Source organism: Desulfovibrio sp. JY, assembly GCA_021730285.1.
GTDB lineage: Bacteria > Desulfobacterota > Desulfovibrionia > Desulfovibrionales > Desulfovibrionaceae > Solidesulfovibrio.
In genome coordinates, this window is sequence record CP082962.1 from 856,012 (window position 1) to 913,452 (window position 57,441).

Annotated in this window: 49 protein-coding genes and 1 pseudogene (2 of these 50 cut by a window edge); 20 read left to right on the forward strand and 30 right to left on the reverse strand. The window is 65.6% G+C overall.

Annotation, left to right across the window (positions count from 1 at the left end; genetic code table 11):
• The 5 genes from K9F62_03865 to K9F62_03885 form a co-directional block, all read right to left on the reverse strand.
• Positions 1-304, reverse strand: the beginning of a protein-coding gene (locus K9F62_03865) for a phosphotransferase (protein UJX41849.1). Its footprint begins 1,334 nt before the window's first position; 304 of the gene's 1,638 nt are visible here — the first part of the coding sequence; the start codon lies at positions 302-304; its stop codon lies off the left edge, out of view.
• Between the two features lie 22 nt (positions 305-326).
• On the reverse strand, positions 327-611 hold the full coding sequence (locus K9F62_03870; GenBank protein ID UJX41850.1) for an amphi-Trp domain-containing protein: 285 nt from the start codon (positions 609-611) through the stop codon (positions 327-329).
• 239 nt (positions 612-850) lie between these two features.
• Entirely contained in the window at positions 851-2,056 is a 1,206-nt protein-coding gene (locus K9F62_03875) for a hypothetical protein (GenBank protein UJX41851.1), read from the reverse strand.
• A complete protein-coding gene (locus tag K9F62_03880) occupies positions 2,049-2,648 on the reverse strand; it encodes a GAK system XXXCH domain-containing protein (protein ID UJX41852.1) in 600 nt (199 codons plus the stop codon). Before K9F62_03880 ends, K9F62_03875 begins: the two co-directional genes overlap by 8 nt.
• Positions 2,649-2,795: 147 nt before the next feature.
• Positions 2,796-5,987, reverse strand: a complete 3,192-nt coding sequence (locus K9F62_03885) for a response regulator (protein ID UJX41853.1) — start codon at positions 5,985-5,987, stop codon at positions 2,796-2,798.
• Between the two features lie 241 nt (positions 5,988-6,228).
• Here K9F62_03885 and K9F62_03890 point away from each other — a divergent pair, with 241 nt between their 5' ends.
• Entirely contained in the window at positions 6,229-8,055 is a 1,827-nt protein-coding gene (locus tag K9F62_03890) for a hypothetical protein (protein ID UJX41854.1), read from the forward strand.
• 63 nt (positions 8,056-8,118) lie between these two features.
• Here the strand turns inward: K9F62_03890 and K9F62_03895 are convergent, their stop codons facing one another.
• The 4 genes from K9F62_03895 to K9F62_03910 form a co-directional block, all read right to left on the reverse strand.
• Positions 8,119-9,327, reverse strand: coding sequence for a PhoH family protein (locus K9F62_03895; GenBank protein UJX41855.1), 1,209 nt, complete (start codon positions 9,325-9,327; stop codon positions 8,119-8,121).
• A 296-nt stretch (positions 9,328-9,623) separates the two neighbouring features.
• Positions 9,624-10,502, reverse strand: coding sequence for a phosphate ABC transporter permease PstA (pstA, locus tag K9F62_03900; GenBank protein ID UJX41856.1), 879 nt, complete (start codon positions 10,500-10,502; stop codon positions 9,624-9,626).
• Positions 10,503-10,558: 56 nt separating this feature from the next.
• The gene (gene pstC, locus K9F62_03905; protein UJX41857.1) at positions 10,559-11,452 is read right to left on the reverse strand and encodes a phosphate ABC transporter permease subunit PstC; all 894 of its coding nucleotides are present in this window, start codon (positions 11,450-11,452) and stop codon (positions 10,559-10,561) included.
• A gap of 77 nt (positions 11,453-11,529) precedes the next feature.
• Entirely contained in the window at positions 11,530-12,333 is an 804-nt protein-coding gene (locus tag K9F62_03910; GenBank protein UJX41858.1) for a PstS family phosphate ABC transporter substrate-binding protein, read from the reverse strand.
• 331 nt (positions 12,334-12,664) lie between these two features.
• On the opposite strand from K9F62_03910, the gene rpe reads away from it, so the two are divergent.
• From rpe to K9F62_03940, 6 genes are all read left to right on the forward strand, one after another.
• Positions 12,665-13,339, forward strand: a complete 675-nt coding sequence (gene rpe / locus K9F62_03915) for a ribulose-phosphate 3-epimerase (GenBank protein ID UJX41859.1) — start codon at positions 12,665-12,667, stop codon at positions 13,337-13,339.
• Positions 13,302-15,332 (forward strand): response regulator, encoded by a 2,031-nt coding sequence (locus K9F62_03920; protein ID UJX41860.1) that lies wholly within the window; start codon positions 13,302-13,304, stop codon positions 15,330-15,332. The genes rpe and K9F62_03920 overlap by 38 nt, the downstream gene beginning before the upstream one ends.
• Positions 15,329-15,655 carry an Hpt domain-containing protein gene (locus tag K9F62_03925; GenBank protein UJX41861.1) on the forward strand — a complete coding sequence of 109 codons (327 nt, stop codon included), beginning with the start codon at positions 15,329-15,331 and terminating at the stop codon, positions 15,653-15,655. Before K9F62_03920 ends, K9F62_03925 begins: the two co-directional genes overlap by 4 nt.
• Positions 15,656-15,915: 260 nt before the next feature.
• The gene (locus tag K9F62_03930) at positions 15,916-16,854 is read left to right on the forward strand and encodes a GDP-L-fucose synthase (GenBank protein ID UJX43118.1); all 939 of its coding nucleotides are present in this window, start codon (positions 15,916-15,918) and stop codon (positions 16,852-16,854) included.
• 202 nt (positions 16,855-17,056) lie between these two features.
• The gene (gene serS, locus K9F62_03935; protein ID UJX41862.1) at positions 17,057-18,346 is read left to right on the forward strand and encodes a serine--tRNA ligase; all 1,290 of its coding nucleotides are present in this window, start codon (positions 17,057-17,059) and stop codon (positions 18,344-18,346) included.
• The gene (locus K9F62_03940; protein ID UJX41863.1) at positions 18,343-18,528 is read left to right on the forward strand and encodes a hypothetical protein; all 186 of its coding nucleotides are present in this window, start codon (positions 18,343-18,345) and stop codon (positions 18,526-18,528) included. Before serS ends, K9F62_03940 begins: the two co-directional genes overlap by 4 nt.
• Positions 18,529-18,616: 88 nt before the next feature.
• Here K9F62_03940 and K9F62_03945 read toward each other — a convergent pair whose 3' ends face one another.
• Positions 18,617-20,248 carry a TolC family protein gene (locus K9F62_03945; GenBank protein ID UJX41864.1) on the reverse strand — a complete coding sequence of 544 codons (1,632 nt, stop codon included), beginning with the start codon at positions 20,246-20,248 and terminating at the stop codon, positions 18,617-18,619.
• Positions 20,249-20,492: 244 nt separating this feature from the next.
• Here K9F62_03945 and polA point away from each other — a divergent pair.
• Positions 20,493-23,113, forward strand: a pseudogene (gene polA, locus K9F62_03950) (DNA polymerase I).
• A gap of 304 nt (positions 23,114-23,417) precedes the next feature.
• Positions 23,418-24,242, forward strand: coding sequence for a hypothetical protein (locus tag K9F62_03955; GenBank protein UJX41865.1), 825 nt, complete (start codon positions 23,418-23,420; stop codon positions 24,240-24,242).
• Between the two features lie 12 nt (positions 24,243-24,254).
• On the opposite strand, the gene K9F62_03960 is transcribed toward K9F62_03955, so the two are convergent.
• From K9F62_03960 to dsrA, 5 genes are all read right to left on the reverse strand, one after another.
• A complete protein-coding gene (locus K9F62_03960) occupies positions 24,255-25,340 on the reverse strand; it encodes a hypothetical protein (protein UJX41866.1) in 1,086 nt (361 codons plus the stop codon).
• A 509-nt stretch (positions 25,341-25,849) separates the two neighbouring features.
• Positions 25,850-27,265, reverse strand: a complete 1,416-nt coding sequence (locus tag K9F62_03965; GenBank protein UJX43119.1) for a cobyrinate a,c-diamide synthase — start codon at positions 27,263-27,265, stop codon at positions 25,850-25,852.
• 129 nt (positions 27,266-27,394) lie between these two features.
• Entirely contained in the window at positions 27,395-27,622 is a 228-nt protein-coding gene (locus K9F62_03970; protein ID UJX41867.1) for a dissimilatory sulfite reductase D family protein, read from the reverse strand.
• Between the two features lie 62 nt (positions 27,623-27,684).
• Positions 27,685-28,848, reverse strand: a complete 1,164-nt coding sequence (gene dsrB / locus K9F62_03975) for a dissimilatory-type sulfite reductase subunit beta (protein UJX41868.1) — start codon at positions 28,846-28,848, stop codon at positions 27,685-27,687.
• A gap of 16 nt (positions 28,849-28,864) precedes the next feature.
• Positions 28,865-30,178 carry a dissimilatory-type sulfite reductase subunit alpha gene (gene dsrA / locus K9F62_03980; protein UJX41869.1) on the reverse strand — a complete coding sequence of 438 codons (1,314 nt, stop codon included), beginning with the start codon at positions 30,176-30,178 and terminating at the stop codon, positions 28,865-28,867.
• A 337-nt stretch (positions 30,179-30,515) separates the two neighbouring features.
• Between dsrA and K9F62_03985 the strand changes: the two genes are divergently transcribed.
• The 7 genes from K9F62_03985 to K9F62_04015 all read left to right on the forward strand — a co-directional run bounded on the left by K9F62_03985 (position 30,516) and on the right by K9F62_04015 (position 37,987).
• Entirely contained in the window at positions 30,516-31,187 is a 672-nt protein-coding gene (locus tag K9F62_03985) for a YkgJ family cysteine cluster protein (GenBank protein ID UJX41870.1), read from the forward strand.
• A 45-nt stretch (positions 31,188-31,232) separates the two neighbouring features.
• Positions 31,233-31,733, forward strand: a complete 501-nt coding sequence (locus K9F62_03990) for a hypothetical protein (GenBank protein ID UJX41871.1) — start codon at positions 31,233-31,235, stop codon at positions 31,731-31,733.
• A 9-nt stretch (positions 31,734-31,742) separates the two neighbouring features.
• On the forward strand, positions 31,743-32,825 hold the full coding sequence (locus K9F62_03995; protein ID UJX41872.1) for an acyltransferase: 1,083 nt from the start codon (positions 31,743-31,745) through the stop codon (positions 32,823-32,825).
• A gap of 257 nt (positions 32,826-33,082) precedes the next feature.
• Complete coding sequence (locus tag K9F62_04000) at positions 33,083-34,387, forward strand: DUF2325 domain-containing protein (protein UJX41873.1); 1,305 nt, start codon at positions 33,083-33,085, stop codon at positions 34,385-34,387.
• Positions 34,388-34,712: 325 nt separating this feature from the next.
• Positions 34,713-34,955, forward strand: coding sequence for a (2Fe-2S) ferredoxin domain-containing protein (locus K9F62_04005; protein UJX41874.1), 243 nt, complete (start codon positions 34,713-34,715; stop codon positions 34,953-34,955).
• 105 nt (positions 34,956-35,060) lie between these two features.
• A complete protein-coding gene (locus tag K9F62_04010) occupies positions 35,061-36,809 on the forward strand; it encodes a 4Fe-4S binding protein (protein ID UJX41875.1) in 1,749 nt (582 codons plus the stop codon).
• Positions 36,809-37,987: a SpoIIE family protein phosphatase gene (locus tag K9F62_04015; GenBank protein UJX41876.1), complete on the forward strand. Its 1,179-nt coding sequence runs from the start codon at positions 36,809-36,811 to the stop codon at positions 37,985-37,987. Before K9F62_04010 ends, K9F62_04015 begins: the two co-directional genes overlap by 1 nt.
• A gap of 39 nt (positions 37,988-38,026) precedes the next feature.
• Here K9F62_04015 and K9F62_04020 read toward each other — a convergent pair whose 3' ends face one another.
• From K9F62_04020 to K9F62_04035, 4 genes are all read right to left on the reverse strand, one after another.
• Positions 38,027-38,584 carry a flavodoxin family protein gene (locus K9F62_04020; GenBank protein ID UJX41877.1) on the reverse strand — a complete coding sequence of 186 codons (558 nt, stop codon included), beginning with the start codon at positions 38,582-38,584 and terminating at the stop codon, positions 38,027-38,029.
• On the reverse strand, positions 38,581-39,093 hold the full coding sequence (locus K9F62_04025) for a MarR family transcriptional regulator (GenBank protein UJX41878.1): 513 nt from the start codon (positions 39,091-39,093) through the stop codon (positions 38,581-38,583). Before K9F62_04025 ends, K9F62_04020 begins: the two co-directional genes overlap by 4 nt.
• A 151-nt stretch (positions 39,094-39,244) precedes the next feature.
• Entirely contained in the window at positions 39,245-39,604 is a 360-nt protein-coding gene (locus tag K9F62_04030; GenBank protein UJX41879.1) for a tetratricopeptide repeat protein, read from the reverse strand.
• Between the two features lie 105 nt (positions 39,605-39,709).
• Positions 39,710-40,141 (reverse strand): flavodoxin, encoded by a 432-nt coding sequence (locus K9F62_04035; GenBank protein UJX41880.1) that lies wholly within the window; start codon positions 40,139-40,141, stop codon positions 39,710-39,712.
• Between the two features lie 207 nt (positions 40,142-40,348).
• Here K9F62_04035 and K9F62_04040 point away from each other — a divergent pair, with 207 nt between their 5' ends.
• Positions 40,349-40,867: a class IV adenylate cyclase gene (locus K9F62_04040; protein UJX41881.1), complete on the forward strand. Its 519-nt coding sequence runs from the start codon at positions 40,349-40,351 to the stop codon at positions 40,865-40,867.
• Between the two features lie 500 nt (positions 40,868-41,367).
• Here K9F62_04040 and K9F62_04045 read toward each other — a convergent pair whose 3' ends face one another.
• The 8 genes from K9F62_04045 to K9F62_04080 all read right to left on the reverse strand — a co-directional run bounded on the left by K9F62_04045 (position 41,368) and on the right by K9F62_04080 (position 49,958).
• Positions 41,368-42,594, reverse strand: a complete 1,227-nt coding sequence (locus tag K9F62_04045) for an ABC transporter substrate-binding protein (GenBank protein UJX41882.1) — start codon at positions 42,592-42,594, stop codon at positions 41,368-41,370.
• Between the two features lie 7 nt (positions 42,595-42,601).
• Positions 42,602-43,591 carry an ATP-binding cassette domain-containing protein gene (locus tag K9F62_04050; protein UJX41883.1) on the reverse strand — a complete coding sequence of 330 codons (990 nt, stop codon included), beginning with the start codon at positions 43,589-43,591 and terminating at the stop codon, positions 42,602-42,604.
• Positions 43,588-44,286: a hypothetical protein gene (locus tag K9F62_04055; GenBank protein ID UJX41884.1), complete on the reverse strand. Its 699-nt coding sequence runs from the start codon at positions 44,284-44,286 to the stop codon at positions 43,588-43,590. The genes K9F62_04050 and K9F62_04055 overlap by 4 nt, the downstream gene beginning before the upstream one ends.
• Positions 44,287-44,341: 55 nt before the next feature.
• Positions 44,342-45,139, reverse strand: coding sequence for a molybdate ABC transporter substrate-binding protein (gene modA, locus K9F62_04060; protein UJX41885.1), 798 nt, complete (start codon positions 45,137-45,139; stop codon positions 44,342-44,344).
• Between the two features lie 107 nt (positions 45,140-45,246).
• Complete coding sequence (tsaA, locus tag K9F62_04065) at positions 45,247-45,741, reverse strand: tRNA (N6-threonylcarbamoyladenosine(37)-N6)-methyltransferase TrmO (GenBank protein ID UJX41886.1); 495 nt, start codon at positions 45,739-45,741, stop codon at positions 45,247-45,249.
• 203 nt (positions 45,742-45,944) lie between these two features.
• Complete coding sequence (locus tag K9F62_04070; protein ID UJX41887.1) at positions 45,945-47,129, reverse strand: GGDEF domain-containing protein; 1,185 nt, start codon at positions 47,127-47,129, stop codon at positions 45,945-45,947.
• A 451-nt stretch (positions 47,130-47,580) separates the two neighbouring features.
• The gene (gene ahcY / locus K9F62_04075) at positions 47,581-49,005 is read right to left on the reverse strand and encodes an adenosylhomocysteinase (protein UJX41888.1); all 1,425 of its coding nucleotides are present in this window, start codon (positions 49,003-49,005) and stop codon (positions 47,581-47,583) included.
• A gap of 29 nt (positions 49,006-49,034) precedes the next feature.
• Positions 49,035-49,958: a metalloregulator ArsR/SmtB family transcription factor gene (locus K9F62_04080; GenBank protein ID UJX41889.1), complete on the reverse strand. Its 924-nt coding sequence runs from the start codon at positions 49,956-49,958 to the stop codon at positions 49,035-49,037.
• A gap of 242 nt (positions 49,959-50,200) precedes the next feature.
• Here K9F62_04080 and K9F62_04085 point away from each other — a divergent pair, with 242 nt between their 5' ends.
• Entirely contained in the window at positions 50,201-50,776 is a 576-nt protein-coding gene (locus tag K9F62_04085; GenBank protein UJX41890.1) for a class I SAM-dependent methyltransferase, read from the forward strand.
• Here the strand turns inward: K9F62_04085 and K9F62_04090 are convergent.
• On the reverse strand, positions 50,773-51,411 hold the full coding sequence (locus tag K9F62_04090) for an NUDIX hydrolase (GenBank protein ID UJX43120.1): 639 nt from the start codon (positions 51,409-51,411) through the stop codon (positions 50,773-50,775). The genes K9F62_04085 and K9F62_04090 overlap by 4 nt on opposite strands.
• A 107-nt stretch (positions 51,412-51,518) precedes the next feature.
• Here K9F62_04090 and K9F62_04095 point away from each other — a divergent pair, with 107 nt between their 5' ends.
• On the forward strand, positions 51,519-52,484 hold the full coding sequence (locus K9F62_04095; protein ID UJX41891.1) for a queuosine salvage family protein: 966 nt from the start codon (positions 51,519-51,521) through the stop codon (positions 52,482-52,484).
• Between the two features lie 202 nt (positions 52,485-52,686).
• Here the strand turns inward: K9F62_04095 and K9F62_04100 are convergent, their stop codons facing one another.
• Complete coding sequence (locus K9F62_04100) at positions 52,687-55,080, reverse strand: PAS domain-containing protein (protein ID UJX41892.1); 2,394 nt, start codon at positions 55,078-55,080, stop codon at positions 52,687-52,689.
• A gap of 336 nt (positions 55,081-55,416) precedes the next feature.
• Here K9F62_04100 and K9F62_04105 point away from each other — a divergent pair, with 336 nt between their 5' ends.
• Positions 55,417-57,201 carry a hypothetical protein gene (locus K9F62_04105; protein UJX41893.1) on the forward strand — a complete coding sequence of 595 codons (1,785 nt, stop codon included), beginning with the start codon at positions 55,417-55,419 and terminating at the stop codon, positions 57,199-57,201.
• Here the strand turns inward: K9F62_04105 and K9F62_04110 are convergent.
• Positions 57,153-57,441 carry the 3' portion of an ABC-F family ATP-binding cassette domain-containing protein gene (locus K9F62_04110; protein ID UJX41894.1) on the reverse strand. 1,544 nt of this gene lie beyond the right edge of the window, so 289 of the gene's 1,833 nt are visible here — the last part of the coding sequence; its start codon lies off the right edge, out of view — the gene reads right to left on this strand; it ends in the stop codon at positions 57,153-57,155. The genes K9F62_04105 and K9F62_04110 overlap by 49 nt on opposite strands.

The following is a 57,441-nucleotide window of genomic DNA, read 5'->3' on the forward strand; positions in this document are numbered from 1 at the left end:
ACTGGACCTGGGAGACGATGTTGACGGCGTAGTCGGCGATGCGTTCGAGGTTGATGTTGATGATGTTGGCGGCGCGCACCAGGTCCAGGGTGCGCTTGTTGTTGTCGCGCGAACCGTGGATGCGGCCCCAGCAGGCGTTCTCGATGACGCTTTTGAGGTTGTCGATGTAGTCGTCGCGGCTTTCAATGCGCTTGATGCGCGCCGGGTCCGGCCGCTCGACCACCAGCAAGGCGCTTGAGACCTGCTTGGACACCTCGAGCACCATGAAACGGAAATTTTCCTCGATGCCTTCCAGAATCCGCATGGCAACGCCCCCCGTCGGTAAATCAGGAATCCGACGCGCCCGGGGCGATGGTCAGCCCCCCGTCCCCCTCGCTTTCCCCGTCGTTCTCGCGCCAGGAGAACTTGAGGTTGAGCTTCATGCGCCCGCCCATGGACTTGGCCTCGACCACGAAGCCGATGACGCCGCCCGGATGCAGGCAAACTTCACCCTCGCGGCTGGAAAAACGCAACTCGCCGGCGGCGAAACCGGCCGTCATTGCCTCCATGTAGCGCCTAAGCGTCTCGGCATCCTGCACGGACTCGTACTTGAACCGGGATTCCTTATCCACGCCACCCCTCCTTGCCGTCCGGACAGTCCCACGCTGCCGGCGCGGCCCGACGAAAATCCAGCTTTCCAACATACCGGAACAATTGCAAGAGGGGATTGGCGAAAGTCGCGCCACCACCTCCCCGGGCCTGCTCGCCCGTGTCGTACCCTCGAAATGCGCGCCACCGCATTTCAAGGGTAACACATTTGAATACTTATCTCTTTTTTAACAGAAGGACGGATTCGCGCGGAGACGCGCCGCTACGCTTGCCCGAGCCTCGATTGGTACTCATCTATGATCTTGCGCCGGCTCACGCCGTTGATGATGAGGCTCTTGCGGATGGCGAAGTCGTGCCAGGCCGGCTGGAGGCCGATTTCCCGGGCCGCCTTCTCCGAATCCTGCTCCTCCGGCGGTCGGGTCTTCTCGCCCATATGGCAGTCGTCGCCCATGAAGATGAGCAGCGGATGCTTGCCGTGCCAGCCCATGCGGTTGCGGCGATTGACGACGTTGATCAAAAATTCGGTGTACTGCTGGGACTGGGGATTCCAGACCTCGATGCCGTCCACGTCGTAGTCGGCCAGCAAAATGGGCCAGAACTGCTCCGGGTGGGGGATGACGATGCCGGCCCCAAGCGAACGGGCTTCCTCGATGATTTCCGAGGCCCGATAGAAATAGGACAGGGAGAAGGCTTCCTTGACCAGATCCTTGACGGCCTTGGCGTAGACCTGGGCCCGGTTGATGATGCGGTCGCCGAAGCGGCAGCGCAGGGCGTCTAAGAAGTTGCGCACGAGTTTGTTCTTGTAGGCGTCCTCGGGCATGTCGCCTTCGTGGGTCAGCAGCAGGGTCTTGATCTTGGCGGCCTGGATGCGCACGAATTCCACCATCTCCTCGTCGGAGTTGGTGCGGCCGGCCGCGACCTGCCGGCGCTGTTCCCCGGCCGGTTCGGCCAGGGCGTCGACGTACTCGAAAAGCTGGGAGGCCCGGTACCGGTGGGTGTGGCGCAGCATGGAGGACAGGACCTCGGCCCGCTCCCAATCGAGGCCCTTGAAGTGGAGCAACAGCTGCACCTTGCGGTTGAACCCGCTGGAATAGCAGTCCACCTCCACGCCCTGGTAGCCGTCGTATTCCAGGAGCACGTTGTGCTGGGTGGGGATGATGAGCTCGCCCGCGCGACCGGGATAAAGGTTGGCGATGCGCTTTTTGAGCAGCTCCAGGGGCACGTGCTCGGGATGCCAGTGGGTGGCCAGCACGTATTCCTGGCGGGGATAGGTGCGCGGCGGATTGACGATGCGCTCCACCTGTTCCGGGGACAGGCGCGTGTCGTTGATGCGGGCGAACGCGGCCTCGTCCTCTTCGGTCACCTCCCGGACCACCCGGGACAGGTCGATTTCCACGCAACGGAGCTCTTCCAGCCCCGGGTTGCCGCAGCAACCGGTCGCGGCCGATACGGTGGGGGAATCAGGCATGGCGGCTGTGACACTCCTTTTTCATGCGATCGAGCGCGGCCACCGAGGCGGTCATGGCCTCGAGATCCCCGGCGGCGGCCGCGGCCTCCAGCCGGTCCACCTCGGCGTCGTAGGCCGGATAGAACGCGTCGCCCTTGCCGGGATAGGAGGTCATGAGCCGGCTGTCGGCGATGAAAGCCGCCATGCTGTCGGCATCCGGGACCAGTCCCGCCCGCAGTGCGGTCACGATGGCCTTGAAATACTGCTTCATGCGTTTCTTGAGGCCCTTGTATTTGGGCTTGCCCCCGGGCTCCACGGTCTCGGGCACTCCGGCCATGGCCGCCTCGCGGGCCGCATCGTCGGCGTCCACCCCGGCCGGGGTCGGCAGCGCGGCCAGGCCCAGGGCCGGATATTTGAGGCTGACCTTGAGCAGGGACGACGCGCCGAGGTGCTTGATGGCGATCTTGAGGCTCGTGAAGTCCTCCAGGGGGAACACCTCGCCGTCGATGACCAGATTGCCTTCGGCGGCCTGGGCCGTGAGGTCGGTCAGGGCGGCCAGGGCTTCGACCCGGGGCAGAACCAACTCGAATTTGCGCTTGCGCGATGCGGACATAGTGCGGTTCTCCTTGCAGCGACGGCCCGTTGCCGGGCGGGAATTGCCGCCTGCTGCGCGACATTTTTATGCTAGGTGATTTACAGTTTGATGGCAAAAGGCGGCCGGGTCCCGACCCCGCCGCTGCGAAGCGCCGTCCGCCGCGTCTCAGGCACGCGGGGCAAGCACCCGCGTAAGGACCCGCTCCAGGCTTTTGCGCTCCACCGGCTTGGCGATGTAGTCGTCCATGCCAGCGGCCCTGCACTTCTCCCGGTCTCCGCCCATGGCATAGGCGGTCATGGCCACGATGGGCAGGTCGACGTGCCCGGCCCGGCGGATGCGCCGGGTGGCTTCCAGGCCGCTTAAGACCGGCATCTGAATATCCATGAACACGCAGTCGAAGCGTTCCCGGGCCACGGCCGCCACCGCCTGCTCCCCGTCGCCGGCCAGTTCCACCACGCAGCCCATTTTCTCGAGCAGCCCCTTGGCCGCCAGCCGGTTGACCTTGTCGTCCTCGACCACGAGCACCCGATAGGCGCTTTGCGCCTTTGGCAGCCCGACCTCGGGGGCCTCGACGGGGACATGCTCCCCGTGGGGCAGCGCGAACGGCAGCATGAGCCAGACGGTGGTGCCCACGCCGACTTCGCTTTCTATGGTCAGCGAACCGTCCATGAGCCGCGTCAACTCCCGGCAGATGGCCAGCCCGAGCCCCGCCCCCTGCTGGTCGCGGGTGTAGGAGTTTTCCACCTGGGTGAAGGCCTCGCCCATGCTGTCGAGCTTGTCGTCGGGGATGCCCACGCCGGTGTCGGAAACGGCGAAAAGCAGGCGCGTGCGTCCGTCCGGCAGCGGGAGCAGGCTCCAGCCCTCCACCAGCACTTCGCCGGCGGCAGTGAACTTCATGGCATTGCCGACGAGGTTGAAAAGAATCTGCCGCAGCCGCGTCTCGTCGCCGCTGACGATCCGGGGCAGGCCCGGATCGGGCCGGCAGACGAGGGGCAGCCCCTTTTCCAGGGACAGCGGGGCAAAGGTTTCGGCGATGGCGGCGAACACGTCGGCCAGGTAAAAGGGGGCAACGTGCAGGGTCAGACGCGCGGCCTCGATGCGGGACAGATCGAGGATGTCGCCCAAAAGCCTGGTCAGCCGGCCGCCGGAACGGATGGCCATGTCGGCGTACTGGCGCTGCTCGGCATCGAGTTCCGTGCCCTTGAGCAACTGCATCATGCCCATCAGCCCGTTGAGGGGGGTCCTGATCTCGTGGCTCATGTTGGCCAAAAACGCGGTTTTGGCGAGATTTGCGGCCTCGGCCCGACTGGCCAGGAGTTTCGCCTGCTCGGCCGCCTGGGCCAACTCGTCCCGGGAGCGCAGCAACGCCTCCTCGGCGCGCTTGCGGCGGTCGATGTCCTCGACCACGGCGATGAAGTAGTCAGGTCGCCCGGCCACATCCCGGACCAGAGCCACGGTCAGGTTGACCCACACGATGGAGCCGTCCTTGCGGATGTAGCGTTTCTCCCGGTTATAGGTGTCGATCGCCCCGGCCAGCACCTGCCGCACCTGGACCATGTCGGCATCGAGGTCGTCCGGGTAGGTGACGTGCTGGAAGGTCATGCCGAGCAGTTCCTCGCAGCTGTAGCCCACGATGTCGCACAGCTTGTTGTTGACCCGCAGCCAGCGCCCGTCCGGACCGACCAGGGCGATGCCCACGGCCGCCAGTTCGAAGGTGGCCTGGAAACGCCGTTCGCTGGCGCCGAGGTCCTTGGCATGGCGACCCGTATCCGCCAGCAGCCGGCCGATGCGGGCGAGCAACTCCTCGGCGTCGAAGGGCTTGACCAGATAGTCCTGGACACGTTCGGCAATGAGCCGGCTACGCAGGGCGTCATCGGCCTTGGCCGTGAGCATGACCACGGGCACCTTGTCCAGGGCCGGGTCGCGGCGAAGTTCGCGCACCATGTCCGTGCCGCTCAGTTCCGGCATCATCACGTCCGAAACGATCAGGTCCGGGTGGCGGGCCCTGGCCGCGGCAAGCCCTTCCCGGCCGTTTCCGGCCGTAACCGTTCGGTAGTGGTCGCCGAGGATATCGAGCAGGTAGTCGCGCATGTCCGCATTGTCCTCGATGACAAGGACAAGGGGCGCCCCGTCCACGCCCCCGGAACGGCGTCCGGGGGAATCGGCGGGACCGGCGAGGACGGGATGGTAGGGTTCGACGCCGCCGTTGTCCGGGGCGTCGTGGACCGTGACCCCGGCCGGAGCGGCCACGGGCAGTATGACGGTGAAAACGGCCCCGCCAGCCGCATTCGTCGTCAGGGACACATCGCCGCCGTGGAGCAGGGCGAACTCCTTGGCGATGGCCAGCCCCAGCCCGGTGCCGCCGTGCGGGCGGTCCTCGCCGGCCTCGAGCTGGCGGAAACGTTCGAAGACCACTTGCCGCTGGTCCTCGGGGATGCCCGGACCGTCGTCGGCCACGGTCAGGCGCAGCATGCCGTCCGTCTGTTCCAGGCGGAGCTCCACATGGCCCCCCGGCGGCGTGAACTTGAAGGCGTTGGAAAGCAGGTTTTGCAGAATGCGCCGGACCTTTTCGGCATCCAGGGCGGCCATGAGCGTCCGGGGCGCGTCGACGGTGAGCGAAACGCCGCGCTCCCGGGCCAGGGACTCGAAACACGAGGCCATGAACCGCGCCTGCCGGGCCAGATCGCAACGCACGTACCGCAGCTCCATGCGCCCGGCGTCGAGACGGGCCACGTCAAGCAGGTCGGTCACGTGCTCGAGAAGCAGCCGGGCGTTTCGCTCCATGACGCGGTAGTCCCGCCGCGCCTCCTCGGACGCCCCCGCCGTCGCCAGGCGCTTGGCCAGGGAGCCCAGAATCAGGGTCAGGGGCGTGCGCAGCTCATGGCTCACATTGGCGAAAAAATTGGTTTTGAGCGCGTCGAGTTCCCGCGTCTGCTCGTACAGGCGGGTGATCTCCCCGTTGGCCGCACGCAGGCGGTCGTTGGCCTCGCGCGAGGCGGCCAGGGCCATCTCGGAAGCCCGCCTGGCCCGGCCGAGACGGGCGTGGGTCAGGCTGAAAAGCACGCCCATGCCCACGAAGACCAACACGGAAACGAAGCTGACCGGGCTGCCCACCCGCAAGGAATAATACGGGGCCACGAAACAAAGCCCGAGCACGGCCGATTCCGCCGTGGCGACCAATCCGCCGGCCATCCCCCCGATCTGCGAGCTGAAAAACACGGCCGGGAAAAAAAGAATCCAGCCAAAGGGCGCAAGCGCGGACCACAGCAGCCACTGCAGCACGAACGCCCCGGCAGGCAGGGAAATGGCCAGGAGGAAGCAGGATGGCGAGCAGCCGAACAGAAGCTTTTTTTTCATGGCATGACGGTCTGTTAAGGCCCCGTCTCCTCCTTTTGGGTCGCGTGCGAGGCAGCGGGAGGGTCGCCGAGGGAAAAGCGCCCATGCGAAACGGAAAATTCACCAGCTACACGACTGATACACGCAATGCGCTTTCGGTTGCAAGGGGCAGGGCTTTTCGCGCGCCTCCCGGCGCGGAAGATTTCGCACCGGGGCGGCGGCTTTTGTTTCGGCCCGTTCCGGTCTATACGTCCCGCTTACCGTGAAACGCTCCCCTCCATGCCCCGACGCGACGGCGCGCCTGCTGGCCCTTGGCTGTTGCGCCCTGGCCGCGATCTTCATCGCCCGCCACTGGGGGAGCTTCGGCGACATCCAGATCGATTTCGGCCGCGAGCTCTACATTCCCTGGCAGCTTGCCCAGGGAAGGGTGCTCTACCGCGACGTCGCCTCGTTCAACGGGCCCCTGTCGCCTTATTTCAATGCCTTGGTCTTCTTCCTTTTTTCGCCGACGCGCACGACGCTGCTGGCGGCCAACCTCGCCGTGCTGGCGGCCACGCTCCTTTTCCAATGGAAAACGGTCCGGGCGCTGGCCGGGCCGTGGGCCGCCCTGGCCGCCCTGGCCTTTTTCCTGGCCACGACCGGCTGCAACATGTTCACGCGCCTGGCCAACTACAGCAGCGTCGCCCCCTATTCCCACGAGATCACCCACGCCATGCTGCTGCTCTATGCCGGCATCTGGGTGCTGCTGCTTTTTGCCCGCGCACCCTCGAAAGGGCTGGGCGCGACCCTTGGGCTGCTTGTCGGCGGGTGTCTTTTGACCAAGCCGGAATGCGCCCTGGCCGGGTTGATCGGCCTTGGCGGCGGCATGGCGGCGGCCCTTGCCACAAGCGGCCTGCCCCGGCGGCAAAAGACCGTGCTGGCGGCTTTTGCAATCGCCGGCGCGGTCCTGCCCATGGGACTGGCCGTGGCGGCCCTGTCGACGGCCATGCCGGCCGGCGAAGCCTTCAAGCACGTTACTTTCATGTGGCACATGCTTTTGATGCCTGCCATCGCGCACTTGCCTTTTTACAAAAACGTGACAGGGCTGGCCGCTCCCTTGAGGGGACTCACCCTGGCCGGATACTCCGTGCTCGTCCAAGCCACCTTGGTCGGCTATTTGTCCTGCCTGGCATTGACCCGTCCCGTTTTCGGACACCTTCACCGGCGGCTGGGAGTGGCGTTTCCTGTGGCTCTGCTGGCTGTCACCTATTTCCTGTTGCCGCATTCCATCCAGAGCACCGTCATCTTGCTCCTGCCCCGCTGCTGGCCGCTGCTTTTGCCCCTGGCCGCGCTGCTCCTTGTGATCCGCCTGCCCCGCCTCCCCGCCGCTTCGCGTCCGGCCGGCGTGGCCGGACTCGGGCTGTGCCTGGCGGCCGGGGCGCTGGCGAGCAAGATCGCGCTGCATGCGGTGCCCTACCATTACGGCGCGCTGCTGCTGGGACCGGCCGGGACCCTGTGGTGTTTGTGGCTGGCGGGATTTTTCCCGCGCCTTTTTAGGGACGCCTCCCGCCGCCGGACCTGCGTCGCCTGCGCCGTGACCGCCTGCATCCTGCTTCCCTGGCCCCTTGTCGTGCGCGGGGTCGCGCAGTTCGCGCCGACGGCCACCGAGTCCTCGCCCCGGGGAACGCTGCGGACCGGCTTGCGTGGCCCGGCCATCGCCCAGGCGCTGGCCTACCTGCGCCAGGAGGGCAGCCCCGGCGACACCCTGGCCGTGCTGCCCGAAGGGGCCATGCTCAACTTCCTTTCCGGGCTGCCCAACCCGACCCCTTACATGACGCTCATGCCGCCGGAGTGGATCGCCTTTGGCGCCCGAAACATCAAGGCGGCCTATCAAACCCATCCCCCGACCTGGGTCATTTTCCTCGACCGCTCCATGGCCGAATACGGCTTCCCGACGCTTTGCGCCGGCTACGGTGCGGCCCTGTGCCGTTTTTTCGCGGCCCATTACACCGAGGCCGCCCAATTTGGGCCGATTGCGGACCGGGAACCGGGAGCCGTCGTGGTGCGGCTGTTGCGCCGCAAGCCAGGGTCCGCCCACCGGACGGACTGAGGCGGCCAGCAAAAAGGGCGACCATCCGGCCGCCCTTTTCCTTTCAACGCCTTTCGGCCCAGGCTACAGTTTCGACTTGAGCACCATGTCCGTGATGGGGCCGCGCGAACGCTCGCCCTTGAGCACGATGTGGGCGTAGTTGGGGAACCCCTTGAACTTGCGCACGATCCAGTTGAGCCCGTTGTTGGCCTCGTTGAGATAGGGGTTGTCGACCTGCGAGGTGTCGCCGAGCACCACGCACTTGACCCCCTCGCCCATGCGGGTGAGCACCGCCCGCACCTCGGTGCGCGACAGGTTTTGGGCCTCGTCGATGATGACGAAGGCGTTTTCGATGTTCATGCCGCGCACAAAGGCCAGGGGCAGGATCTCGAATTTCTTCGGGTTGATGCGCAGCATTTCGTCGTTGGGGTTGAGAAACACCTTGTTGGCCGCCCGGCAGCGGTGGAGCTTGACCAGCAGATCGAAGACGTACTTCATGTACGGCTCCATCTTTTCGGTCACGTCGCCCGGCAGGTAGCCGAGCTTGGCCCCGATCTCGATGGTGGGCTTGAGCACGAAAATCTTCTCGTACTGCTTTTTCTCCTGCACCGCGAAAAGCGCCGCCGCCAGCGCCAGGAAGGTCTTGCCGTAACCGGCCTCGCTCTGGATGGACACCAGGTCGATGTGCTGGGACATGATCAGTTCCAGGGCCAGATTCTGGTAGACGGTGCGCGGTCGCACGTTCCAGACGTCGCAGGTGTAGTTGACGATCTTTTCGCCGTCCGGCGCGTGGAGCACGGGCTTGCCGTCACGCCAGGTGAAGCAGTTGGGGACGAGCTCCTCGCCCTCCTCGACGAATCCCGTAAAACGCTGAGACTCGGACTCGAAGGGCTTGGAATCGCGCAGTTCCTCGCTTTTGATGCCGCGCAGCTCGGCCTGGAGCTTCAGGATACGGTCGTTGGTCACGAGCACCGGGTCCTCGATGGTCGAGGCCTGGATCTCGTCGAGGATATGGTTGTCGACGATATCGGTGAACGCGGAGTGGCTTTTGTCGTTCTGAATGAAGTGGATATGCTCCCGGTGGTCGCTTAGGACCTGGATGACGTTGGCCACGATGTGGCGCAGTTTGGGGGTTTTCTTTAAGCCTTCAAGCTCCATGAGCACGTGGTAGGGAATGTGGATGGCGTTTTCCACGCCGTTTCGCAGCCGCAGCACGCTTTCCGGGTTTTCGATCAGAACGTTGGTGTCGAGCACGTAATTCTTGCGTCCCGGTCCCTGCACCTGTTGCGTCATGCCTGTCCTCCCTGGACCCAGCTGACGGCGTCGGCCACGTCGCGGACAGCCGCGACCATTTCGCCAACGCCCGTTTGCCGCGCGCCTTCTCCCTTGCGGCGCGTTCCCCGAAACCGGCCTCCGGCTCCCGGGAACGCCCCCGCGCGGCGTCCAAAAGCAAAAGGCGGCGCGACGCACGATGCGCCACGCCGCCTTTTCGGCTCACTGTTGTTTCCTGCCTGCGGCAAATCTGCTCCCGATACGGTCCCAAAAGCCCTTGTGCCAAGCGCCCGCGAAGCTGCCGCCCCCCTGCCGGATCAGCGCTTTTTCTGCAGCTTGGCCCGGTAGAGGATGGCCCCGAGGTTCATGCCGAGCACCAGCACGATCAGCACCAGCGCCGTGCCGTATTGCAGGGGCCGTGTCTTGTCGATCTCGGTGCCGGCCGTGGCCAGGACGTAGATGTGGTACGGCAGGGCCATGACCGGGTCGGTGATGTGGGTCGGCAGGTACGGCGTGAAAAAGACCGAGGCCGTAAACATGATGGCCGCGGTTTCGCCGGCCACCCGGGAAAGGCCCAGGATGGCCCCGGTCAGCATGCCCGGCATGGCCGCCGGCAGCACGACCAGCCGGATGGTCTGCCACTTGGTGGCCCCAAGGCCGAGCGAGGCCTCGCGGTAGGTCTGGGGCACGGACTTGAGCGCCTCCTCGGCCGTGCCGATGATCACCGGCAACACCAGGATGGACAGCGTCAGGATGCCCGAGAGCAGGCTCACGCCGAGCCCGAAAAAGGTCACGAAAAAGGCCAGGCCGAAAAGGCCGAACACCACCGAGGGCACGCCGGCCAGGTTGTTGATGCCAAGGCGGATGAGCCGCAGCGTCCGGCCGGGGGTGGCGTATTCGTTGAGGTAGACGGCCGAGGCCACGCCCAGGGGAAAGGCCACGGCCATGGTGCCGAGGCTCAGGTAGATGGTGCCGAGGATGCAGGGCAGGATGCCGCCGGCGGTCATGGAGTCGCGCGGCATCTCGGTGAGGAAGCTCCAGGAGATGGCCGGCAGGCCCTTGACCAGCAAAAAGCCGCAGATAAGGACCAGGGCGGCCATGTTGACCAGCGAAGACATGCCGAACACGCCCCACATGATCTTCTGGGTGCGGTGGCGGCGGGTAAGGCCGGCGCGGGTGATGGCGTTGGCGTTCATGTTGGCGCTCCTTGGCGACTTACGTTGCGGCCTTTGCAAAATACACGGGCGCGTCCCTACAGGGTGGCCGCGCCGACCTGCTTGTGCTTTTCGGCCACGTAGCTGGCCACGAGGTTAAATGCCAGCGTGAAAATGAAAAGAACGATGCCGATGGCGAAAAGCGCCCGGTAGTGGTTGCCGCGAAAGGCCGCTTCGGCCATTTCCGCGGCGATGCTCGACGGCATGGGCCGCACGGGCGAAAAAATGGAGGTGGGGATGATCGCCGCGCCGCCGGCCACCATGAGCACGACCATGGTCTCGCCGATGGCCCGGGACATGCCGAGCATGATCGCCGTGGAAATGCCCGACAGCGAAGCCGGCAGCACCACCTTGGCGATGGTCTCGAAATGGGTGGCGCCAAGGGCCAGCGAGGCTTCCTTGAGTTCGCGGGGCACGGAGTAGATGGCGTCCTCGGACACCGAGCAGATGGTGGGCACGGACATGAAGGCCAGCATGATGGAGGCGTTGAAGAGGTTGAGCCCCGTGGCCAGGTCGAAGGTGTCCTGCAGGTAGGGCGCGACCACCACCATGCCAAAAAAGCCGATGACCACCGAGGGCAGCGCGGCCAGCAGCTCGACGATGGGCTTGAAAATGTCGCGGGTCTTGCGGCTGGCGATCTCGGCCAGGTAGATGGCGGTCATGACCCCGAGCGGGATGGCGATGGCCGAGGACAGGGCCGTGACGGCGAGCGAGGCCACGATCAGGGGAAAGATGCCGAAGGCCGGCGGATCGGAGGTCGGGTACCACAGGGACCCGAACAGGAAGTCCGAGACCGAAACCACGCCAAAAATCGGCAGGCCCTCCACGAACAGGTAGACCATGATGAGCGCCAGGGCCACGATGGAGGACAGGGCGGTCAGGAAGAAGATGTTGCGGACCAGATCGTCCTTGCCTTTGCGCGAAAGAGCCATGCGAGTTCTCCCGAGAGCGCGTCCCGGTCCGACACCGGAACCGGGACGCGTAAATGGGCGTGTGTAAAACGATGCGGCTAGCTGAGCGGCACGAAACCGACTTCCTTGACCAGCTTCTGGCCATCGGCGCCGAGCAGGAAGTCGACCAGCCCCTTGACCGCGCCGGAGGGCGCGCCGTTGGTGTAGATGTAGAGGTCGCGGGATATGGGGTACTTCTTGGACTTGGCGGTCTCGGCGGTGGCCTTGACGCCGTCCACGGTCAGGGGCTTGGTGGAGGCGTCAAGATAGCCCAGGCCGACGTAGCCGATGGCGTTCTTGTTCTTGCTGACGGCCTGGACCACGGCGCCGTTGGAAGCCTGCATCAGGGCGCCGGGGAACACGCGCTCCTTCTTCATGACCAGGTGCTCCCAGGTCTCGTAGGTGCCCGAGGAGGTGTCGCGGGAGATGACGACCACCGGGCCCGTGCCGCCAAGGTCCTTCCAGGCGGTGATCTTGCCGGTGTAGAGGTCCTTCAGCTGGGCCAGGTTGATGGCCTCGAGCTTGTTGGCCGGATTGACGATCGGGACGATGGCGTCGATGGCCACCACGGTCTGGACCGGATTCTCGCCCTTGCTCTTGGCCAGCTCGATTTCCTTCTGCTCCATGGCGCGCGAAGCCATGGCGATATCGGTGGAGCCGTCGATCAGGGACTTGATGCCGTTGCCCGAACCGCCGCCGGAAACGGAAATTTTCACATCCGGATGCGCCTTCATGTAGGCCTCGACGACCTTCTGCATGATGGGCAGGACGGTGGTGGAACCGTTGACCTTGATGGTGGTTTCGGCAAACGCGGTGGAGGCCACGAGCAGCAGCGCGGCCACGATACCAATAAGTTTTTTCATGAGAACCCTCCTAAATGGTTGTCGCGCCACGATTGGCGCGAAATGCCCCGGTCACGGGCGAAACCTATGGGCGGACTGTGACGGTTCGGTGACAAGGCCACGGAAAACGCGTGACGCGGCTTCTTGCCAGAATTCACAAATGATTCTCAAAGGTTGTATTTCCAAATTGTTACAAGCCCCCGGTGACGGCGCGCGCCCCCCGCCACACCGGAAAACCGGGCGGCAGGCCGGTTGGAACGAGGCGGTTCCTTGACCGCGGGGCTTGGCCGGTCTATGTACTTATCCTATACCTGGGACAGGAATTTTGACCACCCCTCCAGCCGGAGACGCCATGCCCGCACCGTTTATTCTTTCGCCTTCGCTGCTTTCCTCCGACTTCAGCCGGCTGGCCGACGAGCTGGCCGCCCTGGAGGGTGCCGGCCTGCGCTGGGTCCACCTGGACGTCATGGACGGGCTGTTCGTGCCCAACATCACCTTCGGCCCGCCGATCATCGCCGCCCTGCGCCGCCGCAGCAAGCTGTACTTCGACACGCATCTCATGATCGAACGGCCGGAGCGCTATCTGGCCGCCTTCCGCGAGGCCGGCTCGGACCTCATCTGCGTCCACGCCGAGGCCACGGTCCACCTGGAGCGCGCGGTCTCGGAAATCCGGCGTCTCGGCGCCGCCCCGGGCGTGGCCCTCAATCCGGCCACCCCGCTTTCCCACGTCGAATACCTGCTGCCCCAGCTCGATCTGGTGTTGATCATGACCGTCAACCCGGGATTCGGCGGCCAGTCCTTCATCCCGTTCTGTCTGGACAAGGTCAAGGATCTCGCCGCTATGCGCCGGGAACGCGACCTCTCCTTCCGCATCCAGGTGGACGGCGGCGTCTCCCCGGACAATACCGCCGCCCTGGTGGCGGCCGGAGCCGACGTGTTGGTGTCCGGGTCGGCCTTTTTCGGCCACCCCCCCTACAAGGAGCGCCTGGATGTCTTTCAGGCGGCGGCTGCGACCAGCCCCACCTAACCGGGATCGCCGGCCCGGCGGCTTGCACGCCGCGAGGCGTTCCCCCCTGCCCGTCGTACAGGCGGCCCCCGGCGACATGCCGGGCCGGCTCACGCGTCTGTCCTCCATTTTCGACGCCCTGGACCAGGGCATCGCCTTCGTTTCCCCCGAAGGCCTGGTCATGGAAATAAACGACCGCTACCTGGCCCTGCTCGGTCGCCCGGCCGAAGACATCCTCGGCCGGGGGCTGGCCGCCCTGGACCTGGAAACCGAGGATTACCAGGCCAGCGCCTTCCTGGACCTTTTCCGGCGCGGCGTGGCCCATGCGCCGGTCTCCTTCGACCGACGCCTGGGCGACCGGGACGTCACGGCCAAGCTCCAGCCCGTCTTCGACCAGGGCCGCCTGACCGGCCTGCTCGTGTCGCTCATCGACGTCACGCCGCTGGTCGAGGCCAGACTCTCGGTGGAGCGCGAAAGAAGCTTTCTCGAACAGGTCATCACCATCGCCGGCGCGGCCATCTGCATCGTCAACCGCGACGACGTGGTGGTCACCATAAACGACGAATTCACGGCCATTACCGGCTACAGTCGCGATCAGGCCCTCGGCCGCGACAGGGCAGGGCTGTTGCGGGAATCCCCGCCCTCGCCCAGTCCGGCCAACCCGGCCGCGCCCGGCAGCGGGGCCGTGCAGAAACGGCAGTCCCAGATTCTGACCCGCGACGGCCAGCGACTGACCATCCTCAAAAACGCCGCCCCCATCCTCGACGCCACGGGGACGCCCACCGGCGGCATCGAGTCCTTCGTCGACGTCTCGAGCCTCATCCGGGCCCGGGTGGAAGCCGAGGAAGCCAGCCGCATGAAGTCGGCCTTCCTGGCCAACATGAGCCACGAAATCCGCACGCCCTTAAACGCCATCCTGGGCCTGACCCAGATTCTGCGCAAAACCGGGCTGACCGACGAGCAGCGCGATTGCCTGGACACCATGCGCGCGGCCGGCGAAGGACTGCTGGTCATTCTCGGCGACATCCTCGATTTCTCCCGCATGGAGGTCGGCCGCCTGGAAATCCGGCCCGCGCCCCTGGACATCGAACGCCTGCTCGAGGAAACCCGCCGGGTCATGGAGCCGCTGGCCGCGGAGCGCGGCCTGACCCTGGCCCTGGAGCACGACCCGGAACTGCCCCGGGTGCTGGTGTGCGATCCGGTGCGCCTCAAGCAGATCCTGCTCAACCTTATTTCCAACGCCATCAAGTTCACGCCCCAGGGCCGCGTGACCCTGGCCGCCGGCCGGGCCCGGGAGCCCTTCGCCTATGCCGGACCGGTAGCCGTGCAGTTTTCGGTGCGTGACACCGGGCCGGGCATCCCCGAGGGCATGCGGGAGCGCATTTTCGAGCCTTTTGTCCAGAGCGACGAGACCATGGCCGGCAACCTGGGCGGCACGGGCCTGGGCCTTTCCATCTCCGACCGGCTCGTGCGGCTTCTCGGCGGCACGGGACTTTCGGTGACCAGCCAGCCGGGCAAGGGCAGCACGTTTTTTTTCACCCTGCGCCTGCCCGAGCCCGACACCGCCGCCGCGCCGCCGCCGACCGACGGCCCCCTGCCCCCGGCCCTGGACCTCGGCGGCCTGCGGGTGCTGGTGGCCGAGGACAACCCCTTCAACCGCTTCCTGCTCCAGAAAATTCTGGAAAAGCTCGGCGTGGGCCAGCAGACCTTCGCCGACAACGGCCTGGAAGCCCTGGACAAAATTTTGGCCGCCCGTGACGCCGGCACGCCCTTCCACATCGTGTTCATGGACCTGCGCATGCCCGGCATCGACGGTCTGGAAGCCACGCGCCGGGCGCGCGCGGCCGGTATCGACACCCCCATCGTGGCGCTGACGGCCCAGAGCTCGTCCGAGGACGCCGTGCGCTGCCGCGAGGCCGGCATGTCCGCCTTTTTTTCCAAGCCCTATCGCATCAACGACCTGGAAACGGTGCTCGTCAACCTCGTTTCCGAGCCCCTGCCGGAGGCCAAATGACGCCCGACAACCGCCAGCAGGCCCGGGACTTCCTGATCGGGACGCATCAACTCAGCCCGGCCGAGGCCGAGGAAGCCCTCGGCGTGGCCGCCGCGGTGCTGCGAACGGGGCTGTCGGGGCTGGACGAGGCCATCCGGGCTAACGACGGGGCGCAGTGCGCCGAGCAGGCCCATGCGCTCAAGGGCAATCTGCTCAATCTCGGCCTGCCGGATCTGGCCGCCCTGGCCGCCCGGGCCATGGAACCGGCCCGAACGGAAGACTTCGAAGCCGTCCGTGCGACGGCCACCAACCTCACCACCGCCCTGGATTCGTTTTGGGAGTGAAGAGGATGCGAGAGGGGGAACCCTTTGAAAAGGGTTGCCCCCTCTCGCGCTCTCCCCTTCCCAAACTTTTTGACTGTTACAGACACACTGCGGACAACAGCCTGCCACCTTTAAAAGTTTTTGGAGTGGGGGTCCGGGGGAGAACCTTTTTTCAAAAAGGTTCTCCCCCGGCTTCTTTCCAGGTTTTCCCGAACCACGGCTCTAGGCAGCATCGACGCGTCGTGGTAGGGGCAATCTCCATGGAAACAAGCCATGACGCCCTGTTGCAGGGGCCCATTTACATCGCCGGACACCGGGGGCTGGTCGGGGCGGCCATCGCCCGGGAACTCAGCCATCTTGGCGCGACGCTCATCACCAAAACCCACGCCGAGCTTGACCTGACCGATCAGGCGGCGGTGCGGGCCTTTTTCGACAATGAACGGCCGGCGGCGGTGTTCCTGGCCGCGGCCAGGGTCGGCGGCATCCACGCCAACGCCACGTATCCGGCGGATTTCATCCGCGACAACCTGCTGATTTCGGCCAACGTCATCGACGCGGCCAAAAACGTGGGCGTCAAAAAGCTCGTCTTTCTCGGCTCTTCCTGCATCTATCCGAGGCTTGCCCCCCAGCCCATGCGCGAGGACTGCCTGCTCACCGGCCCCCTCGAGCCGACCAACCAGTGGTACGCCATCGCCAAGATCGCCGGCATCAAGATGTGCCAGGCCTACCGCCGCCAGTACGGATTTTCGGCCATAAGCCTCATGCCGACCAACCTTTATGGCCGGGGGGACAACTTCACGCCCGTCAACTCCCACGTCATCCCGGGACTCATGCGCCGCTTTCACGAAGCCAGACTCGCCGGCAGCAAGCAGGTGGTCGTATGGGGCACGGGCGACGCCCGGCGCGAATTCCTGCACGTCGACGACATGGCCCGGGCCTCGGTCGCCTGCTACCTGCGCTACGACGACGAGGAAATCGTCAACATCGGCTCGGGCCACGAGGTCACCATCCGGGAATTGGCCGCGCTCATGGCCAAGGTGACGGGCTTCAAAGGCGAAATCGTTTTCGATGCGTCCAAGCCCGACGGCACGCCGCGCAAGGCCCTGGACATCGGCCGCCTGCGCTCCCTCGGCTGGGAACCCACATTTTCCCTGGAAAGCGGACTCGCGGACACCTACCGCTGGTTCTGCGACAACATCGCCTCTGCCCGCATGGGGTAGGTGAAGAGCCGGGGGAAACCCTTTCTGAAGAAAGGGTTTCCCCCGGGCCCCCTTCCCAAAGACTTTCAATAATACTGGAATGGCAACCGTAACACGTCAGTATCGATAGAAAATTTAGGAAAGGGAGAGCGCGAGAGGGGACAACCCTTTTTAAAGGGTTTCCCCTCTCGCATCTTCCCTTCCCCTTAAGGAGCATACCATAATGCTGGACCTTAAATTCGTGCGCCAGAATCCCGAGGCCGTGGCCGAGGGCATGGCCAGGCGGCATTTTCCCCTGGACCTGCCGGCCTTTTTGGCCTTGGAAGAGGCCCGCCGCGAAACCCTGACCGCTGTCGAACAAAAAAAGAGCCAGCGCAACACGGCCTCGGCCGAAGTGGCCAAGATCAAGCGCCAGGGCGGCGACGCCGCCGCCGTGCTGGAAGGTCTCGGCGCGCTATCCGCCGAGATCAAGGCCCTGGACGAAAAGACCCGGGATCTCGACGAGCAGGTGCGCCAGTGGCTGCTCGGCGTGCCGAACATCCCCAACGCCTCCACGCCGGACGGGGCCGGGGAAAACGACAATCCCACCGTACGCACGGTGGGGACGCCGCGCACCTTCGATTTTCCCATCAAGGAGCACCAGGACGTGGGCACGGCCCTGGGTGGGCTCGATTTCGAGCGGGCGGCCAAGCTGTCCGGCGCGCGCTTCGTGGTGTTGCGCCAGGGACTGGCCCGGCTGGAGCGCGCCCTGGCCGCGTTCATGCTCGACACCCACATCGCCGAACACGGCTACACCGAGGTGGCTACGCCCTTTATCGTCAATGCCGAGAGCCTTCTCGGCACGGGCCAGCTGCCCAAGTTCGCCGAGGACCTCTTCAAGCTCGAGGCCATGGAGTCCTACCTCATCCCCACGGCCGAGGTGCCGGTGACCAACCTGCACCGGGGCGAGGTCCTGCCCGAATCGGCCCTGCCCGTGGCCTACTGCTGCCACACCCAGTGCTTCCGGTCCGAGGCCGGCTCCTACGGCAAGGACACCAAGGGGCTCATCCGCCTGCACCAGTTCGGCAAGGTGGAACTCGTGCGCCTGGTGCATCCGGACACCTCCTACGACGAGCTGGAAAAGCTCACCGGCCATGCCGAGGCCATCCTGCAAAAGCTGGAGCTGCCCTACCGCGTGGTGGCGCTTTGCACCGGCGACCTGGGTTTTTCCTCGGCCAAGACCTACGACCTGGAGGTCTGGCTGCCGGGGCAGAACAAATACCGCGAAATTTCCTCGTGCTCGAATTTCGAGGATTTCCAGGCACGGCGCGCCGACATCCGCTTCAAGCCCGCAGGCGGCAAGAAGACGTTGCTGGTGCACACCTTAAACGGCTCGGGGCTGGCCATCGGCCGCACCATGGCCGCGATTTTGGAAAACTGCCTGCAAAAGGACGGCTCGGTGACGGTTCCCAAGGCCCTGGGGCCCTACATGGGCGGCATCGAGTCGCTTCAGCCCGAAGGGAAAGACGCATGAACGGGAGCAAACGCCAGGACTTCATGGAAGCCCTCAAGCGGGGGCTTATCATCGGCGGGTCGGTCGGCGTCATCGGCGGCCTTTTTTTCATGGACATCCGCCGGGGGCTCATCCTTGGACTGGTGGGCGGCTTTTTCGCCGTGATCACCCGCCGGGCCATTGACAAGCGCCGGGGAGGCTGATCGCCGCCGACGGCGGACATGTCGACGACAAGGAAAAGGGCGGGAGGCAAAGCCTTCCGCCCTTTTCCTTGTCGTATCGCCTGAGGACCTAATTGGAGACCAGATTCAGGTTCCGCATGCCCATGGCCACGTAGATGTCGGCCAGGGCGCTCTGGTAATCGGTCAGGGCCTGGGTCAGGTTGGTTTCCGCCGTGGTCAGCGAGGATTGGGCCGTCAACACATCCACGCTCGTGCCGACCTGGGCCTGGTACCGGGCAATGGCCATGCGGAAGCCTTCCTTGGACGCCTCCACGGCCGTGCGGGCCACGGAGATGCGCTTGGCCGCGTCCTGGATGTTGAGGTAGAAGGTCTTGACCTGGTAGCCGACGTCCAGGCGCAGCTTGGCCAGGTCGGCCTGGAGCTTCTTGACCGTCTCGCGGGCCGACTGCATGCCGAAAAAGGTGGAACCCCAGTCCCAGGCCTGCAAGGTGGCCGAGACGCCGACGGCCGAAGCCTCGGGCGTGGTGGAGCCGGACATGTCCCGAAGCGACAGGTCGGCGGAGTTGCCCTGCTTGGTATAGGTGTACTGGGCCTGAATCTGCGGATACAGCGGGCTAGCCGCGATCTTGACGTCCTTTTCGGCCATCTGCACCGACTTGACGCCCATGTAGAGGTCCGGACGCTGCTTGTAGGCCGTATTGAGGCAGTCCTCGATGCTCATGGTAAACGGCAGGTAGGTCAACTCGCCCACGTAGTTCGTCTGCTGGTTGAGCGGCAGGTTGAGCAGGGAGTTGAGCTGGGCGGTTTGCACCAGCACCGTGTTCTGGGAGGAAAGCAGGGTCTGCTCCGCCGCCGCCAGATCGGATTCAGCCTGCAGGACGTCAAGGCGCGGCTTGAGGCCGACGTCGTAATACGCCTGGGCCACTTTGTATTGGGATTCGAGCCGGGCAACGGAATCCTTGTTGCTCTGCACGTTGGCCCGGGCCTGCAACAGGCTGAGGAAAGCCTGCTGCACGGACTTGATGAGGGACAGCTCGGTATAGTCGATGTTGGCCGCGCTGTAGGCCTTGTTGAGCGCCGCCTTCTGGTAGGTGCTCAGCAGCTTGAAGCCCGTGAAGAGGGGCTGCGTCACCGTCAGTTGGAGCTGGTAGAGGTTTTGCCAGTAGCCCTGCCGCGAATGGGTAGTGCGCGTGGTGGAAAGCGAGGTGCCGGCCATGGAGTTGATGATCTGGTTGCCGGGCAGGGACTGGGACGTGGTGCCGATGGACTCGGCGTCGGTACGCTGAAAGGTGTAGCTGACCGTGCCCACCGGCGCGAAGTTGGCCATGGCCTGGCGACGGCTTTCCTCGGCGCCGCTTAGGGTCGCGCGGGCCGACTGCATCTGGGGGTTGGCGTCGAGGCCGCGCTTGACGCTCGACTCCATACTCATGGGCTGCCCTTCGGGGGCCACTCCGGCCGCGCCCGGGGCGATCTGTTTGGCCACCTCCGCATCCGTCCGACCCGTGTTGACGAAATCCGGCAGCGGTATTTTTTCGATTTTCTTCTCGATGCCGCTGTTTGGGAGGGTGGCTGTGGCGGAGGCATCGGGGGGCATCATCCCCTTGGTGTAGCGCTGGGCCACGCGGTCCGACGCGGCAGGCGCGGCGGTGTCCTGGGCCAGGGCCGGGGCGGCCAGAAGCGCGACGAGAACAACACCGGCCCCAAAGGCCAGAAAAATCCTTCGTTTGGACATTGCGGTCATTCCGTCCTTCTCCATGCCGGGTGTTTACCCGTTAAATCGGGTAAATCCCGATAAAACAATTAATCCGGAATGTATAGCGTTGTGAACAGGCATTAACCAAACAGACAAACAACCTTCCGATCTTATTAGCCTACCCGCATAAAAAGCATTTGTCGAGACACGCCATCCCCTGGTTGCGCCCGAGGGCCCGGTGCCGTAAAACCGGCCAAGCGAGTGGTCATGCAGCCGCCGCGAAAGGAGTCCCATGTCCCTGGCCACACGACTCGGCTTCGCGGCCGCCCCGGTTTTCCTTATCGACGGCAGCGCGTTTTTTTACCGCGGCTACCACGCCTTCCGCGACATCGCCCGCTCGGACGGCTTTCCGACCAGCGCTCTGTTCATGATCTTTCGCCTGTTGTTCAAACTCGTCAAAGAACAGCGACCGCATCACCTGGTTTTTTTCCTGGACGGACGCGGACCGTCCTTTCGCAGCAAGATTTATGCCGACTACAAGGCCAACCGCGAGGCCATGCCCGAGCCCCTGGCCCGGCAGGTCGAACCGCTGCTCGACGGCCTGCGCCTGTTCGGCGCGCGGGTCATCGTGCCCGAGGACGCCGAGGCCGACGACGGCATCGCCTCCCTGGCCGCCCGGTTTCGGCAGCGCCTCCCCGTGGTCATCGTCGGCGCGGACAAGGACCTCAAGCAGTGCCTGGACGAGCGCGTGGTCCTCTACGACCCCTCGGGCAAGGCCGAACGGCTCACCACCAAGGCCGACTTCACCGCCGAGTGCGGCATCGAGCCGGCGTCCTGGCCGGATTTGCAGGCCCTGGTCGGCGACACCAGCGACAACATCCCGGGCGTGCCCGGCATCGGCATCAAGACCGCGCTTGGCATCCTGCGCGAGCATCCCACCCTGGAAGACGTGCGCGAGCACTTGCAGGACCTCAAGGCCACGGTCCGCAAGAAAATCGAACCCGCCATCGAGGACGTCTTCCTCTACAGGGAACTGACGCGCCTGCGCACCAACCTGCTGCCGGAGGTGTCCCTGGACGATACCGTCTTGACGCCGCCGGACGCCGACGGGTTACGCGCTTTTCTCGAGTCCTATGAATTTCGCACCCTGGCGCGCGACATCCCGGGCCTTTCCGCCGCCGCGCCGCTGGAAGCCAAGCGGGAGACCGTGGCCAACCGCCTGTCGCTTTTCGACGATCCGCCAGGGAAGGAGGCCGCCACGCCGCCGCCCCCCCCGCGCCAAAGCCCGTGCCGGCCGAAAAGCTGCCCGATATGGCCGGGCGCCGGGTCGCCCTTGTTCCGGTCGAGGCCGGCTTCAGCCTGTCCCTGGGCCCGGACGAGGTCACAACCGATGCCGCCCCGGCCGCCCTGGCCCCGCTTCTGGCCAAGGCTAAACGTGTGGCCGTGCCCTCGGTCAAGGAGATGCTGGCCATGGACGCGGCCTTTGCCGCCTTGCCGCTCCCTCTGTGGTTCGACCTGGGGCTGGCGGCCTATCTGCTCGACCCTGAACAGCGCAACTACGGCTTCCCGCGCCTTCGCGACAGCCTTTTCGCCGATCCCACCGTGGACGCCGCCGCCGTCGCTCCTGATGACACCGCCAAGGCGGCCGCGCTCTTGGCCGACGTCTACGCCGCCCGCTTGGACACGGCCGGGCTGACCGATCTGGTCGAACGGCTGGAGTTGCCGCTCATTCCGGTGCTGCTCGACATGGAACGGGCCGGCATCGGCGTGGATTTGCAGTCCCTGGCCGCCTTCGGCGCGGAAGTGGCGACGGACCTGACCCGGCTGGAAAAGGAACTGCATGCCTTGGCCGGCCATCCCTTCAACCCCCGCTCCAGCCAGCAGCTCGGCGAGATCCTTTTTACCGAAATGGGGCTTACGCCCAAGGGCAAGACCCCGGGCGGCGCGGCCTCCACGTCCCAGGACGCCCTGGAGCGTCTGGCCGGCTCCAATCCCCTGGTCGACCGCATCCTGGAATTTCGCAAGCTCGAAAAGCTGCGTTCCACCTACCTGGACCCGCTGCCGAAGCTGGCCGACGCGGCCAGCCGCATCCACACCACGCTCAACAACATGGCCACGGCCACCGGCCGGTTGTCGAGCTCCAATCCCAACCTGCAAAACATCCCCATCCGCGGCCCCCTCGGGCGGCGCATGCGCGAATGTTTCGTGGCCGGTCCAGGCAAGGCGCTGGTCGCGGCCGACTATTCCCAGATCGAGCTGCGGGTGCTGGCCCACCTTTCCGGCGAACCGGCCCTGCTTTCGGCGTTCGCCGCCGGGGCCGACATCCACGCCCGCACGGCCTCGCTGCTTTTCGACAAGCCCGAAGCGGACATCGGCCCGGACGAGCGCCGGCAGGCCAAGACCATCAACTTCGGCCTGCTCTACGGCATGGGGCCGCAAAAGCTCTCCCGCGACCTCGGCATCAAGCTCGATGCGGCCAAGGCGTTCATTGCCAAGTATTTCGAACGCCTGTCCGGACTCTCCGCCTTTTACGACGGTATCGTGGAATCGGCCAAGGCCCAGGGCTACGTCACCACCCTGGCCGGACGCCGGCGGCTTTTGCCCGACATCGAATCGAAAAATTCCCAGCTTGCCTCCCAGGCCAGACGGCAGGCCATCAACACCGTGGTCCAGGGCGGCGCGGCCGATATCATCAAAATGGCCATGCTGGCCGCCCACAAGGACGCGGACCTCAAAGGGGCCGGCGCGGTCATGGTGCTGCAAATCCACGATGAACTGCTGCTGGAGACCCCCCTGGACACCGCCGATGCGGCCGGAAAGCGGCTGTCCGACATCATGTGCGGCGTCATTACGCTCGCCGTGCCGCTTGTGGTCGACTGGGGCACGGGCCACACCTGGGGCCAGGCGCATTAGGACGTATTTTTTAAAACGAACTGGGGGGAAACTTTTCTGAAGAAAAGTTTCCCCCCAGGCCCCCCTTCCAAAGACTTTTAATAGTAACAGGCTGTTATCCGTACAACAGCTGTTATGATAAAAATTTGAGGAAGGGGAGAGCGCGAGAGGGGAGAACCCTTTTTTAAAAGGGTTTCCCCTCTCGCACCCGCTTCTCAAAACGGATCACGGGGACTTTTAATCGAGGACGAAGTTCCGTATCGTCAGTATGAAACCAGGGCCTGCCGGGGCATCTCCGGTACGGCGCAACGAGAGGAAACGCGGCATGCCGCCAACCGGTAAATCCATACGCGAGGACTTGGGCAGGGCCAAGGCCGCCTATGCCAAGAACGAGGACCTGCGCACGGTCCAGCTTTTGGCCACGGCGCTCAAGGCGTTCGTTTCCGTCAAACTGCCCTCTTCCGACCGCACCATCGTGGAAGGCCTTTTGCGCGAATGCTTCGCCAACATCAGCAAGCTGCCCCGGGTCAAAAAATACGCGCCCAACGGCGTCCCCTACGCCAAAGGCCAGGAACAAAAGCTTTGCGCCTACCTGCTGCCCCTGGCCCAGAAAATCGCCGACGACATCAATCGCGAGAGCCTGGACGCCATGCGCGAACGCAAGCTGCGCATCGACCATGCCGTCATCAAGGGCACCAAGCTCCTCGGCGAAGGCAATCTGCTCGAGGCCCAACGCAATTTCCGGGCGGCGGTGGAGGATTACGTCGACGAGAAAGGGCTTTTCCCGCTCATTGCCTCCCGGCTCATCGACGCCGGCCATTTCAAGGCGTCCCTGGAGTACATCAAGCGGGCCATGGAAGAGGCGCCGGACAACCCCCGCGCCTACGACTTTCTCATGACCGCCGCCGGCAAGGCCGACGAATGGCCCCTTGCCGAGCGCATCTTAAGCGAGGCCAAGCCCAAGCTCGGCGCGAATCCCCTGTTCGACCAGGCACTGGCCATGGTCCATGCTCGGCTTGGCAACTGGCAGGAGGCCCAAAGCGCGGCCAAGCGGGCCGTGGACGCCGACGCGCATCTGCTCGACGCCCGCAAGGTCCTGGCGGTTGCCGCCAAAAAACTTGCCGCCACGCCTCCGGCCCAGGCGTCCTGATACCGACGCCGTTTACAGCCCGCCCAACGCGGCCACGAGCGCCGCGGCATGTCCCGGCCAGGCGGCGGCCAATAGCGCCTGTTCCTGCGGCGGGCACGGCTCCATGAGTTGCGCCCCGGCCCCGGCCAATTCCTCGGTGGAAAAGGAACCCAGAAAATCGAGCAACCCAAGGCCGGCGTCGCTGCAATCCGGCCGCTCGCCAAGGGCCGCCGCGAAACCGGCCACGAGGGCGGGCACGACATCCGCATCGGCCAAAACAAGCTCCCCCACACCGTTCACCCGGTCCAGACGCGCCCGCATGGTCATGTTGGTGAAAAAGGAAAGCCCGGCCAGGCGCTCGGCCATGGGACCGGCCTCGGTAAAGGACCGCGACGCACCGTAGCCCCGCACCGTGATCAGTCTGGCCGAAACCGTTCCGTCAGAAATCCTGGCCACGAAATCACCGGCCCCATGGTGCCACGGCCCGATGGACGCCCCGGTTTCCGTATCGTAATACCGGGTCAGAATCCTTGCCGCTTCGCCGTACAGCGCCGCCGCCTCACCCTGCGCCAGCAGCCGTTCGCCGGCGTCGAAATCCCACAGCCGCACCCGGCCCGAACCGTCCTGGTGAAACTCGTGAAAGTCGCCAAACCACTCCTCGAGCAAAAGCCCAAGCCCCGCCACCCGGCCATAGGCATAGGGACACGGCAGAAACTCCGGCGTAAAACGCCCGCGTAAGGTTTCGAGGAGCCCGGCCTCGACCTCCAGACAGCCCAGGCCCATTTCCGAGGCCGCCACATTGAGGCAGAACTTGGCCGCGTCGCCGTCGAAGCACACCGTGCAGCTGGCCGGATGGTACAGCGCCCCATGCTTTTCGGCCCGAAGCACGATTTCCGTCGCCCCCGCCAGTCCGTCCGGCCGGCCCGAGGCGACCAGGGCCCGCCACAGCGGCGCGAACCCCTCGCCGGAAACGAACGCTTCCAGCGCCTCGAAATAGGCCCCATACGTGAGCCCCGTGTCGTCGCCCTCGACAGGCATGGATGCGTGGTTTGGCGCGTAGGCCATGGCCCCGCCCGGCGAGGCGATTTCCTTGATGATGCGGATGTCGTTGCTGTCCATGGTGCTTGCTCGTGTGCCTTGTCTCGCTACGCCCAGGGCTCTGCCCTGGACCCGGCAGAGGCTCTGCCTCTGCACTCCGCCGAGGGGCTTGAGGCCCCCCGGTCCCCCCTTTACCGGGTTGGGATGGCGGGTGGAGGTGTGGTTGATAGTGTCTTGTTGCCGCAATCGGCCCGGCGGCACGAGGAGCTTCGCTCCTCGACGCCGGACACGATTGCGGCAACAACCGCGCCAGCGGCGAAGCGCCGCATTTTAAGAAACAACATTTTCTTTGAATGTCGCCCTGAAGGGGCGACCGGCGTGGTGGCGGCGGAATTTGTCGGGACGAGCCTGCCGCGAAGCGGCGGCACCGTCCAGGCAAATTCCGCCTCCATCTTCTCCGCACTCCGCCTTGCCGGCAACCATCCCCTCCCCCGCCCAGCCAAAGCACACCGGATGGGGGGTCCGGGGGGCCCATGGCCTCCCGGCGGGGTGCAGGGGCAGAGCCCCTGCTTTCCCCTCGTCCTGCTCCCCTACCCCCCACGCCGCGCCGCGTAGCGCCTGGCCGCCGCGACGAAGTTCGGCGCCCAGTGGGGCGCGCCTTCGGCGTGGATATGGGTATAAGCAGCGAAGGTGTTGCCCGTAAGCAGCCCGTCGTGGCCCTCGTGCATGCCAACGCCCCGCTCCATGGCCAGGGTGAAGGCTTCGGGAGCAGGCAACGAGGGGCAATCCGGGACCGCCTGGCAGCGGGAGTAATGAAATTCGTGTCCGTGCAGCAGGGTGCCCGTGGGATGGTAGGGGTTGTTCCGCACCACCCGGGCCAGGCTGTAGCCCAGTCCCTGGGGCCTGGCGCAAAGCGTGGTGGTCACGGGAAACACCCCGGCCATGGGGTAGACGGTTCCCTGCACCTCGAGCCCCTGGCACAGGTACATGAACCCGCCGCATTCGGCGTAGATGGGGAGTCCCGAGGCGGAAAGGGCGCGCACCCGCTCCCGCACGAGGCGGTTGTCGGCCAGGGCCGCGACCTGGGTTTCGGGGAAGCCGCCACCGAGGTAGAGGCCGTCGAGAGCCGGCCAGGGCGACGGGTCGAGGATGCTGACAAAGGTGACGCGGGCACCGGCGCGCGTCAGCGCCTCGATATTTTCCGGGTAGTAGAACCACAGGGCCGCGTCACGCACCACGCCGATGACCGGCGCGTCCGGGCCGACCGGTGCGGGGGGCGGCGAAAACTCCAGGTCGGGCAGCGGCGGCGCGGACTGGGCCAGGGCGATGAGCCGGTCGAGGTCCACATGTTCGCGCACGAGCCCGGCCAGGCCGTCCAGGATGGCGCCCACGGCGGCGTGCTCACGGTTGGAGACCAGCCCCATGTGGCGCTCGGGAATGGGATTGTCGGAAATCTTGGGCAGCAGTCCCAGCACCGGCACCCTGGCCAGGGTTTCGATGCTTTCGCGCACGATGGCCCGGTGACGCGGTCCGGCGGTGCGGTTGGCCACCACGCCGGCAAGGCGCAGTCCGGGTTCGAAGCCGGCCACGCCCGCGACCAGGGCGGCGGCGGTGCGGGTCATCTTGGTGGCGTCGAGAATGAGGACAACCGGAGCGTCGAGCTGGCGGGCCAGGGCGGCCGTGGAACAGGAGCCGGCCACGTCCATGCCGTCGAAGATGCCGCGATTGCCTTCGATAACGGCGATATCGCAGTCTTGGGATTTTTCCAGAAAAAGGGAAGGAAGCCTTTCGGCGGGCAATAAAAAAGGGTCCAGATTGGTGGCGTCGCACCCGGCGGCAAGCCCGAGCCAAGCGGCGTCGATGTAATCCGGACCCTTTTTGAACGGACGGACGCGCAGCCCGGCAGCGGCCAGAGCCCGGCAAATACCAAGAGTCAGGATGGTCTTGCCTGCGCCCCCGGATAGCCCGGCCAGGACAAGACGCGGGCGATCGTTCACGGCGCGCATCGTCGTTCGCGCCTGACGGCGCGGCTTTTTTTCGTGTTCCACGGGGCGATCGCCGCCGTGGCGGCCGCAGCCTCAAGCGCATCCGACAGGGCGGCCGCCTGGCCGATCGTACGCCGGACGCCTTGCGGACTAGTCTTCCTCGGCCTGCTGCTTGCCCACGCCGGCCAGGCCGTACATGGAGGTGCTGCCGCTGGACCAGAAGATGACTTTCCCTTCATTGACCAGCTCGGTGAGGATTTTTTTGACTTCGCGGGGCTTTTTGTCCGGGAAAATCTTGCAGAAATCGTTGAAGTAGAACTTGCTCTTACCCGTTTTGCCCGTGAGGAACTCGAGCACCTGCTCTTTCTCGGAAGCCATACCATTCCCTCTTTGTTTAATGCGGGCGGGAAGGAAACCCTTCCCGCCCGGATGGTTGATGCTTAGGCCTCGATGTGCTTGGTGAACTTGAACTGCGTGCTCTGGCGCCACGTGTAGTAGGCCGGATCACGGAAGTCATCAATGCAGTGGTGCGAGAACTCGAGGTCGCACAGCTCGAAGAACTTCTCCCAGCCGATGCGCTCGGCCCATTCGCCCAGGCGCTCGTACTTCTTGGCGTTGGCGGCGTAGACCTCGACGATGTGTTTGACCATCTTGGTCAGCGTCGGCCAGCGGGGCGGCTCGTTGGGGATATAGGCCACAACGACCTTGGAGAACTTCGGCATGGAGATGCGGTTGGACACCTTGCCGCCGACCATGAGCACGATGCCGTCACCCTCGCCGGAAGCGAGCGGCATGGCCGGGCACATGGTGTAGCAGTTGCCGCAGTACATGCAGCGCGAGGCGTTGACCGCGACGGAGTTGACTTTCTTGCCGTCGATCTCGACCTTGGTCGGCTTGATGGCGCCGGTGGGGCAGGCGGAGATGGCAAGCGGGATTTCGCAGATGTTGTCCAGGCGGTCATGCTCGACGATAGGAGGCTTGCGGTGGATACCGACGATGCCGATGTCGGAGCAGTGCACGGCGCCGCACATGTTCAGGCAGCAGGCCAGGGAGATGCGGACCATGGCCGGCAGCTTCATGGACTGGAAGTAGTCGAACATCTCGTCCATGACGGCCTTGACCGGGCCGGAGGCGTCGGTGGCCGGGGTGTGACAGTGCACATAGCCCTGGGTGTGGACGATGTTGGACACGCAGGCGCCGGTGCCGCCGATGGGGAACTTGTAGCTTCCGCCGGCGAACTTGCGGGACTCGAGGTCGGCGATCAGGCCCTTGAGGGCGTCTTCGGTCTCGACCATGAATTCCACGTTGTTACGCGTGGTGAAGCGCAGGTGGCCACCGCAATGCTTGTCGGCGATTTCGCAGATCTCGCGGACATGGGTGACGCTCATCAGGCGGGCGCCGCCGACGCGGACGGTGTAGACCACGTCGCCGGAGAGGGCCACGTGCTTGAGCACGCCGGGCTTCACGATCTCGTGATAGTCCCACTGGCCTTTATTTTTCTTGATGACCGACGGATAGAACTCCTCGTAATGCCGAGGACCAATATCCGTGATCCGACCTTCCATGGGTTTGTCGGGATTGTATCCGGAAGAAATGAATGCCATATCTGTGTCCTCCCACTTATCTCATGTGTCTCTGGCGATAGGCCTTTTCGTCGTGGGCAAAGCCGCCGGGCACCTCATCTTCCTTGAAGAAGATGTAGGGGTTGCTACGGGGGGCTTCCACATGCTGCGGGATAGCCTTGGTGTTGGTGACCTCGAGCAGCTTCTGGAAGGAGAGACGTTTGATGGTCTCGCCCACGCGCTCGCGGTTCTTGCCTTCTTCCATCCACCAGTCCCAGATGTTCTCAATGATTTCCTTGAGCTCGTCGTAGGGCTTTTCCACCACGACGAAGGGCACGAGCAGGGAGGACATCTGCGCGCCGTCGAGGATCGGGGCCTTGGCGCCGACCAGGATGGACGTGCCGGTTTCCTTACCGATCTTGAGAGCGGCCGGCATGGTGTTGATGCAGTGCATGCAACGGGTGCAGTTGCTGTTGTCGATGGTCAGCTTGGCGCCGTCGTAGCTCATGCAGCCGGTGGGGCAGCGGTCCACGACTTCCTTGACCACGTCGAAGGCGCCCCATTTGCCGTCGGCATGGGAGCCGCCGCCCGGCTTGAACTCGCCGGCCACATAGGCTTTCACGCGGTCCTGGTCGATGCGGATGTCGTCCTTCCAGGTGCCGATGACCGAGAAGTCGGAGCGGGCGATGGAGGCCACGCAGCCGTTCGGGCAGCCGTCGAACTTGAACTTGAACTTGTAGGGGAAGGCCGGGCGGTGCAGCTCATCCTGATAATCGTTGGTCAGGGTGTGGCACACGTCCTGGGTGTCGTAGCAGGCGAATTCGCAGCGGGACTGGCCCAGGCAGTCGGCCGGGGTGCGCAGGTTGGAACCCGAGCCACCGAGGTCCGTATTCAGATTGTGGGTCAGGTCGTGGAAAATTTCCTCGAGCTGCGGGGTCGTGGTGCCAAGAAGCACGATGTCGCCGGTGGAACCGTGCATGTTGGTCAGGCCCGAGCCGCGCAGGTCCCAGATGTCCATGATCTGCCGGAGATATTCGGTAGTGTAGTATTTGCCGGAGGGCTGGGCCACACGAACCGTATGGAAATGGGCCACGCCGGGGAACATTTCGGGCTGGTCACAATAGCGGCCGATGACGCCACCGCCGTAGCCGAAAACGCCCACGATGCCGCCGTGCTTCCAGTGGGTCTCCTTGTCTTTGAAGGAGAGTTCCAGGACGCCGAGCAGGTCGTCGGCGCACTCGACCGGGATCTGGTAGTCCAGCCCCTTGGGATTGGCTGCCCGGTGCGCGGCTTCCTGTTTGATGTCGGACACGAAGCTGGGCCAGGGCCCGGATTCGAGCTGGTCCAACAGGGGGGTTTGGTGTTTCGCCATTTGCTTCCTCCAGTGGGGTTTGAAGAGTTACCGCCTTAACCAGTTAACATGCGCCCCGGGCGACGTCACGCCGCCTTTCGGCACCTTCCCCCCCCCGACCGACCCTGCTCGCCGGCGGGCGGGGCGTTATTCACGCGGGAGGTCTTGAAAAAACGTGAACGAATGCACAATCGCTCACGTCCTAAGATGACTAAAGCCTTATGTCAACGGGAAAACGGACTGTGGCCAGTTCTGTGTGCATCTAAGCCACATAGCATTTTGCCCCTGTCGTTGCAAAGCCCTTTTGTCTCCGGCCGACCCTCTCGCCCCCCCCTTGCCAAAGACCGGAATTTCTCCCATGCACGTCGCCATGCCCGACTCCGCACCCGTCTGCCGCCGTTGCGGCGCCTGCTGCCGCGACGGCGGCCCGGCCCTGCATGTCCGGGACCTGCCCCTGCTGCGGGACGGCGTCCTTGCGCCAACCGACCTCATGACCCTTCGCCGGGGCGAATACGTCACGGACAACGTGGCCGGCACCGTCGGCCCCTCGCCCGTCGAACTGGTCAAGATACGCCCGGTTCCGGGCGGTCGGACCTGCCGGTTCTACCGTGCCGGCACGACCGGGGCCTGCGCCATCCACCGGCATCGCCCGGCCCAGTGCCGCGCCCTGTTCTGCCAGGCTCCCAAGGCCCTGGCGGCCATGTACCGCACGGAGCTGCTGACCCGGCGCGACATCCTGGGACCGGCCAGCCCCCTGGCCGAGCTGTGCGCCCACCACGAAGCCGAAACGGGGCTCTTGCGCCTGGAAGAGCTGTGCCGGCAGGCCCTTTCCGGGGACGCCGACGCCCGCGAGGCCGTCATCCGGGCCGACCGCCTCGACGCCGCCATGCGCGACCTCGTGCCCGAGCGGGCCGGCGTCCCGCCCGAGATGCTCCTGTTCCTTTTCGGCCGGCCCCTGCGCCAGGCCCTGCCCGCCTGCCGGGCCGTCCTCACCCCGCCCGCCCTTTACAAGGACGGCCCCAGCGCCTAAACAGACGACGCCATCATAAGAAGTAGCAACGTCTGCGAGGTTTTCATGAAACGTCTTCTGTTCGCCTTTGTCTTCGTTTGCGCCACCGCAGTCGCCGCCCAGGCCATGGACCTGCGCCAGGGCTTTGGAAAATATCGCTACGGCGAGAGCTGCCAGACCCTTTTTTCCGGCCCCTCCTTCGCCCTGGAACGCGCCCGGCCCGTCTGGAACCGGCAGCTCCAGATGTTCGGCCTGGCCTATGACCCCGATGTCGTGGCCAAAAGCCCCTTCATCCTGCACTACGACAAGGAGGAAAAAACCCAGTTCCAGGGCATCCCGCTCAACCGGATCTACTACGGCTGTAACAAGGACACCGGCCGGTTCTCCCTGGTGGTGCTCGTCCACGATCTGCTCACGGTCAAGGACCTCGTCAAGAAAACCACGGCCCTGCTCGGCGAGCCGACCGACACCACCATGATCCAGACCATCTGGGTCCTGCCCGACCTCTACGTCCAGATCGATCAGGTCTACATGCTTATCTACGACCGCCGGGCCGGCAAGGTTTGATCGCCGACGATGTCCGTAGCGTCCGGTTCGCGCCACCTCCGGTGGATCGAGGCCGCCCGCACCATAGCCATGCTGGTGGTGGTCTGGTCCCACGCCAGCAACATGGCCTTCTTCCGCGAGGGCGATTTTTCCGTTACCCCGCTTTTCTCCGCCTGCCTGGTCACCTTTGCCGTGCCGGCCTTTTTCCTGCTGTCCGGCTACCTGCTGCGGTTACACGCCTGCCTGCGTCCGGAGGGCGTCCCCTTTGCCCGGCGTCCGGCCAGGCAGATGCGGCGGCTGCTCCCCCCGTTTCTGGCCTGGAACGCCCTGACCCTGCTGTCGCTTAAGGTCCTCTACGGCGTGCCGCTCGGCCACTGGCAGCGCCTGATCGAGCTGGCCGTGGGCTCCATGCAGCTCTACTTCATCTTCGCCCTGCTCCAGTTCCTGTCCCTGGCCTGCCTGACGGACCTCTTCGCCACGCCCCGGCGCATCGCCGGCTGGACCGTGGCCGGGATGGCCGCCACCATCGCGTTCTACGCGCTCTCGAGCATCCTCTACGCCGTCTCGTCGCCGCGCGATTACGCCTTCGAACTGGTCGGCATCCGGCTGGCCCCGGCCTGGGCCGGTTTCTTCTTTCTGGGCGCCTGGCTAGCCGGACGCCAGGACATGCTTCCCAGCCTGACCCGCCGGCTACCGCTGCTGCTCCTCGCGACCGGACTGGCCTTTGCCGCCTATCTGCACGAAGTGGCCGCCGAAGCGACCCTTCTCGGCGTCAATTACCGTCAGTATTTCCTGCTTTCCGGCCTGTGCTTCCAGATACTTGGCGCGCTGGCCCTCTGCTGCGCCTGCCAGTGGGCGGAGAAACGCGCCAACGGGCCGGTCTTTCACGCCCTGGCCGCGACCGGGCGTGACACGTTCGGCATCTACCTGTCCCATTACATCCTGGTCCTGGCCTTTTACGCCGCCATCCCCCCGCCCGTGTCTCCCGTCTGGCGGCTGCCCCTCGGCGCGGCCTGCCTCGTCCTCGCTTTCGGCGGCAGCCTGCTGCTGACGCGCTTGGCCCGCCGGGTCGGCCCCCGCCCCTGGACACGCCTGCTTTTCGCGGATGTGTGAAGAACTGGGGGGAAACTTTTCTGAAGAAAAGTTTCCCCCCAGACCCCCTTTCCAAAGACTTTAATAATTAGAGTTTATTATAGTTATGGAATTCTTTTCCATTATAAACTTTAGGAAGGGGAGAGCGCGAGAGGGGAGAACCCTTTTTAAAGGGTTTCCCCTCTCGCATCCTTCTTTTACCTCTTTCTAATTGACAATGATTTTCATTTTCGTATAGGTCGGCTCCATACGGTCCCGGTCGGGGCCGGGGAGGAGCCATGCAGCGCAAGACCCTGCACGAAAACGCCGAATTCGCCTGCCCCATCGTGGGCACCTGTCTGACCGTGTCCGAACTGCGCCGGATCTGCCGCAAATGCGGCGACGCCGTGGCCGAGGACGCTTCCGATTACGACGCCCACGTCTTCCTGGTGGGCCAGGCCAAGGTGGCCGGCGGCGCGCCTGCCAAATATCTGCAACGCTTTTTGGACAAGAAATACCGCAAGGACCTGCGCGCCTTTTTGCGCGTCGACGACCCGGAAAGCCTGCGGCGCATGTGGCGGGAACGGGCCGACGCCGGCGACGTGCCCGGCCCTTTTTGGGCCATCATGTCCCATCCGGACGTGCCCCAGGAACTGTTGCGCGAGGTGTATGGCGAAGTGCACATGCTTTCCCACCGGGTCGGCGCGGCCAACCGGGCCGACCTGTCGCGCCTGGCCTGGCTCGAGGAAAAGCTGTCCGAGGCCGCGGCCGCCCTGGAGGAACAGAAAACCGCCCTGCGCCAGGCGGTCGGCGTCTGGAAGGGCCGCTGCCGGGAGGCCATGGAGGAAGTGGCCGGGGAACGGCGGCGGCGGCAGGCCGTCGAACGCGAGCGCATTTCGCTCAAGGCGGCCATCGAAAACTCGGCCGTGGCCGCCGTGCGCCGCGACCGCGACGTCTTGAGCCGTGAGCTGGCGAAAACCGCCGAGCGGCTGGAAGCGACCGAAGCCGAGGCCGGCCGGCAGGCCCTGGCCCTGGAAAAAATGCACGCCGAACTGACCGACCTGCGCCGGGAGCTGGCCGACCGGGACAGCGAAGTGACGGCCCTGGAGGCCTCGCTGTTCGCGGCGCTTGGCGACGCGGCCGCGGCCCATGCCGCCCATGCCGAACACCATCGGGACGAGAGCACCGCCCCGGACGCGGAACACGTCTGTCCCTGCCGGGAACAGGGGCTGCCCGAAGGCTCCTGCGGCGGCAACTGCCCCTGCCGGGCCGGGGAAGCCCACCCGGGGTTGGCCGGCAAACGGGTGCTCTACGTGGGCGGGCGCTGCTCGCTCGTGGCCCATTACAAGCTTCTGGCCGCCAAATTCGGTTGCGAGCTGGTGCATCATGACGGCGGCCGGGAACAGTCGGCCCACCGGCTCTGGGAGCTTCTGGGCGCGGCCGACGCGGTGGTGTGCCCTGTCGACTGTGTGAGCCACGAGGCCTGTTCCCTGGTCAAGCAGGCCTGCCGTGGCTGCCTCAAACCGCTCGTTCTGGCCCGGTCCTCGGGGCTTTCCAGCCTGGCCCGGTCCCTGGCCGAACTCGACGTTCCCCGGGCGCAATAACCCGCCAAGGCCGGTCGGTTGCGCCCCGCAGCCTTCCCGGCTATCGTTTGGCCGCCGGCACCGCGCCGGCCCTGCCAAGGGAGACGGCAACGACGCTTGCGCGCCAACGCCGCGTCCGTTTCCGGGAACGTTCCCTTGCGTCCGCGCCCCGCGCCCTTATCCTCTGTTGCAGGCGACGTGGCGTTGCGGGACGGACCACGATTCCCTGGAGCGGGCAGGGGGTGCCGGAGGTTGCACTTTCGCGTCGGCAGGTCCATTTTGGACTTGCGGGTCCAGTCGTTGGCGGGTAACTTGTGAAAAAAGTGACAACATGAGGCCCGCTGCCATGAAACATGAGATCGTCATTTGCATGGGCAGTTCGTGTTTCGCCCGGGGCAACAAGAAGCATCTGCTTATGATCGAGCAGTACCTTGCCGACCATGGGCTTGCCGACAGCGTGGTCCTTACCGGCAGCCGGTGCGAGGACCAGTGCACCACAGGCCCCAATATCCGCATCGACGGACAACTTTATGGCGAAATCAACGGCGAACGCCTGATGGAACTTTTAAGCCGCCACCTGTCCGCCTAAAGGCTCCTTCATGCCCAATCTTTTGCCTGTTGCCCCTTGCCTTCACACCCCATGAAGCCGACAATGTCCCTTGCAGCGTCCCATGTCGGAACCAAGGGAGATGGCATGCTCAAGCACTATCCCATCTATACCATTGAAACCGAATGCCAGGACTGCTACCGCTGTCTGCGGCACTGTCCGGTCAAGGCCATCCAGGTGGAAAACGGCCGGGCCACGGTGGTGCCGGAACTGTGCATTGCCTGCGGCCAGTGCGTGGCCGCCTGCCCGGCCCACGCCAAGCAGGTGCGTAGCGACCTGTTCGCGGTCTTCAAACTGTTGCGCTCCCAGCGGCCGGCCTACGTTTCCCTGGCCCCGTCCTGGGTGGCGGAATTTCCCGACGTCTCGCCCCAGGCCATGATCGCCGCCCTGCGCAAGCTGGGCTTTTCCGGCGTGTCGGAAACGGCGCTCGGCGCCCAGGAGGTCTCGGCCGGCGTGGCCAAGGCCCTGTCCCAGGGCGCGCCCCGGCTCATGCTCTCCACGGCCTGCCCGGCGGCGGTGGATTTCATCCGGGGCTACATGCCCGAGCTCGTGCCGAACCTCACCCCGCTGCTCTCGCCGCTTCTGACCCACTGCCGCATGATGCGCCGCGCCTACGGCCAGCACATCGGCATGGTCTTTTTCGGCCCGTGCGTGGCCAAGAAAACCGAGGCCGACAACCACCCGGGACTGCTCGACGCGGCCATGACCTTCACCGACCTGCGGGCCATGCTGCGCCAGGAAAACATTTATCCCGCAAGCCTCGTCCCCGGTCCGGCCGACGTTTTCATGCCCCATGCGGCCAAGGAAGGCGCGCTCTACCCCATCGAAGGCGGCATGACCGACACGGTCAAGGCCTATACCGGCAATTCCAGCGTCTGTTTCACCACGCTTTCCGGCATCCAGACCATCCAGTCGGCCCTAGAAGGCATCCAGAACCATGTGCTGCCCCAGCCCGTGTTCGTGGAGATGCTCGCCTGCGTGGGCGGCTGCGTGCGGGGGCCGTGCATCTCGAGCCACCGGCCGCGCCTGCTCGACCAGCTCGACGTCTTCAACCGCGCGGTCAAACCCGCTCCCGATGAACCGTTGCGCACGCCGGCCGTGCCCATAAACGAACGCAAGAACCCCGCGCCCGTGGACCTGCCCGTCTACAGCGAGGACCAGTACGTGCGGGTGCTGCGGCTGATCGGCAAATTCACGCCCGAGGACGAGATCAACTGCGGCGGCTGCGGCCACGAAACCTGCCGGGGGCTGGCCCGGGCCATGCTGGAAGGGCTGGCCGAGCCGTCGATGTGCGTCCATTTCCTGCGCAAGCGCGCCACCCGCAAGGCCAATGCCCTCTTGCGCTGCATTCCGGCCGGGGTGGTCATCGCCGACGCCAGGCTCCACATCATCGAGTGCAACGAGCATTTCGCCCGGCTTTTCGGCGAGGAGATCCTGACGGCCTACGAGGCGAGTCCGGGCATGGAAGGCGCGGCCCTGGAAAAGATCGTGCCCTTCATCGGGCTGTTCCGCCGGGCGCTGGAATCCGAAACCGACATCCACCGCGACGCCCTGCGCCAGGACGACCGGGTTTTCAGCGTCACCATCTTCACCATCGAACCGCGCAGCGTCATCGGCGGCGTGATCTTCGACGTCACGGGCTCGGAGCTGCGCCGCGAGGAGATCGCCCAGCGAGCCCGGGAGATCATCCGTAAGAATCTCGAGACCGTGCAGGAGATCGCCTGCCGCCTGGGCGAAAACATGGCCGACACGGAAATCCTGCTGCGCTCGCTCTCGGAAGGCTTTTCCAGCGCCGCCAAGCCCATCTCCGGAAAAGAACTGCGGGGGCGGCGCTGATGTCCGACGACGTGTTCGTCGAGGTGGACGCGGCCCAGCGCAACCGCTACGGCGAGGATATCTGCGGCGACGCCTTCAAGACGTTGCGCCTGGCCGACGAGGGCCGCATCATCGCCGTGCTCTCCGACGGCCTGGGCCACGGCGTCAAGGCCTCCATCCTGTCGCTGATGACCGCCACCATGGCGCTCAAGTACACGGCCAACGACATGGACATCGTGCGGGCGGCCTCGGTCATCATGGACGCGCTGCCCGTGTGCCAGGTGCGCAAGATCAGCTACGCCACCTTCACCGTGGTCGACATCCAGTCGACCGGCGGGGCGCGGGTGATCGAGATGGACAACCCGCCGGTGACCCTGGTGCGCGACGGCACGGTGGTGAACCTCGAGTACGAGGAAGTCTCCACCCCGCGCTACGACGAGCGGATGATCCGGGTTTACGACGTCAAGCTGCGGCCCGGGGACCGGCTCATTTTCACCTCGGACGGCATCACCCAGGCCGGGCTCGGGTCCGAGCGGCTGCGCCTGGGCTGGCGCATCAAGGGCTGCCGGGACTACGTGCTGGAGCAGGTGGCGGCCGACCCCAACATCTCGGCCCGGGCCCTGTCCCAGAAGATCCTGGCCATGGCCCTGCGCCAGGAGCCCTTTCAGCGGGCCTACGACGACATGACGGCGGCGGTGATCTACCTGCGCCGGCCACGCCGGGTCCTCATACTGACCGGACCGCCCTACGCCGCCGGCCGCGACAAGGAATTCGCCGAAACTCTGGCCGATTTCGACGGCCGCAAGGTCATCTGCGGCGGCACCACGGCCAACATCGTGGGTCGGGAACTGGGACGCACCATCCGCGACAGCCTCATGGGGGCGGGCGGCGGGGATCTTCCGCCGGCGGCGGAGATGGAGGGGGTGGACCTCGTCACCGAGGGCATCCTGACCCTGACCCGCGTGGCCCAGCTTCTGGAAAACGACGAGCCGCCCCGCGAGAAAAACCCGGCCACCGAACTCTACGATATCCTGCGCGACAGCGATTCCATCGAATTCGTGGTCGGCGCGCGCATCAACGAAGCCCACCAGGACCCCAACCTGCCCATCGACCTGGAAATCCGGCGCAACATCATCAAGCGCATCTGCCACGTCCTCGAGGAAAAATACCTCAAGGAAACCAAGATGCAGTTCTTCTAGGAGAAGGGGAGCCGCAGCCGCCCCCCTCCTCCGTTTTCCTCAAAGGGACGCGCCGTAGCGGGCCGCCCGTTGCAGCAGCGCCGGATCGTCCCGAACATCCCCCGCCCGAAATGCCGTGCCGTACACGGCCCCAAGCCAGTCGGCCCCGGCGTAGGCGCACATATCCTGAAGCGACCTGATGGCATTGGCGCAACCCGACGTCAGCACATCGGTGTCCCCATAGCTGAAAACCGCGCCGATCCTCTTGCCCCGAAGCGGATTATGCTCCCTGTCGGGAGCAATGCCCTTCCAGCGGTCCAAGCACTGTTTCATCTGGCCGCTTATGTTGCACCAGTAGATGGGCGAGACGAGAATGACGCCGTCCGCGGCCAAAAGCGCCGGATACACCGTGGCCATGTCGTCCTTGATGGCGCAGCCGGCATAGAACGGCCCCTCGCAGGCGCCGCAATCCCGGCAGCCGTGGATCGTCATCCGGGCCAGATCCAGGACCGTCACCGCATGCCCCGTCTCCCGCGCTCCCGCCGCCACCTGCGCCGCCAACAGATTGGAATTTCCCTTCTTGCGATAACTGCTGGTCAAAACAAGAATGTTCGTCACATTTCCTCCCTTTTCGCATCCGCTTCCAGGCGACGGGAGAGCCGTTCGAACAGCCCGTCCAACACGCGGGCCTCTTCGGCGGTGACATCGGAAAAAAGAGACGCGACCCAGTCCGTATGCGATCGGTACAGCCGCGCGGCCATATCGCGACCCGCTTCGGTCAGACAGACCCGCAGCTTCCGCCTGTCCGACGAACAGGCCTGCCGCGCCACGATGCCGTCGCGTTCGAGATTGTCGAGCAACCCGGTGATGGTTGCCCGCGTCACTCCGGCCCGCCGGGCCAGTTCATGCGGAAAAAGCCCTTCCCGCTCCTCGTGCAGCAGCAAAAGCAGGACAAAACGCCCTTCCGAAAGCCCCATGGCCCCCAGCCGTCGATCGCATGCCCCGTTGATGGCCGCCGTCGCGCTCAACAACCCGAAACAACGGGCAATGGACTCCAGATTGGGGTGCCCCACCCGGGTGATCTTTTCCAAGACGGAAGCATATTTCGGATACAGTGTTCGTTTCATTTGTTGCCATACTATATGGCAGCTTATTATTGTCAAGACAAAACAATCCCAGGCCGAGGCGCTACGACCCGGGCTTGAAGGAGGGAGTGGACAAAAAAACCCCACCGTCTTCTCGCAGACGATGGGGCACAGCCGACAAGCGGATTTTCTTTTACGCGGCCTCGCATTCGCAAAGCGGCGCCCGCGACGGCATGGCCTCGGCAAAATGGCCGAGAATCTTTCGATACAGCTTGCTGTCGCATCCGGCGCGCTCCCGGACCAGCCAAAGCGCCTTCTCGAACTGTTCGGCCGCTTCATCCTGGCGTCCGGCCGCATGCAGCGCCATGCCCAGCTTGTAGACCGAATGGGCCGTGGCCGTCGCCACGCCGCCGCCGGCCTCGGACATGGCCACCGACCGGCGCAAAAGCGCCTCGGCCCCAACCATGTCGCCATCGCGCAACGCCTCCATGCCCGCCTCGCGCAGCTGACGCACACTACTTGCCAATTGGCATTTTCCATTCACACAAGCCATAAACCTATCCTCCGCTACGACCGCCCGGACGGCCGCCGTTTGCTCCCTCGTATGCTCTCCGTCTCCGTGCGCCCTGTCTCCCGCCGGGGCGTACCATCAAGACGCCTACAAAATATTTTTCGCCCACGCCCGGGCCTCGGCTTCGTCCGGGGCTCCGTCGATCTTGAGCGGCAAATCGACCACCCTGGCTCCAAGCGCCGACGCCTTTTCCATGATGGCGTCCACAGCGCCGCAAAAATGCGTGTAGCTCGAATCGCCGCACCCGAAGACCGCCACCTTCCTGCCGGAAAGCCCGGCCGCATCCAGCGCGTCGTACACGGGAATGAAATCCTCCTGCAGCTCGATGTCCTCATCGCCCCAGGTGGAACAGCCGAACACCACGAGATCGTAGCCGTCAGCCAGTCCCTCCGGCTTGACGTCGGCAACATCCCTGAGGACCACTTCCAGGCCCTCGCCTTCCAGGGTCTTGGCCACCACCTGGGCCACCGACTCGGTATTGCCGGTCGTGGACCCGTACACCACAAGCGCTTTTCCCATATCGTACTCCGTGCGGACTTCGCGTTTCGGACGCCGGTCTCATCTCCAGCCGTCCCTGTGGGCTCCTTATTTAATGATATTGAAATTCATTGTCAATAATAGCCGGCAAAAACATTGTCCCCAAGGCCCAGGTTTCAGGCTCCGGCCGGGCATGGTAGAAAAACCCCCGGTCACCCGGCCATTCCCCCAAACACCCAAGGAGTATCCATGGCCCGAAATGTGGAAATCAAGGCCAAAATCGACAGCGTCGACGCCATGCGGCCCCTGGCGGCAAAACTGGCGGATGCCGGGCCGCAGGAAATCCTCCAGGACGACACGTTTTTTGCCTGCCAACGCGGCCGCCTCAAACTGCGGGCTTTCCCGGACGGAACCGGCGAGCTGATCTTCTACCAGCGCCCGGACAGCCAAGGCCCCAAGACGTCCGACTACACCATCTCCCCGACCCACTCGCCGGAGACCCTGCGCCAGGCCCTGACAGCGGCCTACGGACAGGTCGGGCGCGTGCGCAAAAAACGCACCCTCTTTCTGATCGGACGCACCCGCCTGCACCTGGACCAGGTGGAAGGACTCGGCGACTTCCTGGAACTGGAAGTCGTCCTGGCCCCCACGGAACCCGCCGACTCCGGCGAAGCGACCGCCCAAGCCCTGCTCGCACAACTCGGTATCCGCCAGGAACAACTCGTGGCCAAGGCCTATGTCGATCTGCTGGAAGCGGCTGGTCGGTAGCACGGGAGTGGGTGTGGGGCGCTGCCCCACACCCCGGCAGGGGCTCCGCCCCTGCACCCCGGCGGGGGGCTTGATGCCCCCCGCGCCCCCCTGCTCGCTCTGCCGGGTGGAGGTGAGGTTGGTTGGCGCGGAGACGGAGAGTGGAAGATGGCGGCGGAATTTGTCGGGACGATGCCGCCGCTACGCGGCAGGCTCGTCCCAATCAAATTCCGCCACCACCACGCCGGTCGCCCCAAGGGGGCGACATCCGGAAAACAGCTTTTCTTAAATGCGGCGCTTCGCCGCTGGCGTGGTTGCCGCCGCAATCGTGTCCGGCGTCGAGGCGCAAAGCGCCTCGTGTCGCCGGGCCGATTGCGACGGCAAGATCAATCCCCCCCGCCGTCACCCCACCGTTGTCCCACCCGGCAAAGCGGAAAGGGGGGACCGGGGGGCATCAAGCCCCCCGGCGAAGGGGTCCAGGGGAGGCAGCGCCTCCCCTGGCCGCCGGAGGCACCTCATCACTACTTATGGCTGGCGTAGTAGGCATCGGCGAACAGCTTGCCGGAAGCGGCGATGAGCGGCCCGAGGTCGTTTTCCTCGAGGACGTCCCAGCCGATGAAGCGCACGGAAGCGCCGTCGGGAAGCGGCGAGGAAGCGGCCGGGCTTGTCGGCGGGATGAGGGCCCCGGAGGCGATGGCGGCGGTTTCCGGGCCGAGGAAGAAGTCGACCAGGGGGGCCAGGGTCTTGGCGGCCGTTTGCTTGACCATGACGAACAGCGGCGAGACGAGGCCGCCGTCATCGGGCCAGATGATTTCCACGTCGTCCTGGCGCGGGGCGGCGTTGGCGAAGAAGTAGGGCATGACGCCGATGGGCGGCGGGTTGGCCCCGGGTGCGGGGCGAAAGATCTGGGACGGGTGGGTGTCGCAGATCATGGCCCGGCCCAGGGCGGCCAGGGCGTCGGGGCCGTGCTTGAGGCGGATGTTTAAGAGCAGGGTCGAGTCGCCGGCGGTTTCCGGCGGGCCGCACAGGCCGATCCTGCCGACGTAGGCGGGGTCGAGCAGGTCGTCGAAGGAGCGCGGCACCGGAAGGTCGCCGAGGCGCGAGCGCACGGCCACGATGACCAGCGGATTGACGCCATAGATGCGGCAGATGCCGCGCGGGTCGGCCAGTTTGGCGTCGGCCAGGGCCGGGTGCATGTCCTGGGCAAGGGGCGCAAGCAGGTCGCCTGCGGCGAAGCGGTCGCGAAAGCTCTTGGACAGGAAGCCGTTGAGCCCGGAGGAGACGATCAGGTCCGGGACCTCGGCCGGGTCGGTCAGGGAGCTGGCGAGATCGTTCAGCGTATGCTTGCCGCAGCTGTCCATGAAGATGCGCGGCCAGGGGGCGTCCGGGCCGAGGCGTTCCTTGAGGTTTTCCAGCGCGATGCCCATGGGGGCCTTGAGCGGACAGGGCAGGCTCAAAAACATGCGCAGGCCCGGTCCGGCGGCGCTGTAGCCGTCGCAGAAAAGGGGCTGCATGCCGCCCGGGACGGCGCTGCCCGGCCCGGCCAGGGCTTCGAGGAAGAGCTTTCCGGACAGGCCGTGCAGGGCGAGCAGGGTCCGCATGCTCAGAAACGGCGCGGCCGAGGCCAGAAATTCGGCATCGGCCACGGCGGCCACGCCCTGGGCGGCCAGGACGTCGCGACCGGCGGGATGATGGGCCAGAAACCGGGTGACGGGCAGATCGAGGGAGGTTTCCTCCAAAACGGGCATACGGCGATCACTCCTTGGAAAAATACACGGGCCGGCCACGGCGCAGGTCCTCCCGGGCGGCGGTGAGTTTTGCGTCCATGGCGGTCAGGGCGGCCAGGGTTTCGCGCTCGGCCGGCGAGGTTTCGATCACGGCGGCCACGGCCCCGGCGGCAAAGACCAGCCGGCGCGTGGCCAGCAGGGCCAAAAGCGGATCGTGGGTGGCCACGAGCACGATCTTGCCGCTGCCGGTCAAAAGGGAAATGGCCTTGCAGCGGTCGATGCCGGCGTTTTCGATCTCGTCGACAAGCACGATGGGCGAGGCGCAAAGCCGGGCCACGTCGGCGATCATGAGCGCCCGGCTCTGGCCGCCGGAAAGCGCGGTCAGGGGCGTTTCGGCGCAGAGCGGTTCGCCGGCGAGGTCGTTGGCCAGGGCGACCACCTCGGTCACCACGGAAGGGACGTCAGCGGCAAGGCGGCTTTCGGCGTGGGCGGTCAAAAATTCGCCCACGGCCAAGTCCATGACGAAATGCATGTTCTGGGACAGCTGGGCCACGAGCCGGCCAGAAAAGGACAACCGGGCCGTGGCGTCGGCCACCGCGCCATTTAAGAGCACCCGCCGGCGGGTGGGGGTGTCGGCGTCGGCCAGCCATTCCACGTCGGCCAAAAATCGGCTTTTGCCTGAGCCCGTGGGGCCGACCAGGGCCACGACGTCGCCCGGGGTGAGCGTCAGGTCCAGGGCTTCGGGCCGGCCACGCTTGTCCGTGCCGCCGCGAATGGTCAGGGAGGCGACCCTGGGACCGGAGACGTCCAGATGGGTCAGCGCCTCGGCGAACCGGGCGAAGCGTTCGGCCAGCTCGTCGCGGGAAAGCCCCACCTCGGCCAGGGCGGTTTCGGTGAGATGGGCGAAATAGGCCTCGGGCGTGACGGCGTCGGCGGGCGCGGGCAGGCCCTGGACGCCGAAAAAGTCGCGCCCGGCCGGCATCTCGCGCCAGATGTCCCCGAACGTGCGGCCGCTCATGACGCCGCCTCGCCGAAATCCATCTTGCGCACGTTGCCCATTTGGTGGTCCGCGCCCACCCGGCGCTGGCCCAGGCAGTAGGAGCACACGGCCGCCGGCATGGTGAAGCGCAGGCTCGCGCCGTCAAGGGTCGGGGTGTCCGGGGCGGCGGCGATGACATGGGCCAGGGCGTCGGCCCCCTGGCCGGTCAGACCGCTGACGAAAAGGACCGTGGCCCTGGGATTGACCCGACGCACCCGGAAGGCGAACACCTCGCGCTCGGCCTGGGACACCACGTCGCCCTTGGTCACGGCCACCACGTCGGCCAGACGCAGCATGGGGCCGATCTTGGCCGGGGTGTCGATACCGGACAGGGCGTCGACCACGCACACGGCCAAAACGCCCTCGAGGTGGGGAGCGCAGCGGTTGCACAGCCCGGCGCTCTCGATGGCCAGGATCGCTATTTTCTGGCGCACGCCCCAGGCATGGGCGTCGGCGGCATTGCAGACGTAGAAATGGTCCGGGCAGAGCGCCCCGGACAGGCCCTGCACGGCGGGCACCCCGGCCCTGGCGTAGGCCTCGCGGTCGCGGCTGGCCAGACAGTCGAACTTGACCACCCCGAGGGAAAGGTCCCGGCCGGCCAGGATGGACGCGGCCTTGAGCAATACGGACGTCTTGCCGGAAGCGGGCGGTCCGGCCACGGTGACGCATTTCATGATGTGCGGGGCTCTCCTTGAGGCAGTTACGGGCCAGGGTAGGCCAGGGCCACCGTCAGGGCAACCCGACCGGGACGAAGCCGAAATCGCGAAAAACCTTCTGGGCGTCCTCGGAAACCAGGAACAGGGCGAAGAGCCTCGCGTCGGCGCCGGCATCCTTGCGCACGGCCATGCCGTAGGACGCGGCCACGGCGAGGTCGGCCGGCAGGGGGACCTGCACCAGCCCGGGCACGCTTTTGGGAAGATTGCCGCTGCAATAGCCCAGGAAGACGTCGATCTTTCCGTCCTCGAATGCGGCGGCCACCGGATGCTTGCCCCGTACAGGCGCGGAATTGTGCGCCCCGCCGACGATCTTGTCGGCCTTGGCCTCCAGGGCCTGACGGCTGCCGGGCTTCACGGCCTCGGCCTTGGCGAACATGGCCCAGGCATAGTCCCCGGCCGGATCGGCCTTGGGCGTGGAAGTGCCCAGGCGCACGGCCGGATCGAGCAGCGTCTTAAGCAGGTTTTCCGTGGTCAGGCCAAGCTTCTCCCGACCGGTGGCGCACAGGGCGTTGCGGGCATAGAGGATCGTCGGCAGGGCCAGGCCTTCCCGGGCCAGGGCCTCGGGGCTCGCCATATCGGCCGAGGTCAGGATGTCGGGGCGTTCCCCGCCCTGGATGCGCTTGCGCAAGAGCCCGGACGGCCCAAACGTGACGTTGACCGGAATGCCGTGGGCTTCCTGAAACTGTTTGGCCAGGGCGGTCATGACGCCGCGCAGGCTGCCGGCGGCATAGACGGTGACGCCCGGTGAGGCCGCACCGGCCGGCACGGCGGACAAAAGCAGCAGCAAGGCGGAGAGCAGGATACGTCGCATGAATTCCCCTTTGTTGGCGCTATGGCAGTGAAGAAAAAACAGCCGCCGGGCCGTTCCCGTTCGCAGGCCGCGAAGACGGCGCGGCAGGGACCACCGGTTGCGGGCTATCAGCGGAAGCGGTCGTCGGAAATATAGGCGTCGGCCTTGCGGGCCTTGGTGGCGAACCAGCCGACCTTGCCCGCCTCCCAGACGTCGAAGTGTGGCACGTAGGGTTTGATGTCGAGCACCGGCGTGCCGTCGAGGACGTCGACGTTGCGAAGGCGCACCGTCAGGCCCGCGACCTCATCGAGTTCCAGCACGGACAGGCCGATGGGGTTGGGCCGCTTGGGCGAACGAGTGGCGAAGATGCCGTGGTCGGCGTTGTCCAGAAACGGCCGCACGGTCAGGTCGTACCCGCGCACCCGGTGCAGATGGTACAGCAGGAAAACGTGGGAAAAGCCTTCCAGATCGGCCAGGCCCTCGGCGAAGTCGGGGTGCACCTCGATATGCCCCGTCACGCCCAGGGCCCCCACGGGCTGGACGGGCATGCCCTGAATGTCGGTGTAGGGGGAATGCAAAATGCCGATGGGACGGTAGGCGATGTCTTCCGGGAGTATGTTCATGTGTTTCCTCGGGGGCGTTTGCCGGGCACAAGGTATCAAGATCCGGGCCACATTTTCCGCCCCGTGATTGCGGGATGTTACGCATGGACGTCCGGCGGTCGGGACAAAACCGTAGTGTAGCGATACAAACTTGTCGCGAGGAAGGCAACCGCCTTAAATGACACGAAAATAATGAAAGGAGTGACTCTTACGGCAGGGAGGCGTCAGGTCCGGACCGCGGCCGCAGGGCCGGTGAGCTGGTCGGCGTGCAGAACCATGTCCCGGGCCATGTCCTTGGCGGTGAGCAGGGCCATGTCGGCCAGGCGCATGAAGTCCTCGCCGTCGTCGGTTTCGCCGCCCTTGTGGCTGGACAGGCCGATGGTCACGGTCAGGCCCTGGGTCAGGCCAAGCGAGGTCCAGTCGTGGCCGGCCACGGCCCGGCGCAGACGCTCGGCCACGGAGCCGGCGCGAAGCGGCGGCGTGCGGGAAAGCAGCACGCAGAACTCGTCCCCGCCGATGCGGGCCACCAGGTCCCCGCCCCGAAGCTCCCGGGAGATGATGCGGGCCAGGGTGCGCAGCGCCTTGTCGCCCAGGGCATGGCCATGGCGGTCATTGACGGTCTTGAAATGGTCGATATCGACCAGGGCCAGGCTGGTCCAACTGTCGCAATCGGCGGCATCGCGCAGTTCCTTGGCAAAGGCCGTCTCGAAGCCCCGCCGATTTTGCAGGCCGGTCAGGGGGTCGATATCGGCCAGCAGGCGCACCTCGTTTTCCACGCGTTCCCGGTGCAGCAGGACAAAACCGAAAGTGCAGGCGACCAGACTCGGCACGGAAAGCACCATGGCGATGTTCTGGGGCATGCCCGGGGCAAAGGGATCGGGATTGGCCGACGGGGCGAAAAACACCGACAGGCCGCGCACCATAAACGACAGGGCGGCCAGGACATAGCCCGAAGCGAGGATGCCGATCACCCGCAGCCGGAATTCGCGGCGTCTGGCCACGATGGTGCCGGCTATGGCCAGGCTTTGGAGGCTGAAGAGCAGACACAGCGACAACGTGCGCGGCTTGGCTGCATCGAGCAGCCCGCCGGCAAGGACCATCGCCAGAAAAATCGGCAACACCCGTTGCCAGGACGGACGGCGGTTGCCGTAGAACGCGTCGAAGGACGCCTGGAAAAGCACCCAGGCCAGGGCGAACAGGCCGTTGCCAAGCACAATGGCCACGTCGGGGGGAATGACGTCCCGCAGGGTGAAAAACGGGGTCGAAACGATCAGCGTGAAAAGCCCGGCGATCCACAGCCGCGCCCCCCTGGCCCGACTGTCGGCAAAGGCCACGGCAAGCAAACTGGCAATGCAAAAATTGCTGATGACATAAATGACGGAGGCCGTCTTGAAATCGAAATTCTGCATTGCCGGCTTGGATATCGCGTTTTCAGAACCGGAGCAAACATTTCTTCGATCATTGCATGCCGTAACATAAAAAAGCTCCCTTGGACAAAACGACACTCCGTGACAGATGTGTGTAATTCTGTCTCTCCAACCGCAGTAGGCGGCCGCAACGACCGGCAACACGACGTACAACCGAAAGGCAACAGTCCGTATCGCACCCGACCTATCCTTATTTCCACAATAGAGCCGGCATATTGCCGCGACACGCACCGGCCAGCGACATCGTCGGCGCACTCCCCCGCGCCCCAAAAGATGCCGCGCTTGCGGTCACACCCCCCAAAAAAAGAAGCCGGAAGCCATCCGTATCTTGCAAACGGCTGGCCTCCGACCTCTTCTCAAAAAGGAAGCGCGCGAGAGGGGCTACCACCCTTTTTTCAGGGTCTCCCCACTCGCGTCTTCCCCCCGACATTGCCTAATAGCGGTAATGCTCCGGCTTGAAGGGGCCGGTGACGCTGATGCCGAGATAGTCGGCCTGGGTCTTGGTCAGGGTTTCGAGCTTGGCGCCGAGGCGGGCCAGATGGAGCCGGGCCACTTCCTCGTCCAGAAGCTTGGGCAGGGTGTAGACGCCGGTCTTGTATTCCTTGGTCGCCAGTTCGATCTGGGCCAGGGCCTGGTTGGTGAACGAGTTGGACATGACGAAGCTCGGATGGCCGGTGGCGCAGCCGAGATTGACGAGCCGCCCCTCGGCCAGCATGAGAATGGCATTGCCCGAGGCCATGGTCCACTTGTCCACCAGGGGCTTGATCTGATTCTTTTTGCAGGTCGGGGTGCTCTCCAGGTAGGCCACGCTGATCTCGGAATCGAAGTGGCCGATGTTGCACACGATGGCCCCGTCCTTCATCTTTTCCATGTGCGCGCCGGTGATGACGTCGCAGCAGCCGGTGGCCGTGACGAAGACATCGCCCTGGGAGCAGGCCGCTTCCATGGTGGTGACCTCGTAGCCTTCCATGGCCGCCTGCAAGGCGCAGATGGGGTCGATTTCGGTAATGAGCACCCGGGCCCCGAAACCGCGCATGGACTGGGCGCAGCCCTTGCCCACGTCGCCGTAGCCGGCCACGACCACGACCTTGCCCGCCACCATCACGTCGGTCGCCCGCTTGATGCCGTCGGCCAGGGACTCGCGGCAGCCGTAGAGGTTGTCGAACTTGGACTTGGTGACCGAGTCGTTGACGTTGATGGCCGGGAAAAGCAGCTCGCCGGCCTGCATCATCTGGTAGAGCCGGTGCACGCCGGTGGTGGTCTCCTCGGAGACGCCGCGGATCTTTTTGGCCAGGCGCTCGAAACGACCGGCATCGGCGGCCACGGCGGCCCGGATGCGGTCCATGATGATGCCCATTTCCTTGTTGGCGGCCGGGGCATTGAGGACCTTGGCGTCCTTGGCGCACTTGTAGCCGTGATGGATGAACAACGTGGCGTCGCCGCCGTCGTCGACGATGAGGTCCGGGCCGGTCCCGTCGGGCCAGGTCAGCGCCATCTCGGTGCACCACCAGTAGTCTTCCAGGGTCTCGCCCTTCCAGGCGAACACGGCGGCCAGGCCGTCGGCGGCGATGGCGGCCGCGGCATGATCCTGGGTCGAGTAGATGTTGCAGGAAGCCCAGCGCAGGTCCGCGCCAAGGGCCTGCAGGCATTTGATCAGCATGGCCGTCTGGATGGTCATGTGCAGCGAGCCGGTGACGCGCAGGCCGGCCAGGGGCTTTTGCGGGCCGTATTTCTTGATGACGGCCATAAGGCCCGGCATCTCGCCCTCGGAAAGCTGCATTTCCTTGCGGCCCCAATCGGCCTGGGACAGATCGGCGACTTTGTAGGGAAGGGTCAAATCAAGCGGTTTCACGCTCATGTTCGTCTCCTTTGGCTGACGTGTTTTTTTTACCGGGGCCGGGCGAGCAGGCGCGCCACGACAAGCCCCTTGTTGGCAGGATGCTCGGAATACCGTTCCAGGTCGAAACCGGCCCGAGTAAGCCACGCGACAAATTTTTCCCGGGAAAAGCCCAGCCAGCGGTCGCCAAAGCGGCGACGCATGGCTTCGTCCCCGTGGGGGGTGAAATCGATGACCGCCAGCCGACCGTGGGGGGCCAGCACGCGCCGAGCCTCGGCCAGGGCGGCGGCCGGATCGGGCAGATGGTGCAAGGTCAGGCAGATGACGGCGAAATCGGCCTCGCCGTCGGCCATGGGCAGATGTTCGAGCTCGCCCATGCGCACCCCGACCGACAGCCCGACGGTGCGGCGCTCGGCCAGGGACAGCATGGACGGGGAACTGTCCACGCCGATGACCGCCGTCGCCCGCTCGGCCAGAACGGGCAGCATCTCCCCCGGCCCGCAGCCGAGATCGGCGGCCAGGGAAACCTGTTCGGGCATGACCTCGCGCACAAGCGCCGCCGGGTCCACCGGCCCCAGCACCTCGCGGCGAAGCCTGGCCCAATCCGGGGCGATGGCGTTAAAAAAGCGCCGGGTCTCCTGGCGGCGCTCGCCAAGCACCGCGTCCACGGCGGCAAGGTCGGCCTCGGGCCCGGCCATGGCCAGCCACGGAGCCAGGGCGGCCAGGAAATCCTTTTGCGGCGCGTCTCCGGCCAGACTGTAAAAGGTCCAGGCTCCCTCCCGACGGCTGGCGAGCAGCCCGCAGCCGACCAGGATGCCGAGATGGCGCGAGATGCGCGACTGGCCCATGCCGAGCGCGGCCACGATCTCGCCCACGGACAACTCGTGGCGGGCCAGGATGCGGACCAGCCGCAGGCGCGTCTCGTCGGCCAGGGCCTTGAACCAGGGAAGCGGCGTTTCTGCGTCTTTCAACATATCAAGATATCCTGATATGCTCATCTACTGATTTCGCCTCGCCCCGTCAAGCCCCATTCCCCCGCGCGGCCAAGAGGTTCAAAATCCCTTGACCGACGGGCGGGTTCCGGCTCCTCTGCTTCCAGCCCACACCGCAACCGGGAATCCCGCCCTCCTTCCCAGAGCGGAACAGGAAACACGCGGGCATACCGTCCCGGCAAACGGGCCCATCCCCTGCCACGCCACAAAATACGGAGAATCCCATGAGCGAAAATACGTCGGCACAAACAGGCAGCCCCCATGTCTGTTCGGCGAGCCACGCCGGCTGGCTGGCCAGCTCCCTGCGCAGGCTGGTGCATCATCCCGAGGCAATGTTGCGCGGTCTGGTCCGGGAGGGTGATACGGCCGTGGATATCGGCTGCGGCCCGGGCTTTTTCACGCTTCCCCTGGCCAGGTTGGTTGGCCGCGACGGCCGCGTGATCGCGGTGGATCTTCAGGAGGAAATGCTGGGAATGATGCGCCGCCGGGCCGAACGCGCCGGGCTCGCCTCGCGCATCATCAGTCACCGCTGCGAGGCCGCGGCCATCGGCCTGGACACGCCGGCGGATTTCGCCCTGGCCTTCTACATGGTCCACGAAACGCCGGACATCGCCGCCTTCCTGGCCGAGCTCCACGGCATCCTCAAGCCCGGCGGCAAGCTGCTCTTGGCCGAGCCGCGCTTCCACGTCGCCAAGGCGGATTTCAAGCGCACACTCGAACTCGCCTCTGGCGCTGGGTTCCGGTTCGTTGCCGCGCCCCGCATTTGGCTCAGCCTGGCGGCGCTTTTCGCGCGGGATTAACCGGCCCGGTCGCCGGACGCGGCGTCCCGGCTTCTGGCGTAGTACCGGGCCGCCCGGTGGGGCACCCCGCTTTCCCGGGCGTCGAGGGGCCGCACCATGCCCGTGGCCAGAAGCCGCTTGCGGAAATTGCGCACATCGAACGGCGCGCCGGCCACGGCCTCGTACACGGCCCGGGCCTCGGCCAAGGTGAAGCGCTCCCCCAAAAGCTCCAGAGCCAGGGGACGTTCCCACATGGCCGCGCGCACATGCTCCAACGCGGCCGTCACGATCGCCTCGTGGTCGAAGGCCAAAGCCGGCCGGTCCGACAGGTCCCACCAGCGGGCCTCCCCGGCGTCGGTCGTGGCCCGAAGCGTCAAATGCTCGCGCCGCACAAGCCCGGCAAAGGCCACGGACACCACCCGGCCGCGCGGGTCCCGGTCCAGGGCGTCGAAACAGCCGACCTCAACCAGCCGCGCCGCCGCCACACCCGTTTCCTCCGCCAATTCCCGCCGCGCCGCCGCAAGCAGCGTCTCCCCCGCCTCGACGAAGCCGCCGGGCAGCGCCCAGCTCCCGGCAAAAGGCGGCACGCCCCGCTTGATGGCCAAGACACGCAGGCCCTCCCCGGCAAAGCCGAACACCGCGCAGTCCACGGCCAGACTCACCCGTCCCCGATCAAAAACCACATTGCCTCCGCATTGACGCCCTCCCGTCGCCACTGTTATTGTACTTTATACAATAAGTCAAAAAACAGCCAGGAGTCCCCATGTCCAATTCCCTTTTCAGGCGCATCCGCGACGAGACGGCCCGGGTTTGCCGCACGGCCCGCTTCGTGACCATAAACGACGACGCGATCCCCGCCTATGCCGCCGGGCTGGACCTGGCCGCCCTGGCCGCACCCCGGCACGACCCGAAAAGCCATTACCTCGGCCACGGCGCGGACACGGCCCTTTTTTTCCTCATCCTCGACGCCGTCAATTTCGGCTCAGGCTACTTTCCCCACCTGTGCAAGGTGCCGGGGCGCTCGGGCTACTTCACCGTGGCCACCCGGTTGACCGAACGCTTTGCCGCCAAAGGCCCGCTTCACGCGGATGCGCTTTTGGCCATGACGCCGCATGCGGCGGCGGAGCTGTTCCAGCAGGATGCCACGGACCCGGTAGTCATGGAACTCATGGGGCTTTTCGCCCGGGCTCTTCACGACCTGGGGCGGCTCTTGGATCAGGAGTACGGCGGCAGCGCGCCGCGCCTCATCGAGGCGGCTTCGGGCAGCGCCGAACGCCTGTGCCGCATCCTGGCGCAAATGGAACTTTTCCGGGACGAGCAGCCGTATATGGGGCACGCCACGGCCTTTTACAAGCGGGCCCAGCTCACGGCGGCGGATCTCGCCGTGGCCTTCGACGGCCAGGGACCGGGACGCTTTGACGATCTGGGGGAACTGACCGTTTTCGCGGACAACCTGGTGCCCCATGTACTGCGCCTGGACGGCATCCTGCGCTTCGAGGCCGGGTTCACGGCGCGCATCGCCGCCGGAGAGTTGCTGGAAAAGGATTCGCCGCAGGAGGTGGAAATGCGGGCAGCCACGGTCCAGGCCGTGGAGCGCATGGCGGCGGTCCTGCGGGAGCGCGGCCAGAAAGCGAGCCCGTTGCAGCTCGATTTCCTGCTCTGGAACAAAGGCCAACGGCCCGCTTCCAAAGCCGTGCCCCGCCCCCGCTGCCGTACGTGGTATTATTAGAGGAGGGGGAGAAAAAGGAACCGGGGGGGAACCTTTCTTGCAGAAAGGTTCTCCCCCCGGGCCCCCTTTCCAAAGACTTTCAATAAATAAATTAAGGTGATTCACCGTTATTTATTAGAAATTTTAGGAAGGGGAGAGCGCGAGAGGGGAGAACCCTTTTTAAAGGGTTTCCCCTCTCGCATTCTCTTCTCTATCCCCTCCTCTACTCCCGCATATCTTCAATCAAGCGCATGAGTTCACCGGCCTGGCCGGCCAGGTCGGTGACGGAGCCGGCCGCCTCGTCCATGCCCATGGCCGTTTCCTCGGCCACCTCGCCGATGGCGGACACGGCCCGGTTGATCTCGTCGTGGGCGCTGGCCTGGGCCTTGGCCGAAGCGGCGATGGCCCGCACGGCCTGGGCCGCGTCCTCGCAGCGCGAAACGATCAGGGCCAACGTCTCGCCCGAGCGGGCCACCAGTCCGTCGGCTTCGGCCACGGCCTGGGTGGCGGAGGTCGCCTTGCCGGCGCTGTCGTCCACGGCCGAAAGCACGGCATGGACCGAGGAAGAGACCTCCTTGGTCGCGGTCATGGTCTTTTCGGCCAGCTTTCGCACCTCGTCGGCCACCACGGCGAAGCCGCGTCCGGCCTCGCCGGCCCGGGCGGCCTCGATGGCGGCATTTAAGGCCAGCAGGTTGGTCTGGTCGGCGATGTCGGAAATGACGGCGATGATGCCGCCGATGGAGGCGGCCCGGCTGCCCAGGGCGTCCATGCTCTGGCGCAGGGCGTCGGAAATGCCGTTGACCTGGGCGATGGCCCTGGCCGTGCGCTCCACGGCCTCCCGACCGGCCCTGGCCTCGGACATGGCCGATTCGGCCCCCGAGGCCGCGCCCTCGGCTCCTGAGGCCACGGCATCAAGGGCCTGGTTCAGACTCTCGAAGGCGGCGGCGGTCTCCTGCAACTGGGCGGTCTGGGACATGGCCCCGTCGGTCACGGCGGCCACGCGCCCGGAGAGCTCCTCGGCATTGGCGGCCACGTGGCGGGCGATCTCCTCGGCCTCTCCGGCCACCCGGCGCAACACCTCGTTGCGCGAGACGATCATGGCTTCCTTGGACTTGACGTCGGACAGGTCGACCACCAGGGCAAAGGCCCCGATGAGCCCCTCGTCGAGGTCGTAGAGCGGCGCGGTGTCCATGCGCACATGGCGCGTGGCCCCCAGGCCGTCGTCCAGCAGGAATTCCACGCCCAGCCGGCAGTTGTTGTCGTCGAGGCAGGCGGTCATCTGGCCGGCGGCAGCGGCGTTGGGCCCGAAAATCATGGCCACCGGCCGGCCGAGCACGGCCTTGTAGTCGGCGTCCAGGCCGAGCAGGCGTAAAAGCGGCGGATTGACGAAGGTGACCTTGCCCGCCGTATCCACCACCAGACAGGGAATGGTGACGGCCTTGAGAATGCTCGAGGCAAAGCCCAGCTTGTTTTTGATCTCGCCGACCATCTGGAGCAGGCCCGAGCGCAGGGACTCCAGCTCGCCCTTGCATTTCGCCGGCGGCGCGGCGGCGAAATCCCCGCGCGTCACGGCGGCCAGGTAGGTGAGAATGCCGGCCAGGGGTTTGAGGATCTCCCGGCGCAGGAAGATGGTGACGGCGAGCAGCACCAACGCGGCCGTTATGCCGGCCACGGCCAGGGACACGTTTCGCAGGCCATGGGCGGCGGCGAAGGCCTCGGAGGCCGGAGTGCGGGCCAAAAGCGCGAAGGTGACGTCGCCGAAGCGGACCGGCGCGAACGCCGTCAGGGCTTCGTGGCCCGAGGCGTCCTTGTCGGTCAGATTGCCGGTCTGGCCGGCCAGGGCCCGGGCCACGGCATCGCCTGATGGCACGGCGGCATCGGTCTCGGAGGCGGCGGCTTCCACCCGCACACCGCCGTCGCCGCCGACCAGCAGAAAGTCGCGGGTCACGCCCGTGCCCTCGCCCTGGCGCATGATGCGCGCCAATTCGGATTTGGGCACGCGCAGGATGGCGGCGGCCTCGATCATGGTGCCGGTGTGGTTTTTCACCGGCGCAGCCACAAAGGCCGTGGGTTCGCCGCCAAGGGGCGGATACGGGGTGAAATCGGCGAACACGATGTGGCCCTGCATGGCCCCGCGCCAGGCGGCGGCCAGACTCGTATTTTTAAGCGGCCCCTCCTTGACGTCCTCGCCCACCTCCTTGCCCTTGGCCGCGCCGAAAAGCACCCGGCCGTCGTCGGCCACGAGCAGCGCGTCGGCAAAGCCCAGCACCTTGGTAAAAGGACCGAAGGCCGGCCCCACGTATTCGTGGAGATCCTTGTAGTCCGGGGTGTCCACGGGAGCCCGCTGGCCGGGCTTGGTGCCCATGAAATAATCGCGGGTCATGCCCACGGCGTTGTAGACTTCCTTGACCGAGGCCATGATGGCGGCCTCGCGCAGCCAGGTGGCGGCGGCGGCTTCCAGGGCCTCCTTGCGGCTGTCCCTGGCGGCGGCCAGACCGCCGAAGGCCTGTTCGCCAAGGATGCCGGAGGCTTGGCGCACGCTGACGACACCGGTGACGGCAAGGGGCAGGATGCTGATGGCCAGACAGAAACAGATGAGCTTGTACTTCAGGGTCATGTTACTTCTCGGGGGATTAAGCGGTGCTCGCCGGCTGGCGGCATTTGCGCCCTGGTATAACCCGCTGAGGCACAGGACAGTGAAATCCATGTGTCGTTTTGGCGACGACCCTTTTCCTTTGTTACAAGAGACGCACAAAACCCCATGTGGGCGCAAAACCAATACCGCGCAGCCGTTTATTGTTTCGTAATAGCCCCGACCAGCCTATACTCCATCGTCTTCCCCGGTTTTCCCGGATGTAACCGAACAGACACGCCCGACGCCTGATTCCGCGACGCTCCCCGTTTGCGCCGACGCCAGGAGAGCGGCTTGGGATATCTCCCCTCGGGACCAGACATGATCGTTTTTACGCGCGCGTCCGCTTCGTCGCGGCTTTTTTTCCCCGCCACGCCGCACCGCCGAACGTCGGCAGCCATCCTCGCCTGCGTCCTCATCTTCGCCGCGGTACGGGCCGTTGGCGTGGGCATGGCCCAGATGCCTTTTAACGGCTGGGACGAGCTGCCCCATATCGCCGTGGCCTATTATGCCGGCGTCAAGGGCCGCCTGCCAACGGCCCGCACCCCCATGCCGCGCGAGCTGATTCCCTTCATCGTCGCCCATTCGCATCCCACGGCCTCGCTGTGCATGCTGCGCGGCATCGCCGCCAAGCCCTACCCCGGCACCGATCCGTCCTGCACCGTCGAGCCGGAAAAACGCTTCGACATGTTTTTATACGAAGCCCAGCAGGGGCCACTCTTCTACCGCCTGGCCGGACTGTTCTGTCCCGGGGCCGATCCCGGGAAGATGCTCGCCTGGGTGGACGGGGTCCGGGCCGCCAACGCATTGCTGTTGCTCGGCACGCTTATCCTGTGGCGGGTGGTGCTCGGACGCTGGCTGCCGTCAAAGGGCGCGCTCTCCTGGCTGCCCGACGGCGTGCTGCTGCTTTTGGCCAGCTTTTCCTATGTCACCTACAACTTCGTGCGCTTCGCCAACGACGGGCTGGCGCTTTTTTGCGGCAGCGCGGCCTTGGCCGTCTATGTCGTGTGGATCAAACCACGCCGGCCGGGCGGGGTCGGCATGCTCTGGCGGACGGCGCTTCTTGGGGGATTGGCCGGACTGGCGGTTTTGGCCAAGGCCACGATCTTGCCGTTGGCCCTGACCCTGGGGCTGGTGCTGTGCCTGCCGGCCGTGGCCCGCCGGATCGGCTGGCGGAAAAGGCTTGCCGCCCTGGCCGGACCGGCAGGCTTTTTGTGCGGCTACGTCGCCCTGGCCGGGACCTACCACCTGCACTATCTCCTGCGTTACGGGCGGCTGACCGGCATGCAGGAAGCCATTATGGCCTACAAGCACAGCTATGGATTCGTGAAGCTTTTGCTGGCGATCCCGAAGCTGGATTACGGCTTTTTCCGCAATCCGCTGCTCTACAATTCCACCGTGCATCTGGCGGGCTGGTCGGGGGTCGACTCCCCGGACTGGTTGAATCTGGGATTCAAAACTGCGGTATCGGGCTGCGTCCTGGCGTTTCTTGCGGCCCTGGTCCGGCGGGAAAACAGGATGCGGGTGGCCGGGGCGCTTCGGGCGGCCCCGGAGATGCCCCTTTTATGGCTGCTGTGCGCCCTGGCCCTGCTCTACCATGCCCTGAGCGCAACCCTCGTCTGGGGCTTTCCCACCAGCGGCGGCTGGTACGCCATGGCCGGGCTGCCGGTCCTTTTCGCGGCGCTTGTCGGCGGCGCTTCCCTGCTCGGCCCGCGCGTCGGGCTTGGCGCGCTGCTCTTTCTGACGTTTCTTTTCAACGCCGGCGCCATGGGCGGCACCTACGACAGCCTGCTCACCCAGGAAACGGGCCTTGGCGACTTCTACAAGGCTGCCCGCATCGCGGCCGGGCATCATGCCTTGCCGGGACTCGATCTGAAATACGTCGTGATCGCGGAATGTGTGCTGCTGGCCGCGGCCCTGAGCCTGACCATGGGGCGGGTACTGGACGCGGCCGTGGCGCCTGTCGATTCGGATCATGCGGCACGCCATGACCTCGACTGCTACTGCTCTCAAGGCGTTATCCTTCTCCCGACAGCCCGGCCAATACCCAAACAGGCTCAGGCGGGCGGCGCCAGCTTGGCCTCCAGCTCGGCCCAGCGCGCATAAAGCCCTTCCACGGTCGCCTCGGCCGCCTGGGCCACCGCCAACCGACGTGAGAGCTCGGCCCCGTCCGAGGCCACGCCCGGGTCCTCGAGCGCCGCCCTGGCCGCCTCCAGGGCCGCCTCGGCCTCGCCTATGGCCGCTTCCATGCCGTCGTATTCGCGCTGATCCTTGTACGAGAGCTTCTTGGCCGACGCGGCCTGGGGCCTGGGCTTGGCCTTGGGCTCCCGTTTGGCCTTGGCCTCC

Bases quoted from the DNA above. Each gene is read 5' to 3' on its own strand.
- K9F62_03875 (UJX41851.1), bottom strand. From the start codon at position 2,056: ATGCCTGATTCCCCCACCGTATCGGCCGCGACCGGTTGCTGCGGCAAC.
- K9F62_03880 (UJX41852.1), bottom strand. From the start codon at position 2,648: ATGTCCGCATCGCGCAAGCGCAAATTCGAGTTGGTTCTGCCCCGGGTC.
- K9F62_03885 (UJX41853.1), bottom strand. From the start codon at position 5,987: ATGAAAAAAAAGCTTCTGTTCGGCTGCTCGCCATCCTGCTTCCTCCTG.
- K9F62_03895 (UJX41855.1), bottom strand. From the start codon at position 9,327: ATGACGCAACAGGTGCAGGGACCGGGACGCAAGAATTACGTGCTCGAC.
- pstA (UJX41856.1), bottom strand. From the start codon at position 10,502: ATGAACGCCAACGCCATCACCCGCGCCGGCCTTACCCGCCGCCACCGC.
- pstC (UJX41857.1), bottom strand. From the start codon at position 11,452: ATGGCTCTTTCGCGCAAAGGCAAGGACGATCTGGTCCGCAACATCTTC.
- K9F62_03910 (UJX41858.1), bottom strand. From the start codon at position 12,333: ATGAAAAAACTTATTGGTATCGTGGCCGCGCTGCTGCTCGTGGCCTCC.
- rpe (UJX41859.1), top strand. From the start codon at position 12,665: ATGCCCGCACCGTTTATTCTTTCGCCTTCGCTGCTTTCCTCCGACTTC.
- K9F62_03920 (UJX41860.1), top strand. From the start codon at position 13,302: ATGTCTTTCAGGCGGCGGCTGCGACCAGCCCCACCTAACCGGGATCGC.
- K9F62_03925 (UJX41861.1), top strand. From the start codon at position 15,329: ATGACGCCCGACAACCGCCAGCAGGCCCGGGACTTCCTGATCGGGACG.
- serS (UJX41862.1), top strand. From the start codon at position 17,057: ATGCTGGACCTTAAATTCGTGCGCCAGAATCCCGAGGCCGTGGCCGAG.
- K9F62_03940 (UJX41863.1), top strand. From the start codon at position 18,343: ATGAACGGGAGCAAACGCCAGGACTTCATGGAAGCCCTCAAGCGGGGG.
- K9F62_03945 (UJX41864.1), bottom strand. From the start codon at position 20,248: ATGACCGCAATGTCCAAACGAAGGATTTTTCTGGCCTTTGGGGCCGGT.
- K9F62_03955 (UJX41865.1), top strand. From the start codon at position 23,418: ATGCCGCCAACCGGTAAATCCATACGCGAGGACTTGGGCAGGGCCAAG.
- K9F62_03960 (UJX41866.1), bottom strand. From the start codon at position 25,340: ATGGACAGCAACGACATCCGCATCATCAAGGAAATCGCCTCGCCGGGC.
- K9F62_03965 (UJX43119.1), bottom strand. From the start codon at position 27,265: ATGCGCGCCGTGAACGATCGCCCGCGTCTTGTCCTGGCCGGGCTATCC.
- K9F62_03970 (UJX41867.1), bottom strand. From the start codon at position 27,622: ATGGCTTCCGAGAAAGAGCAGGTGCTCGAGTTCCTCACGGGCAAAACG.
- dsrB (UJX41868.1), bottom strand. From the start codon at position 28,848: ATGGCATTCATTTCTTCCGGATACAATCCCGACAAACCCATGGAAGGT.
- dsrA (UJX41869.1), bottom strand. From the start codon at position 30,178: ATGGCGAAACACCAAACCCCCCTGTTGGACCAGCTCGAATCCGGGCCC.
- K9F62_03985 (UJX41870.1), top strand. From the start codon at position 30,516: ATGCACGTCGCCATGCCCGACTCCGCACCCGTCTGCCGCCGTTGCGGC.
- K9F62_03990 (UJX41871.1), top strand. From the start codon at position 31,233: ATGAAACGTCTTCTGTTCGCCTTTGTCTTCGTTTGCGCCACCGCAGTC.
- K9F62_03995 (UJX41872.1), top strand. From the start codon at position 31,743: ATGTCCGTAGCGTCCGGTTCGCGCCACCTCCGGTGGATCGAGGCCGCC.
- K9F62_04000 (UJX41873.1), top strand. From the start codon at position 33,083: ATGCAGCGCAAGACCCTGCACGAAAACGCCGAATTCGCCTGCCCCATC.
- K9F62_04005 (UJX41874.1), top strand. From the start codon at position 34,713: ATGAAACATGAGATCGTCATTTGCATGGGCAGTTCGTGTTTCGCCCGG.
- K9F62_04010 (UJX41875.1), top strand. From the start codon at position 35,061: ATGCTCAAGCACTATCCCATCTATACCATTGAAACCGAATGCCAGGAC.
- K9F62_04015 (UJX41876.1), top strand. From the start codon at position 36,809: ATGTCCGACGACGTGTTCGTCGAGGTGGACGCGGCCCAGCGCAACCGC.
- K9F62_04025 (UJX41878.1), bottom strand. From the start codon at position 39,093: ATGAAACGAACACTGTATCCGAAATATGCTTCCGTCTTGGAAAAGATC.
- K9F62_04030 (UJX41879.1), bottom strand. From the start codon at position 39,604: ATGGCTTGTGTGAATGGAAAATGCCAATTGGCAAGTAGTGTGCGTCAG.
- K9F62_04035 (UJX41880.1), bottom strand. From the start codon at position 40,141: ATGGGAAAAGCGCTTGTGGTGTACGGGTCCACGACCGGCAATACCGAG.
- K9F62_04040 (UJX41881.1), top strand. From the start codon at position 40,349: ATGGCCCGAAATGTGGAAATCAAGGCCAAAATCGACAGCGTCGACGCC.
- K9F62_04045 (UJX41882.1), bottom strand. From the start codon at position 42,594: ATGCCCGTTTTGGAGGAAACCTCCCTCGATCTGCCCGTCACCCGGTTT.
- K9F62_04050 (UJX41883.1), bottom strand. From the start codon at position 43,591: ATGAGCGGCCGCACGTTCGGGGACATCTGGCGCGAGATGCCGGCCGGG.
- K9F62_04055 (UJX41884.1), bottom strand. From the start codon at position 44,286: ATGAAATGCGTCACCGTGGCCGGACCGCCCGCTTCCGGCAAGACGTCC.
- modA (UJX41885.1), bottom strand. From the start codon at position 45,139: ATGCGACGTATCCTGCTCTCCGCCTTGCTGCTGCTTTTGTCCGCCGTG.
- tsaA (UJX41886.1), bottom strand. From the start codon at position 45,741: ATGAACATACTCCCGGAAGACATCGCCTACCGTCCCATCGGCATTTTG.
- K9F62_04070 (UJX41887.1), bottom strand. From the start codon at position 47,129: ATGCAGAATTTCGATTTCAAGACGGCCTCCGTCATTTATGTCATCAGC.
- ahcY (UJX41888.1), bottom strand. From the start codon at position 49,005: ATGAGCGTGAAACCGCTTGATTTGACCCTTCCCTACAAAGTCGCCGAT.
- K9F62_04080 (UJX41889.1), bottom strand. From the start codon at position 49,958: ATGTTGAAAGACGCAGAAACGCCGCTTCCCTGGTTCAAGGCCCTGGCC.
- K9F62_04085 (UJX41890.1), top strand. From the start codon at position 50,201: ATGAGCGAAAATACGTCGGCACAAACAGGCAGCCCCCATGTCTGTTCG.
- K9F62_04095 (UJX41891.1), top strand. From the start codon at position 51,519: ATGTCCAATTCCCTTTTCAGGCGCATCCGCGACGAGACGGCCCGGGTT.
- K9F62_04100 (UJX41892.1), bottom strand. From the start codon at position 55,080: ATGACCCTGAAGTACAAGCTCATCTGTTTCTGTCTGGCCATCAGCATC.
- K9F62_04105 (UJX41893.1), top strand. From the start codon at position 55,417: ATGATCGTTTTTACGCGCGCGTCCGCTTCGTCGCGGCTTTTTTTCCCC.